We start from the raw sequence: 57,671 nt of genomic DNA, 5'->3' as shown, positions 1-57,671 counted from the left end.
GAGCAGCACGCCCAGCCCGGCCATCACTGCGCCGACGGTGAAGCCTCCGACGGGGCCGCTGCCGTCGATCAGGAACCCGGCGATCGCCGAACCGCCTGCGGCACCGATCAGTTGGCCGGTGCCCATCCAGCCGTAGGCCTCCGCCGTGTCGGAGAACTTGACGGTGGCGGAGACCGAACCGAACATCACCGCGAGGGCCGGTGCGATGCCCACACCCGCGATGACCAGGGCGAGGCAGAGCCACCAGAAGCCCGTGCCGCCGAGCGCCAGGGTGAGGCCGACGAAGACGACCGCCATGCGAGTCCACAGGGTGTTGCGCGAGATCGGGCGGTGGCCGAACGCCAGGCCGCCGGCGAGCGAACCGACCGCGAACACCGCGAGGACGATGCCGGCGTTCGGGCTGCCCTCGCCGAAGACGCTGGTGACGCTCGCCTCGACCGCGGCGCACGCCCCGATCAGCAGCAGGCCGGTCAGGGTGGCGACGACGACCGAGGGGCGCTTCAGCACGACACCGAAGGCGCGCTTCGATCGGGGGATGCGGACGCGGCCGAGCTCGGGGGAGGCGATGAACCACGCGCCGCCGACGACCAGGAACACCATCGCGACGACGATCGCCTCGACCGTGCCGACCTGGGTGGCGACGAAGGTGGTGATGACCGGGCCGGCGACCCAGATGAGCTCCTGCGCGCTGGCGTCGAGGGAGAAGAGGGGCGTGAGCTGCGCCGACGTCACCATCTTCGGGTAGATGGTGCGCACCGCGGGCTGCACGGGCGGGACCGCCAGGCCGCCGAGGAACCCGACCACCACGTACCCCCAGAGCGGCATGTACACGAACGCGATGACCACCATGCTCACGAGCGCGACGCTGCTCGTCAGGATGAGGACGGGGCGCATGCCCCAGCTGCCCATCCACCGGCTGGTCAGCGGCCCGGCGATCGCCTGCCCGATGCTCGTCGTCGCGAGCACCAGCCCGGCGGCGCCGTAGGAATCGAACACGTGCTCGACGTGCAGCAGGTACGCCAGCGACAGCATGCCGAACGGGAACCGTGCGGTGAGCTGTGCGGCGATGACACGACCCACGCCAGGGGTCTTCAGGAGGGGCCCGTACGTACTCACGAGACGAGTGTACGGACCGGCCGGAAGGGGCTGTCCCCCGTCCTGGGGAGGGGCGGTTCGCGACACGCCGATGCGCTGATTCCACACATGTGGATCGGGACTGTCCACCGGTGTGGGGAAGTGTCGGTGGTCGGCCGGAGACTGGCGGAATCTCGGGCCTCCCGGGAATCCACAGACTGTGGAGGACGTTGTGGAGAACTACATGGCTGTAACACTTCCTCTTGTGGTCGGTGCTGTGGCTAGCCACTAGATGTAGTGTGGAGGCATCGCAGCGGCCCCTCCCGGACACGACTGCGGACAGACATCAGCACCACCTCCACAGCACAGCAGAAACCAGTAGGAACCAGGGGAGAACATGGCCGTCACCGTCTACACCAAGCCGTCCTGCGTCCAGTGCACCGCGACGTACCGGGCCCTCGACAACAAGGGCATCGAGTACGAAGTGCACGACGTCTCCACGGACGAAGCAGCGCTCGAGCACGTCAAGAGCCTGGGCTACATGCAGGCCCCCGTCGTCGTCACGGACGACGACCACTGGTCGGGCTTCCGCCCCGACAAGATCGCGACCCTCAGCGCCGAACTGGCGTAGTCGTCTCCCGTCCTGCGGACGGTCACCCCGGTCCCGTTCAGGAGGCCCGGCGATCGCCCGCAGGACACCCGCCGGTCCGCCTGTTCCGCACCTTCTCGAGAGGAGCGCACCATGAGCCGATTGGTCTACTTCTCGAGCGTGTCCGGGTACACCGCGCGCTTCGTCGAGAAGCTCGGCCGCGACGCGGACCGGATCCCGCTCTACCCGAGCGAACCGTTCCTGCACGTCGACGAGCCCTACGTCCTGGTCCTGCCCACCTACGGTGGCGGCAACGGCGAGGGTGCAGTCCCCAAGCAGGTCATCAAGTTCCTCAACGACGCCCACAACCGCTCGCTCATCCGCGGCGTGGTGGTGGGTGGCAACACGAACTTCGGCGAGGCGTACGGCCTCGCAGGGGACGTCATCGCGCAGAAGTGCAACGTCCCCCTTCTGTACAGGTTTGAACTCTTCGGGACCCCTGACGACGTGTCGGCGGTCAACTCAGGATTGGATGCATTTTGGACGCAGCAGTTGCAGACGTCGATCTGACGTCGCCGCAGACGGGGATGGACTACCACTCCCTCAACGCGATGCTCAACCTCTACGACGCGGACGGGAACATCCAGTTCGACAAGGATCGTGAGGCCGCCAAGCAGTTCTTCCTGCAGCACGTCAACCAGAACACCGTCTTCTTCCACAACCTGAAGGAGCGGCTCGACTACCTGGTCGAGAACGAGTACTACGAAAAAGCCACGATCGACATGTACTCGCTGGACTTCATCCAGCGACTCAACGACCTGGCGTACTCGAAGAAGTTCCGGTTCCAGACGTTCCTCGGCGCGTTCAAGTACTACACGAGCTACACGCTCAAGACGTTCGACGGCAAGCGCTACCTCGAGCGCTTCGAGGACCGCGTCGTCATGACCGCCCTCGGCCTGGCCCAGGGCAACGAGCAGCTCGCCATCGACCTGGTCGAAGAGATCGTCGCCGGCCGCTTCCAGCCCGCGACCCCCACGTTCCTCAACACGGCGAAGGCACAGCGCGGCGAGCTCGTCTCCTGCTTCCTGCTCCGCATCGAGGACAACATGGAGTCGATCTCGCGCGGCATCAACTCCTCGCTGCAGCTCTCGAAGCGCGGCGGCGGCGTGGCCCTGCTCCTCTCCAACATCCGCGAGGCCGGCGCCCCGATCAAGCAGATCGAGAACCAGTCCTCGGGCATCATCCCCGTGATGAAGCTGCTGGAAGACTCCTTCTCCTACGCGAACCAGCTCGGTGCGCGTCAGGGTGCCGGCGCGGTCTACCTCAGCGCACACCACCCGGACATCATGAAGTTCCTCGACACCAAGCGCGAGAACGCCGACGAGAAGATCCGCATCAAGACGCTGTCCCTCGGCGTCGTCGTGCCGGACATCACGTTCGAGCTCGCGAAGAACAACGAGGACATGTACCTGTTCTCGCCGTACGACGTCGAGAAGGTCTACGGCGTCCCCTTCGGCGACGTCCCGATCTCCGAGAACTACCGCGCGATGGTCGACGACTCGCGCATCAAGAAGACGAAGATCAAGGCGCGTGACTTCTTCACGACCATCGCCGAGATCCAGTTCGAGTCGGGCTACCCCTACATCGTGTTCGAGGACACGGTGAACAAGGCCAACCCGATCAAGGGTCGGATCAACATGTCCAACCTGTGCTCGGAGATCCTGCAGGTCAACACCCCGACGACCTTCAACGAGGACCTGTCCTACAAGGAGATCGGCAAGGACATCTCCTGCAACCTCGGCTCGCTGAACATCGCGCTGACGATGGACTCGCCCGACTTCGGCAAGACCATCGAGACCGCCATCCGCGGCCTGACCTCGGTCTCGCAGATGTCGCACATCACCTCGGTGCGTTCCGTCGAGGACGGCAACGACAAGTCGCACGCCATCGGCCTCGGCCAGATGAACCTGCACGGCTACCTCGCTCGTGAGCGCGTCTACTACGGCTCCGAAGAGGGCATCGACTTCACGAACATCTACTTCTACACGGTGCTGTTCCACGCCCTTCGTGCGTCGAACAAGATCGCGATCGAGACGGGCGAGACCTTCGACGGCTTCCGCGACTCGAAGTACGCGTCGGGTGAGTTCTTCGACAAGTACACCGACCAGACGTGGACCCCCGCGACCGCTCGTGTTGCCTCGCTCTTCGACAACGCGAACATCACGATCCCCACGCAGGACGACTGGAAGGCGCTGAAGGCGTCCGTCCAGGAGCACGGCATCTACAACCAGAACCTGCAGGCCGTCCCGCCGACCGGTTCGATCTCGTACATCAACCACTCGACGTCGTCGATCCACCCGATCGCGTCGAAGATCGAGATCCGCAAGGAAGGCAAGCTCGGCCGCGTCTACTACCCGGCGCCGTTCATGACGAACGACAACCTGGACTACTACCAGGACGCGTACGAGATCGGCCCGGAGAAGATCATCGACACGTACGCCGCGGCGACGCAGCACGTGGACCAGGGCCTGTCCCTGACGCTGTTCTTCAAGGACACCGCCACCACGCGTGACATCAACAAGGCGCAGATCTACGCATGGCGCAAGGGCATCAAGACGATCTACTACATCCGTCTCCGCCAGCTCGCGCTGGAGGGCACGGAGGTCGAGGGCTGCGTCAGCTGCATGCTGTAGAGCTGCCGCTCTGCTCCCTGGAGGCGCGGTGCCAACCCGCACCGCGCCTCCAGTCCGTCACTTAGTCACCATCTCTGTAAGGAACACACGTTGGTCGAGAAGCTGAAGCTCATTGATCGGGTCCAGGCCATCAACTGGAACCGCATCCAGGACGACAAGGACGTCGAGGTCTGGAACCGTCTCGTCAACAACTTCTGGCTGCCTGAGAAGGTGCCGCTGTCGAACGACGTGCAGTCGTGGAACACGCTGACGCCGGCCGAGCAGACCCTGACCATGCGTGTGTTCACCGGTCTGACCCTGCTCGACACCATCCAGGGCACCGTCGGTGCCGTGTCGCTCATCCCCGACGCGATCACCCCGCACGAGGAAGCCGTCTACACGAACATCGCGTTCATGGAGTCGGTGCACGCCAAGTCCTACTCGTCGATCTTCTCGACCCTCGCGTCGACGCGTGAGATCGACGAGGCCTTCCGCTGGTCCGAGGAGAACCCGAACCTGCAGAAGAAGGCGTCCATCGTGATGGACTACTACCAGGGTGACAACCCCCTGAAGCGCAAGGTTGCTTCGACGCTGCTCGAGTCGTTCCTGTTCTACTCGGGCTTCTACCTCCCGATGCACTGGTCGTCGCGCGCCAAGCTCACGAACACCGCCGACCTGATCCGCCTGATCATCCGCGACGAAGCCGTCCACGGGTACTACATCGGGTACAAGTACCAGAAGGGCCTCGAGACCCTCACGCAGGCCGAGCGCGACGAGCTCAAGGACTACACGTTCTCGCTGCTGTTCGAGATGTACGAGAACGAGGTGCAGTACACGCAGGACCTCTACGACGAGGTCGGTCTGACCGAGGACGTCAAGAAGTTCCTGCACTACAACGCCAACAAGGCGCTGATGAACCTGGGCTACGAGCCGATGTTCCCGAAGAACATCACGGACGTGAACCCGGCCATCCTCTCCGCCCTGTCGCCGAACGCGGACGAGAACCACGACTTCTTCTCGGGGTCCGGCTCGTCGTACGTCATCGGCAAGGCCGTCAACACTGAGGACGAGGACTGGGACTTCTGACCCTGGTCTGACTCGTGGGGACGCCCCGCTGGCTTCGGCCTGGCGGGGCGTGTTGGATGGCACCCATCATTGGGTATTTGCACCAAACGTTGTAAATCGCCGCTCGTGCACAACCGACTCTGGGTGACGTCATCCGAGATTGGGCGTAGGCAGCCGGCGAGCTCGAGCCAGGAGCGCAGCGCCCTGCGGGCTGAGGGGAGAACGCACGTGGTGGTCGCGACGGTACAGCGCTGCGCGGCTCCTTGGTACTCGGACGCTCTCGAGGGGTCGGCACACGATCACGGTGGCACCCCACAAAATGTTCTCGCGGTTCGTCGATAAGCCGCGGGCCGCCCTTGTCGTTGTCGGTGTCCCTCCTAGATGGTCGCCCCGCCTTGAAGAGGGTCCATCCAACGCTGACGGACCATCTGTGCGACGGGAGGTGGCCGACTCGAAGATGGAACGCACGCTATGAGGGTCGATCCCTACCGACCGCCGCCAGTCCACGCTCGCTTCGCTGGAACACCGAGCCTGACGCTTGACGCGCGGCCCCGAGTGGTGCGTATGCCGGATGCATGGGCGGACTTTGTGGGGTGGTGCTCGCAGCGAGGGCTGAGATCTTGCGACCCGTTACTAACCCAGACGGACCCCACGTAGCCCAAGCGCGGCGAGACGTGCGGGTTCGAGGACTGGGTGCAGCGTGCTAGCGGAGTCAAGCCCGGCGCACGCTCGGGCGACTTAGCTGGACGGATGGCCGGACGAGATGCTGGCGCGCATCCCTTTGCGCGGCCTAGTCCGGACCGCCTCAAACGGCCGCGGCGGTCGTCGTCCCTCGGAGTTCGTTCGACGCCTGCCGCCAGTGAGCAGCCAGTTTCTCGGCCTGATTCAGCCGCCGGGAGTGGCAACGATCACGCGGTGTCTCCCTCGACCACGCTCGCGATATCAGTCCACGACCTCTCGTACGGACGCCACGTGCCCCCGAGGTTGTCGGCCAGTTCGTGCGCGACAGTTTCGACGAACCGGTGCATATTGACTCTGATCGTGGTCAGCCGAGGTCGCCAGAGCTGACCGGCGAGTCCAGCGTCCACACCAATCGCCGCGACGGAACCGGGAACGTCGACCTTGAGCTCCCGCGCAGCGGCGAGCATCACAAGCGCGGCGTCGTCGTTGTAGCACGCCAACGCGACCGGCTTCTCAGCGATGATCCGGGCGAGGGCGGCAACCCCGTCATCGATCCGTGCTCCGACGTCAAGTCGGCGAGGGTCCGGAATTCCCGCTTCCCTACACGCGAGAACGATCGCTTGAAACCGCATCGCAACGTACGGGTCGTCGCGGCCGTCGTCCAAGTAGACAAACCACAGATCTCGGGCACCGTGGGCAAGCAGCTGCTCGACCTGGAGTGCTCCGATGCCGGCGTCCCCGCTAACCGTGTCAGTACCCGGACGGATTTCCGGCACCACGATCAAACCGGAGTCCCGCAGTCGGTCCGCTTCCGAGGGGCGAAGTACGCCAAAGTCGAGTACCGCCAGCGGCCGGAGCGCCTGCACGGCGCTCATCGTCGCGGCGAGGTCCGACCCAGCAAAGCGGACGACCACGTTGCCTCCGTAGGGGCGAGTCTGCTGTGCGACTTCGTCGACCGCTTCCTGCAAGTTGCTCCCGAACTGTGAATTCGGCAGCAGGACCACGATGGTGTCGCTGCGGCCGCTCACCAGGGAGCGCCCCGCAGACGATGGCCGGTAATCCAGGCGCGCCGCCGCCTCGTGCACCCGACGGCGGGTTGCCTCAGGGAACGCGGATTCGTCGCCTCGGAGGATGCGGCTCACCGTCGTCCGCGAGACACCCGCGAGCCGCGCCACGTCGATGCTCGTTGCGGGGCGGATGACCTCGGAAGTGGACATAGCCCCATCTTCCCAGACTCCGGAGCGACTTGAACAAGGTGTCGCGCGACACTACCCACACGAGAGCCGGGCTTGCGTAACCGTGCAGCGCCACGCATACTGCTCAGTGTCACGTGACACTGAACGTTGCGTGCTCCCTCAAACAACGGAGTTTCAGGTATGTCGATTCACAATCGCCACGGAGATGCGGCCGCGGGATCGGAAGTGGGCGTGGAAGTGCCCGTCACCCAACAGGCCCCGGCCGCTTTCGGATCGGAGGACATCAGTCAGTCACTTCACAGTGGCCCTGGAACCGTGCGTCTGAAGAAGCGTCAGTTGCTTCCGATGTTCGTCGCGCAGTTCACGCTCTATCTGGCGTGGATCGCCCCGCTGGGGTACTCGCTGGCAGTCCGCATCGCTCAAGTCGACCCGAACGGCCGAGACAACGTGTTGGCGTTCGCGCTGAGCATGCCCGGCATCCTGGTGCTCTTCGTCGCGCCCCTGCTCGGTGTCCTGAGTGACAGGACTCGTTCTCGGCTCGGCCGACGGCGTCCCTGGTTGCTAGCGGGAACGATCGTCGGCGCAGGGGGCGCCGTCGTGCTCGGCCTCGGTGCCACCGTTCCGATGGTCATCGTGGGATGGACGATTTCCTTCGTCGGCTACACGATGGTCGCAGCGATGATCGTCACTCACCTTGGTGACACGTTGCCGGAAGTGCAGCGAGGCAAGGTGATGGGGATCAACGGTGCGATGACGCAGATCGCCCCGGTGGTCGGTACCGCTCTTGCAGCCTCGACCGCATCGATGCCCGCTGCGATGTTCCTCATCCCCGGGGCGCTCGCGTTCATCGGCGGCATCATCTTCTTTTCCGTCATGAAGGACAAGCGGCTCGCCGTCACGCCGCCGGCCGTGAACGTCAAGGCACTTCTGAGCGGCTACTGGTTCAACCCGCGCCGATACCCCAACCTTGGTTGGGTCGTCCTCAGTCGAGCGATGGTGTTCCTAGCCTTGTCGTTCTTTGGCCTGTACACGGTGTACCTGCTCAGTTCGCGGCTCGGGCTGGATGCCGCTCAAGTTGGGGCACTCTCGGCGGCGGTCGGCCTCGGCGGTGTCGTCACCGCAATCCTCGGCGCGGTCGGCTCCGGGTGGCTTTCCGACAAGCTTGGCCGTCGCAAGCCGTTCCTCATCGTGAGCGCGCTACTGCTCGCCTCCGCGATGGTTCTGATCGCCACGATGAACTCCATCCCACAGTATGTGGTAGCTGCCCTGCTGAGCTCGTTCGCAATCGGAGTCTACGGCGCAGTCGATCAGGCAACAGGCCTTGACGTTATGCCCCGGGAGGGTGAGAACGGCCGGTACCTTGCAATCTTCAGCCTGGGTAACCAGGTTCCGCAGGCATTCGGCCCGCTTCTTGCGGCAGTTGTTCTCTCCCTGTTCGGTGGCGAGTACGGCTGGGTCTACATCGCCGCGGGGGCCTTTGCAGTTCTCGGCGCGCTCGCCATCATTCCGATCCGTCTCGGAAACACCATGCCCGCCAAGGAGAACGCATGACCACCGAGTCTTTCGACCACGGCTGGACCGTTGGGCCGAAGATCAGCATCTACGCGGCGTTGCAGGGAGCTGGCGGCGGTGGCGAGGACATCACCCTGCCGCATGACGCCCTGTTCGCCGCGGAACGTTCAGCTGAACACGGTGAAGGAGCACACTCCGGGTTCTACCCGGGCGGCGCGTTCACCTACGCGAAGACCTTCCCGGTGCCTGAGTCCTACCGGGGGAAGCGGGTCACAATCGAGTTTCAGGGCGCGTACCGAGATGCCGTGGTCTTCGTCAATGGTGCGTTTGCCGCACAGCGGCCGAATGGGTACGCCACCTTCTTCGTGCCACTCGACCCGTTCCTCCGTTACGGCGAGGACAACACGATCTCCGTGGAGGTTCGAGCTCACGAGGATGCACGCTGGTACACGGGCGCTGGACTGCACCGCGATGTTCGCTTGCACCTGACGAACCTCGCTCATCTTGCGGTGGAAGGACCGCGCATCACGACACCCGACGTCGATGACGAGCGTGCTGTCGTCGAGATCGCGACCGACGTCGCAAACGAATCAGCCGGCACAACCACACTCACGGTGCACACCAGCATCGCCTCACCGTCCGGAGACGTCGCCGCCGAGGACACCGCATTGGTAACCGTGCGCGCCGGGGCGGTGGCTACAGTTCGACAGCGGTTGTACGTTGAACGGCCGACGCGCTGGGACATCAACAACCCGGCGCTCTATCGCGCACGTTCGGTCCTCGAGGATGTCCTCGACGTTGTCGACGAAACCGAGACAACGTTCGGGATCCGCACCCTGCAGCTCGACCCCCGAAACGGACTCCGCATCAACGGTGCGGCCGTGAAGCTGCGTGGCGCATGCATCCACTCCGACAACGGTCTCCTCGGCGCAGCCGCAGTACCCGCCGCCGAGGAACGACGCATCCGGATCCTCAAGGAAGCCGGCTTCAACGCAGTCCGGAGCGCGCACAACCCAATGAGCGAAGCGATGCTCGACGCCTGCGACAGGCTCGGGATGCTCGTCATGGACGAACTCAGCGACGTTTGGACCGTGTCGAAGTCGACAAACGACTATTCACTAGCGTTCCCCGAGTGGTGGGAGCGTGACATCGTGTCGATGGTCACGAAGGACCGTAATCATCCGTCCGTCGTGTTTTACTCCATCGGCAATGAGAACCCGGAGAACGGTGACCGGCTCGGAACCGGTTGGGCGCGAGCTCTCGCGGAGAAGGTCCGCCAGCTCGACGACACTCGATACGTGACCAACGGCGTCAACGGTTTCGTCGCAGCGATCGACGAAAGCGCAAAGATGATGCAAGACCAGACAGCGTCAGCCGCAGCTGACGGCGGCATCAACGGTGCCATGAATGTCGGCGACTTCATGAACCAGGTCAGCGCATCACCAGCGGTGACTGCCCGCACGTCCGAGGCGTTCTCGGTCCTTGACGTCGCCGGGATGAACTACGGCGACGCCCGGTACGCCCTCGACAAGGAACTGTTCCCGAATCGAGTCATCGTCGGAACGGAAACGTTCCCGTCGCACATCGACGTGAATTGGCGCCTGGTGGAAGAGCACTCCCACGTCATCGGAGACTTCACCTGGACCGGTTGGGATTACCTCGGAGAGGCCGGTGCTGGCCGGATCACCTACTTGGACGACGGTGCCACGCCGTCGTTTGCGGCACCGTTCCCGTGGCTGACCGCGTGGACCGGCGACGTCGACATCACTGGTCATCGACGGCCGGTGTCGTACTACCGGGAGATCGTTTTCGGTCTCCGGCACGAGCCGTACATTGCAGTGCAGCGTCCCGACACTGTCGGACGGCCCGCGTTCGCTGGCCAATGGTCGTGGTCCGACACTGTCGCCGGGTGGAGCTGGGCTGCGCATAACGGAGCGCGGACCGTCGTGGAGGTGTACAGCGACGCGGATGAAGTCGAACTCACGCTTAACGGACGCACCGTCGGACGTGCGCCGGCTGGACGGGACAACGCATTCCGCGCGACATTCGAAGTTGATGTCGAACCCGGCGAGCTCGTCGCGACCGACTACGTCCGCGGCAGCGCGCGCGCCCACACCACCCTCCGCTCCGCGACCGGTCCGGTGATGTGCGCGGCTCGCCCCGAACGGAACGTCGCCGACAGCGACGGGTCGGACCTGGTATTCATCCCCGTCACCCTCGAAGACCAGGACGGGAACCTTCTGCACGACGATGACCGCGCCGTGCAGGTCAGCCTGTCCGGACCGGGCGTGCTTGCCGCAGTGGGAAGCGCCCGCCCAGACAATGCGGAGCGGTACGACGGCGCGTCCCACACCACCTTCGACGGCCGTGCACTGGTCATCGTCCGACCTGTCGGCGCCGGAGTTGTGACAGTGACCGTCAGCGCCGATGGTGCTCAACCCACAACAGTTCGGTTTACGGCAGGGACGGCAGCGTCCAGTGCTGGCACCGCCCCGCTCGCAGCGGTTGACAGCGGGGAGGTCCGCGTTTGAGGAGCAGCGTTGACGATGCAGGCGGCGTCGCAGTCGAGAACCGGGTGCTCGTCGGACCACACGGACCACTTCCCATCCGGGAATACCGCCCGCAGAGCCCCTCCGGTGACGGGATCGTCTGGGCACACGGTGGTGCTTTCATCGGCGGAGACCTGGACATGGCCGAGAGCGATTGGGTTGCCCACCAACTGGCGAGCCACGGAATCACGGTCGTTGCGGTCGACTATCAGCTGGCACCGACACCGGAATGGATCGCAAAGTTCCTGCCGCCGAACCCGACCGGATCACGGTTCCCGGTTGCCTGGGACGAGGTCGCTGCCGTGCTGGAGCGCCTGACCACCAGCCACCGGTCACGGTCGATGCGGTGGTTCCTTGGCGGGGCAAGCGCTGGCGGTGCGTTGGCTGCCGGCTCCGTCGTGCGCGCTCGGATCGCCGGAACAACCAGCCCTGCGGGGCTGGTTCTCGCCTACCCAGTGCTGCATGCAGTCCTTCCCGAGATGACACCGGAGCTCGCCGTGGAGTTCGCAACTGTCCCCGAGATGGAACGTCTTGCCCCAGAGGTGGTCGCGCGTCTCAACGCAAACGCGGTGGACAACCCCAAGGACCTTCGATCCTCGCTCGCGTTCCCGGGCGGCGGCGATCTGAACGGCTTCCCATCGACCTTCATAGTGACGGCCTCAGCCGACGCAATCCGGTCCTCCGGGCAGGCGTTCGCCGGAGAGCTCGCCGCCGCCGGAGTCGACGTGACTCTGGTGCGTGAGCCGAATACGAAGCACGGCTATCTGAACGACCCGACCATTCCGGCAGCCATGCATTCGATTGAGCGCATCGCGCACTGGATCCGCACCACCGACTGAACGACCAGGAGCACCACTCATGGACCGACCGCTGTACCTCGACGATTCCCTCTCTGTCGAAGACCGCGTCACCGATCTGCTTGACCGCATGACTCTGCTGGAAAAAACAGGTCAGCTGGCGCAGTACTTCTATCTCGGTGGAGGCGAGCTCCCCGACGACTTCGACATTGAGTCCCTTCCCCCGGAGCACCGCGCCTACCTCGACCAGCCGCGAGCCGTCGAAGCTGCAGTGTCGGCCGGTGCCGCCGGATCTGTGCTGTTCGTCACGGACCCCGCGCTAGCGAATCGGCTGCAGCATCGGGCGGTCGATGAGACACGCCTGGGGATCCCGCTCCTGATGGGGTTCGACGTGGTGCACGGCCTTCGGACGGCGTTCCCGGTGCCGATCGCTATGGCTGCGTCCTGGTCTCCGGAGCTTGTCGAGTCGGCGCAGGTCATCGCTGCGAAAGAGGCACGCGCGGTTGGCATCCATTGGACGTTCGCGCCCATGGTGGACATCGCCCGTGACCCTCGGTGGGGGCGCATCATCGAGGGGTCAGGGGAGGATCCTGTCCTCGGAGCTGCGATTGCCGCTGCTCAGGTCCGCGGGTTCCAGGGGGAGTTCGGGCGCGAGTCGGTGCTCGCCGGCCCAAAGCACTTCATCGGATACGGAGCAGCGCGGGGAGGGCGGGACTACGACGACGCCGAGGTGTCGGAGGCTGACCTGCGAAACGTGTACCTGCCGCCGTTCCGGGCAGCAATCGAGGCCGGAGCTGGGAACGTGATGAGCGCGTACATGGATCTGAATGGGGTTCCGGCGTCCGCGAACCGTAGGATCCTCCGTGACCTGCTCCGCGATGAGCTGGGCTTCGCCGGCTTCACGGTCAGCGATGCGAACGCGGTCCGCTCACTGCTGACACAGCGCTTCGCACGGGACATGACCGACGCTGCGGCACGGGCGCTGACCGCGGGCCTGGACATGGAGATGTGCACCGTCAACCCCGCCTACGCTGAGTTGCCCGCAGCCGTAGCCGCGGGGACTGTCACCGAGGAAACCATCGACGCGGCAGTCCGTCGAGTTCTCACCGCGAAGTTCCGTCTCGGCCTGTTCGAGCACCCCTTCGTCGATGAGTCAGCAGCAGGTTCCGTCCTGGCAGCGACGGAACATCGCAACGCCGCACGAGCAGCAGCGGAGCGGACCTTCGTGCTGCTGCGAAATGAGGAACAGGTGCTCCCGCTCGACGCGCAGAATCTGGGCTCCATCGCGGTCATCGGACAGCTCGCAGCAAGCCAGCGTGACACGTTGGGCCCGTGGATGTTCGACCACGACACGACCGAGACAGTCACCATCCTGGACGGAATCCGGACTCGAGTTGGGGCGGGGAGTGAAGTTGTCTGGGCTGCTGGTGCGGGGATCCCTGAGCGGGTGTTCCCGTCCATGTTCGACCGGATGGACTCCACCATCGAACGCACGGCGGACGATCACGATGACGCTTCTGCGACCGCAGAAGCGGTCGCAGCAGCGGCCGGAGCTGACGTCGCCATCGTCGTGGTCGGTCAACGGCAGAACCAGATCGGGGAGAAATCATCGACCGACACCCTCGACCTGCCGGGGCGTCAGCTCGAGCAACTCCAGCGCATCGTCGCGACCGGCACTCCCACGGTGTTGCTGGTGATGTCCGGACGACCGCTGGACCTGCGTTGGGCAGCAGAGAATGTTCCTGCGATCATGCAGGTTTGGTACCCCGGTACCCGAGGCGGAGATGCCGTCGCAGCCACCCTGTTCGGAGACGTCTCACCTGCGGGGCGTCTTCCGTTCACCTGGCCCCGTCACGTCGGACAGGTCCCGATGGTGTACTCGCACCAGCGCACGTTCGAGCCGGACGAGCAGGGGAGCCGGTACTTCCTCGAGGAAAGCACGCCACTATTCCCGTTCGGGTACGGCCTCAGTTACTCGGGCTTTGAGTACGAGGACCTCCACGTCGACCGCGAACAGCTGCGGCTCGGACATCAAGCGACTGTAAGTGTCACGGTCAGGAACACAGGCGACCGTGCAGCCGACGACGTCGTGCAGCTGTACGTCCATCAGCGGTACGGCAAGTCGAGCAGACCCGTCCGGCAGCTGCAAGGTTTCCAGCGGGTCACGCTCGAAGCGGGGGAACAGCACACCCTCACGTTCCCTCTCGGTCCCGAGCAGCTCCGCTACTGGAGCGACGAGACGCGCGACGTCGTGCAAGACGCCACCCTGCTCGACCTGTGGGTCGGCGGGAGCGCAGACGCGGCACTGACCACCTCGCTGGAAGTCGTCGAATGAGGATCAACCGTCGCGCCGTCGTCGACCGCCATATGCCGACGCTCACAGCACCACACGCGGAGCATGTGCTGAGTGTCGGCAACGGAGACTTCGCCTACACCGCTGACATCACTGGCATGCAGACCTTCACTGCATTCCACGATCCGACAGCGGCGGTGATGTCCGGTGGTGTCGCGGTCAACACGGCGACGATGTCGAACTGGGGATGGCACACGATGCCCAATCCTGAAGGCTACGTTCTGAACGATGCGATGAGCGAGTACGACACCGCTCGCGGTCCGGTGCGGTACCCGGACCGGTTTGACCTGCAAGCCGCATCGCGGGGGCAGGTTCCTGAGGACGAGCGCGCAGGTGAGTGGTTGCACACCAACCCGCAGCGGATGGACCTCGGCCGTATCGGGTTCGAGCTTCGGTCGTCACCGGACGCGCCGCCACTTGAGGACCCGCATGCCCTAAAGGAGCCGCGTCAGAGGCTCGATCTGTGGCGGGGCATCATCACCAGTTCATTCGTGTACGACGGCAGCCGAATCACGGTGGAAACCGTCGCAGCGATGGACACCGCAACAGTCGCGTTCCGGGTACGAGGAGACGCTCTCCGTGATGGTCGCGCAAAGATCCGGATCGCGTTCCCCTATCCCCACAGCGGGTTCTTCCAAACCAGCGACTGGGGCGCCGAGGACCGCCACCAGACGACAGTGAAGGACGACGGCGAAGGGGCCATCCGAATTGACCGAACCGTCGACGAGGACCGATACAGCGTGCTGCTGCGCCTCAACGGAGGCCGCGTCATAGCAAGCAATAGGCCGCACGTCGTCCTGATCGAGGCCGAGCACGATGTCTTCGAACTCGTCGCAACGTTCCACCCAGCAGTAGAAGGATCCGCTGACTCATTGACTCCACCGCGATCGTTCGCAGAAGTGAAGTCCGCTGCTACCAGCGCCTGGAAACAGTTCTGGGGTTCCGGTGCGGCCCTGGACCTTGCCGGCAGTGATGATCCGCGTGCGTCCGAACTCGAACGGCGGCTCATCCTGTCGCAGTACCTCACCCGGGTGCACTCAGCAGGGATGCTGCCGCCCCAGGAGACCGGCTTCGTGACAAACTCCTGGTCAGGGAAATTCCACCTCGAAATGCACTTCTGGCATGCCGCGCACTTCGCGGCATGGGGACGTCCCGAGCTGCTCACCCCGAGCCTCGACTGGTATCGCGACGTCCTCGACGTGGCGCGCGGGATCGCTGCAGAGCAAGGCCTCCCTGGCGCACGGTGGCCGAAGCAGGTCGGCCCAGACGGACGGGAAAGCCCAGATCCCACCGGCCCGCTGCTCATCTGGCAGCAACCCCATGTCCTCTACCTGTTGGAACTGGCGTACCGCGCATCTCCCGCGGACGAGCAGCTGCGGCTCCTTTCCAGGTTCGCAGAAGTCGTGCACGACACAGCGACCTTCATGGCGGCATTTCCGACGGACAACAACGGCGAACTTCACCTCGGCTCGCCGGTCATGCCCGCCCAGGAGTTCTACGACGCGAAGACGACGGCGGATCCAACGTTCGAACTCGCCTATTGGTGGTGGGGACTGGAGATCGCGCAACGGTGGCGAGAACGCCAGGACATCGGCCGGGAACCACACTGGTCCGACGCGCAGCGTCGACTGGTCAAACCACGAGTTCAGAACGGGAAGTACGTTCCCGTCGGAACGAGTAGCGAGACCCGTCGCGATGACCACCCCGCACTGCTTGGTGCACTCGGGATGGTGCCCTCAACGCCGCTTGTTCGCCGGGATCTGATGGAATCGACCCTCCAAGACGTGCTGGCACATTGGGATTGGCCGACCGCATGGGGGTGGGACTACCCGATGATGGCCATGACCGCGACACGACTTGGTCGTCCAGACGTCGCCATGAACGTCCTGCTGCAAAATGAACCCCGCAATTCTCTGACGCTTGTCGGCCACGGGCCTCAGATCGGCGGTATCCTGCCGATCTATTTGCCCTCAAATGGTGCCCTCCTGGCCGCCGTGTCACTGATGGTGACCGCTGCGGAACATCCGTCCGACGGCTTCCCTGCGTCTGGATGGAAGGTTGCCGCAGAGGGTTTCGTTCCCTGGCCGTGACACTTCTCGAAGTATGGGCTGTGAAGTTGGGCGGTGGAACACATCGGTGGCTTTTGGCGAGGTGTTCGCGGCTCAGCATGAGTGGGCAGCACGCTGGAAGCAGTCGCGCGGCTACACCGACTGACTCCGCAAGCCGATCCTCCAACGGGAGGCGAGCAAGGCGGGCGATGATCGACCCGTGCTGCGAGCCGGCGCGGTGATCGGAACTGTTTGCTGTCGATCTCGTCGCAACCGACTGGTCAAAGTTGCAAGAGACTGGTCCGGTCGTCCTCGATCTGCATGCGCGTAGCGAAGTAGGCGAAGCCGCGGCGGTGTTGGGTGGTCCAGACGCTGCTGATGGCGGCGACGGCCAGGGCCGTAGCGAGCGTTCCTGCGAGACCGGAACCGGTCTGGGTGAGGACCGACCATCCGCCGACACCGAGCGCCCAACGTACGAAGCCCTGCCACAGTGCGGGCGTGCCAACGGGTCGGAGCCGGACCACAACCTCGCCGAGTGTTCTTCCGGTGCTCAGGACGAGGACGAGCTGCACGAGCGCCGGCACAAAACTAAGGGTGGCTCTCCAGGCCGTGACTGCGGGGGATTGCAGGTCACCGTCGAGTGTCAGCACGGCAAGGTTCAGCAGGACCACGAGGGTTGCTCCGAGCAGCCAGATCGCAAGCACGTCGCACAGCATGCCGAGCAATCGTCGCCCTGCGGTGACGGGGCGAGGACTGCTGGGGACGTCGTCGCGGTGTTGGCAGGGGATCAGTGCGAGCACCGGGGCGGCGAACCCGCCGAGCAGCGCCCCGGCAGTGTTCGCGGCGAGGTCATCCACGTCGAACAGGCGATATGCGCAGGGGTAGAGGACCCAGTCCCCGGTGATTTGCGTGAACTCGATGAGCAGCGATACACCCAGGCCGGCGAGGGCCACCCCGGCCACACCGGTCAGGAGTCGCCCGCGGACGAAGAAGTACCGCACGATTATGCCGAGCGGAACGAAGAGCAGCACGTTGAACAGCACCTGCGTTACGGCGGGATTGCGCAGCAGCGACGCGGGGCTGCTGATCCCACCCTCCCGGCTGATGTCGCCGAGGAACGCCAGCGGCCGCAACTGCGGCCCATTGAAACGCTCTGGCACATTCCTGGGGTCTGCTGCAGGAGCGTCACATGGTGGTTGTCGCCACGTGGGACTCGCACCAGATCCGGTCCTTCATCAATCGGCTCTTCACGGAGGTGGAGGGACGTGACTGGCAGGAGGTCAGCAACAAGCTCAGCCGACTGGGCGTGTGGGAGTTCGAGGACTACAAGGCTTGACCGGTGCCGCGGGCGGAGGCAGCTCCGCGATCGCCGTCAGTGGATCCTCCTGCGTTGTGAGTTTCGACTGAGATGCGTTGTGCTGTCGCGCGATCAGCTGGCCGCCCGTCGGTCCGCCTGATGGCGACCCGACGTGACGTGCACGGTGTGCACGGTGAGTGCCGCGAGAACTGCAGCACATGCGATGGCGTCGGTCCCGAACGCGATTTCGATCCCCACGCCGCTAGCTTCTTCGCGCTGCTGCAGAAGAACGTGCTGAACACCCGCCGGTGGGACACCCGCGAGGACTCCGCCTCGCGATCGTGACTTGGATCGAGACGAAGTACAACCGACGGCGCCGACAACGCGCCCTCGGGGAACTGACCCTGGTCGAGTTTGAGATAATCTACACCACCGCCAGCGCGGCATAATCGCTACAACCCCCGACGTCAACCAAACTCGGGGCAGACCCAGCCACTCCACGCCCTCCTCTGATACCTCGACCGGCTGATGCTCACTATCAGGAGCCCTTGGCACGCGCCAGCAGGTTTGCCCGCGGTCCCGAATCGCGCAAAAAGGATAGCCCACGCCAATCCCTGAAGACCGCAAGGTCCGTTCGCGGTACTTGTGTCAGCCGCTGTTCCGCTCTGCAACATTATTTTATGCTCGTTTACGAGCATTCGCCGCAAGGCGCCAAGGTATGTCAATAGCGACATGCGTCCCCGTGCTCGCGAGCGCAGCTCTCTACCTGTTGACGACGCGGGCCTTCGGGCCCACACTCGCGCTCATCGGTTCGCGACAGCTGCCGCGACAGCGAAGTCGCAAGCTGGCCCAATTGGAGGGCGAGACCATGCCTCTACCGCAGCAGGAACTGACTCTTGCACGGAAGCGCACCAACGCGCTCTTAACCTGGATCACGCCCGATGGTGCTGTCCGCCGCGCCGCGCCGACGCCCGCACTGCTATCCGAACGCCTGTACGAGGCCCGCCAGGCGAGGGACAAGAAATGGAAAGTCCCGAACGAAAAGACCCACCAAGGCTTCTACTGGATGTCTCAAACTGGGCAGCTCGTTTGGCATGAGACGATGCTCGAATACCTGGCGCTCATGTACCTCGACTTCGCCGATGACATCGCGGCGATCGTGGCGCAACCGATGCTCATCACTTTCGGAGATGGGACCGCGCATTTTCCGGACTTCATGTGCCTCACGAAGCGTGCGGAGCAGGCCATCGTCGACGTGCACCGCGCGGACAAAATCGAAGAGGATCCCTCGCAGTTCGAGAAAACGTTCGACCTGTGTCAATGCGTCGGCTGGACGTTCCGCCTGTTCGCGGGACTGAATGGGGTGCAGGTTTCGAACCTCGAATGGCTTTCTCGATTCCGGCATCGAAGCTACGTGCCGACCCTAGAGAACCGCGACGAGATCCTCGGTTTCGCCGGTCGCGGCGCGACGCTCGGCGAGGTGGCGAATCGTCACCCCGGGAGCCAATCGCCGTTGCTCGGGCAGCTCTACAACATGATCTGGCGACGGGAGATCGGTTTCGACCTCTCGGAACCGATGTCAACTGATAGTCCCCTCTGGAGGCTGCAATGAACATTGTCCGCGTCGGCCAGGTTCTCCAGACAACCGAAGGTGATCGGACCATCGTTGCCTACGATGGGTTGCGCTTCAAGCTTCGGGATGAGGCCAATCTCGTCACCGAGATCGTGAGCGCCGGCTCGCTCAGCGAGCTACTGGTTGAGCCGCTGGAGAAGGCGCAGGTCTCGTACCGTGAGCTCGGCCTCGTCACCGCGGCGGCCAAGAAGAACGCCCTCTGGCGAGAGAGGCACGTCCTCGAGGTCCTCGACGGCTCATCTCGAGCGGATGGCCCGATGACACAGTTGTTTGACGCGACTCGGACGACGCTGGGCGAACGGAAGCGAGCGAAAGCTGATGAGCTGCGTATTTCGTGCAGCACGATCGACAACTGGATCCATCAATACCGAGAGGCCGGTGTCGCCGGGCTCATCGACCGTCGGCAAACGCGGCCAAGCGGCGGAGTTGTCGCGACCCCTAAACTGCGAGAAGCCTACGAAAAAATCATCGACGCGGAGACGAACCGCGCCACCGGCACGTTCGGCCGCCTCTACGACGACTTCGAAGATCTGTGCGCGCGCGGCGGGATCCTGTCGCAGGTCAAGTCTGAGAGTCAGACGCGGAGAGATATCCGCGCGTTGACGAGCGGGAAGTACACCCTCGAGAGCGCCCGATCGCGGCGAACCGCTGCGAACTCGCCGGACAGGGAGTTCGAATCGCGCGAAGCGTGGGCGCCTGGGCTGGAGGTGCAGATTGATTCCTCGCCGGCGAATATCGAGGCGCTGGATTTCTTCGGTCACCGTCGGCGCCTGTGTCTGACGACGATGATCGACAAGTGCACTCGGTCGATTGCGGCGGAGGGTGCGACTGTAGTGGCAGCGAAGGGCTATGACCACGTACTGCTGCTCGCACGCGCCTTGGTGCCTTTGCAGAACCGGCCGCACTCGTCCTTCCCTGATCATATCCTCGAGCGGATCGGTGCTCCGTGGGCGCAGTACCTCAGTCGTGCGGACCTCGACGCGAGCGTTGCAGCTCGGCCGTTCATTCGGCCACAACGAATCATGTGCGACAACGGGCCAGATTTTAAGAGCGCATCGTTCCGCGCGGCTTGTGCCAAGAGCGAGGTGAGCCTCACCGAGGCGGCCACGTACTCGCCTGACGACAAGGCAGACGAGGAGCGATTCTGGGGAACAATCGACACGGGATTTTGTCAATACATGCCTGGCTATGTTGGGAATTCCGTCGAGAATCGGGGGCGAGCGACCGCTGACGAGGACCTGCTCCGCATCGATGAAGTGATCGCATTATTTGAGGTGTGGGTTACTTTCGTGTACCAGCGACGAACACACACTGGCCTGCGCGATCCATTGAATCCACAGATACCAATCTCGCCGAATGCAGCATTCATGGCCTACCAGGACGTGGGAGCCGACATTCCGCTGCCGTTTTCACGAGACGACTACATCGATCTCTTGCCGATTAAGAATCGGACCATTCGAAGCGACGGTATCGAGATTGGGTATGGCAAGTACGACTCGCCGCTGCTGACGCCGCTGCGCCGAATGCCGTCCCGGAACGCTGGGCACACAAGCACGTGGCCGGTCCGGTTTGATCCCTACGACCGATCAGCGGTCTGGGTGCAGAACCCCGACGACGGCTCCTGGATCGAATGCGATCTACGAAATGCTGCCCCGGCCGCGCAACCGTTCCGGGATCTCATCGGCGCGCGAACCCGGCACAATGCCGCGTCCAACCCCCCTTTGAGCGCGAAAGCTGGCCGTCGAACCACGAAAGCGATCGTTGCCGTCGGGAAAGCGGCGCACGAGGACCGAATCGCCACCGAAACACAAGCATCACGCGAAAGTTTCGCCCTGCAACAGCGCGTCGCCGCAGGAACACCGCCGTTTCATGACGTCGAGACCCCAGCGGAACGCGAACCTTCGGCGAACCAGTTCGTATCGGAGGCCGCGGCACAGCCTTCGGCGGGGACGCTCGCTGGCATCGGTCGCCGATTCGACTCGGAGGAGGACTGATGCTTCGGCTGTTCACTTCCCACACCGCGAGTTGGATGACCGACGCGCTGTCCCTGAACAAGCGGCTGGCCGTGACCCCCGCCGCTCCTGCCTGGAGCGCAGCGGGATACGACGCCGGCTCATCCGACGAGCGCGACCAATACGACAGCGAGCGCTTCCTGTTCATGAGCGACTTCATCGTCGATACCGTCGCTCTGCGGAAGCTGGCGATAGCCGTGAAGCGGACGATGCTCGTCAATCAGTACCCCAAGGACGGGCGGTACGGGATACTTCTCTCCGGGGACGCGGGCCTGGGTAAGTCGACAGCGCTTCGTGCGATCGCCGGTTGGACAATCCGCCGGTACGCCCTCGAACAGCCGGACCTCTTGGCAAGCGGCGCGCTTCCGGTTGTGTACGTTTCGGTGCCGCCGCAAGCAACGCCGAAGACGATGCTCGAGCGGATCGCTGCCAGCGTGCACCTTCCCTACGCGGCGAGGGACACGGCCGAGGTCATCAGGATGCAGCTCGTCCCGGCGCTCGAAGCGCTGCGAACACAGGTGATCATGGTGGACGAGTTCCATCGTCTCGAGAAAGGGCTCCGATCGAACGAAGCGACTAACGACGCTCTGAAAGACCTCGGTGACCTCCTCCCGTGCACGCTCGTCTGCGCCGGAATCGATCTGGATCGCAGCGGCATCATCAACGACGGGGTGCGCGGCAAATCCATCGGCGGGAGATACTCAATGTTCCGCGTCGCTCCCTTCACGGCAGCAGACCGTGCCGAGTGGGACCGAATCGTCGCCGGATTCATCGCTCGGAGCCATCTCTTCGGACGGGTTGAGGTATCGAGCGCGTTTCTCCTGAAGCGCACCGGCGGCTCGATCGGCGTGCTGAATTCGCTGTTCCTCCAGGCCGTGGGGCTGAAGCTCAGCGACGAGCACCGGGCAGCGGACGAGGTGCTGACGCAGGACGACTTCGAAGCAGCGATCCTCCCGGTCGATGCGGAAGTACAGCACGCACGGCGATAAGTCAGGAGGGGACTCTCATGCGACAGAGGCCGGCTCTTCTCCCGATACACGTGAGGATCGGACGTCACGAGACTGCGGACAGCTACCTCCGGCGGTTGCTCGACGCGAACTTCGTCGGATCCGCTGCCGAGGGCAGCCTCAGATTCTGGGCGTCCCGCCAAGGCCGGAAGCGCGACGGGCCGAGGCTGCTCATCGACGCGTTGAGCGGTGTACCGCGGACGCGCTTCGAAGAGTTCGGCGAACGGTCCACGGCGGGGCGCCGCGACCATTGGTGCGCCCGATGTCTGCTCGGCATGGCGGAGCAATTCGAGTGTCGCGTGTGCGCTCGCGGTGCGGTCATCGCTCAGCATCCGCACGCCGACGGCTTCGTGTGCGAACAACACCGGCTCTGGGTCGGCCCGTACACTCCCACCGCAGCGCAATCGGTCGTGCGCGATGCCGTCGTCCGTGCCCACACCCGCTGGCGGCACTTGCGCGGCCGCGGATCAATCAGCGTCGCCACGACGGCGGAACTGATCGCCGTCGTAAGAAGATCCTCCATAGCACGGGACGTTCGTCTTCCTGCGGCCGAGCTGTTCCTCCTCGCGGTGCGGATCTGGTCCGAACTCCTGCACGCGGGCAATCTTCACTACGTGACGGCGCCATCGACGCCGTTTCCTACGGCGTACGACCGACTTCGACAATGCGTCATCGCTGCCGTCGGGCATGATGATGCCGTCGTCGTCGACGGCGTGTGGCTCCTCATCCGTCCCATCGCGTTCTATCGCCGGGCGCAGCTTGGAGACCTCCAGCGCGACTGCCAGTGGGATCAGCATTTCGATGTGGCACCGTCCGTCGATAAGCCGTTCGTCGGTCCGCTGCAACCATTCACGCGGTACAACGAGCAGCTCCGGACTTGCGCTCGACGCCGCTGGCAGGACTTCCTCCTCCGGAGCCTTGCGCCCGCCGAAGAGCCCTACCTCCGCGAGGACGTCACCAGGGGCGCCGGCTTCGAGTCGTCGTTTATCTGCCCGCGCGGACATCGCTTCAGCGTCGTCGTTCTCGGTCTGCACGACATCCACACGTCGCGGTGGGAGGGCTGCAGTTTCTGCTCACGGAGACGAGCAGAACCGGGCATCACGTCTCTCGACATCACCCACCCGCACCTCGCGCGGCACTGGGCGTACGACCTCAACGACGGCATCACTCCTCGCGACGTTCTGTTCGGAACTGACGACCTGTACGTGTGGAGGTGCGACGCAGGTCACACCTACAGGTCGTCAGTGAACAGCCAAACGCGAGCAGAGGCGAACGGGTGCCCCTACTGCACCGGCCGCAGGGCCTGGCCAGGGGAGACTGGGATCGACCCGGTCCGACCCGACATGCTCGCCCGGTGGGACTTCGGGCGAAACGCGATCGCTCCGGATCACGTCTTGCCACACTCCGGAGCCAAGTTCTGGTGGCTGTGCCCCAAGGGGCACTCGTACCACTCCACCGCGAGCAGCGTGGCAGACGGCGGCGGTTGCGGCGTCTGTCGCGGGCGGCAAATCGTCGCCGGGGTGAACGACCTCGCGTCGCAACGCCCGGATATCGCCGAACAGTGGCATCCGACGCGCAACGGAAAGCGCCGCCCCGAGGACGTCTACGTCAACACCCGAAGCCAGGCGTGGTGGCTATGCGCCGAAGGACACGAATGGCAGACCGAAGTAGCGAAGCGAACGGTCGAGGGGCAAGGTTGCCGCGCCTGTGCGTTCGAGCGATCGAAGATCAAGGCCGGCGTCAACTCGTTCGCTGACGTATTCCCGGACCTTGCCGCGCAGTGGCACCCCTTCCTGAACGGCGATCTGCTCCCAACGCAAATCGGCCAAGGCAACCACGAGCCGGTCTGGTGGCTCTGCCCGAACGGACACACCTTCCAACGCGGCACCGCCGTTCGAGTGCGGAAACCCCAGTGCGGATACTGCACCAACAAATGGGTGCTCCCTGGAGTAAACGACGTCGCCACCCGATATCCACAGATCGTCTCCGACTGGAGCACGCGAAACCGGCCAGCTATCGTCACACTGCCAGGCAACGCCCGGCGACACTGGCGCTGCCACAACGGGCACGACACATTCGAGACCGTGCCGAACCGCCTCAAGACGCGAGGCTGCCCGAAATGTCCGCCCGCCGAACGCGCGGGAAACCTGCCGCCGGAGCCAGGGCTTCGCAGCAAACGATTCGTTGATGCGATCCGGACTCTTCACCTGCCGCCAGATACAGCGGCCCGAGCGCGGCAGCGTCAAGAAGACTCCACGAGATACCCTGATCCCATGACCCGACGTCCGCGAGCCACGCCCGCGGAACTCGCACCCGAGCCCTGGCCCGACCGGCCCTCCAAGGACCCCGTTGCGGAGGCAGTCCGGCAATTCGTCGTTCGACTGAAAGCGGAGATCGGCGAGCGAAGCGTCCGCTCCGTGGCCACGATGGCCGGCGTCGACCAGAACGCGCTCCGTCGCCTCCTACTCGGCATGACCTGGCCGGACCTCGCGACACTCGCCCGCCTCGAACTCGCGTTGCAGGCCGATCTCTGGGCGCGACCGGACGGCCCGTAGAGGGCGCTCCCGTTCCGTCTAGGTGGCGAGCGGCGGCAGCCACCTCGCTCCGGTGCTCTCCGCAAGCAGCTGCAGCGCGCTCGGCGTTTCCCCAAAGGGGCGCTGACCGGTCCACGGCACGCGCAAACGCTGTTCCATCACGAGCAGTGCGAACTCCACGAGCGGCGAATCGACCGGCGACGCGAGGATCACCCGCTCACTCGTCCGGAGGTCCCCGACGACGGTCACCTCCTCGTCCAGCCGACGGGCCTGTACATCGGTCCGCCAACCAAGATCGATGCACTCGATCGTGACGCCCGTGGGAACGACGATGCCTGTGACCCAGGACAGATCCGCAGCGAGCCCGTTGCGCGCGGTGACGTGGAAGTTCGCCACTCCCACGTCCGTCATGAGGTTTAGAATACTCACACCGTCTGACAGGAGCCAGGTTCCCCTTCGCACTCGTTGGTACCTGTCGTCGCGACGCGCAGCCGAGAGGAGACGCACATGGCGACCCGGCTGCAGATTGCTCGGGCACGTGCTCGCGTCGCCCTGGCGAGGAAGACGGGAGAGCAGCTCCCCGCCGAGGTGCTCGCTCGGGCGGCCTTGGAGTTCGGGGGGGCGAATGAGGAGGTAGCGTCGCGCCTGCGGAAGCGTCCCGCCACAGGTCGTGTCGGCGTTGTGACAGCTCGAGTTCGGGTCGCGCTCAGCGCACTGTCTGGTCGGACTCCGTCCGAGGGAGTCGTCGACGAAGCCGCACTACGGTCGGCGAGAGCGGAAGCACCCTCCGGCTGGTGGAAACAATCACGCCTGCTCAGCAGTAAGGCGCGCCCAAGCGGGGGCCTGCGGGACCCGGACTACCAGAGCCTCGCCGGCGTCCACGCGCGCGGTCGCGACTTCGGTCCCGTTCATCAACTGCGACGAGACGGCGCTGGAAGGCAGCTGACGCCCGAGGAGGAAGACGCCCTGATCGACGGGCAAACCATCACCCGCGAGTCGTGGGAGCGAGCGAAAGCGGCGGTAAATCGCGGTGACCTCGATGCGATGCAGTTTCGCTCCAGGCAACCGGGGCTCGTGGCGACGATGTCGAGCCTCGAGGTCGAGGACTGGCTTGGCATTGGGAGCGCCAGGCGCGTTTGGATGCTGACCGTGGGGGAGTTGTTTGCTTTCGTCGCGGATGACGAACTCCGGTATCCCACCTGGCAGTTCTGCGAGGACGACGATCAGCCAGTCCTGCCGCACCTCTCCCGCCTCACGCCGGCGTTCGACGATGGCATGCACCCAGCGAGCATCCTCAGGTTCATGACCACGCCCCGCGCGCGGCTGAGCCTCGAGGGTGAGCCCGCGTCCCCCGTCGACTGGTTGCTGCGCGGCGGCGACGTGCAGACGCTCATCGAGATTCTCGAAACCCAGCTCATGTCTTAGCTGTCGAACAGAGGAACGCCATGGCAGACGATTCGCGATCCATGGCTCCACGCCCCAGTTGCCGACCTGGGCGATGAGGATCTTCGGGTACTTGGGCTGTTGCTCGTGGCGAGACCGAGGACGGCATAGCCGCCGCATTGCGCGCGACTGGTGAGGACGCTGAGCGTCGGGTACACCGCGTGAACCTCGCCGTCCTCGGTCTCTTGTCGGCGACGAACTCGCAGCCAGAAGTGGGCGGCGCGGAAGCGGCGCCAGAGCAGACTCTCCGCGCGTTGCTCGAAGCCCTTCACGGCGACCAGGAAACTTCAATGGCGGTCTACGGCGAGGTGGCGGGGCTGCTCGAGGGCCGTGTGGCTGTTGGAGGTGCCATGACTGCGGAACAGGCGAGGGTCTTAGTCGAGTCGGGGTCGATGACGGCCGAGGAGCTTGCTGAGAACGAGGCGGAGGTTGCTCGCGGCGAGCTCGAGATTTCCGAGTACCGAACCGCGCTCGAGCCAATCGTCGCTTCCTGCGGCCCCCGAGCAGTTGCTGAGCTGCTGAAGATTGACGGTGCAGATGTGGCGCAACTCGCGGTCAAGGGGCAGCTCTACGCCTTCAGTTCAGGTTCTTTGCTGCGGTTCCCGACGTGGCAGTTCGTCGATGGGGACCGGGCGGATCAGCGCACCGTGCCCGGGTTGGCCGATCTGGTGGCGGGGATCCCTCGATCGATGCACCCTGCCAGCGTGCTCGGCTTCATGCACACGCCGCAGGACGACCTACGCGTGCATGGCGACCGAGTCACACCACTGCGGTGGCTGAAGGACGGCGGCGACGTCCAGGACGTCATCGACATCCTCCCCGAGCGCGATCGCTCGTAGGCGAGCGATTCCATGCTGGCAGCTCCAGGATCGACGCGACGAGCCTCGTGCACCCTCGTTGACCAGCACGCACGATCTCGCCTTCGCCTTCGCCTTCGCCTTCGCCTTGCTCGGCTCGTTCCATCTGCAACGGACGTCAGGCTGACGTGGCCTTGCAGGAGGTGATCTGGATAGACGCGAAGGACGTCCGGCCGGCATTACCGTGGGACGTAGTCGTCGCTGCACCCGACCTCTGGTGCGAGCGCGTGTCCCAAGGCGCCTCCTTCACACTGACGCTGCACGGTACCCCGATCGCCCTGCTCCTTCCGCCGTTTGCACACGACTCTGAAACGGCTGACGAGTTGAGACGTCCTATCTCTCCGAGCGGTGGCTGACGCGCGCGTCCTGCACCGGCCGGCTCGCCGGAAGGGAATCTGTACTGCTCGCAGCCCAACAGCGACTGTCCCGCAAGTTGTCCCTTCGACGAGACCTTGCTCCTTCGGCTGGCGGTCCCAAGTCTGGGGAGAATGTCGACTCTAGGCTCGGTTGATGCTCCGGAGTGCCTTGCCGGCGATGACGAGGGCACCGAGATTTCCTGCACCCACCACGATGTCGCGCAGCGTGATGGCCCAACGTGTTCGATTGCTGAGCCGGAAGTGCGGATCGAACGGCTCGCGCCTCAACTGCTCCTGGAACCACGCGACGCTGGTCTCACCGCGGTGCCACGAGATGAGTCGTGCCGCGATCCCGCTGATCCGCGATGAACTGCTTCCGCCGGATCGTCGCCGCGGCGCGCTGAACCTGCGAGCCCGCCCACTGGGCGACCGCGAGATCCTCGATCGGGAGCTCAAGCAGCAATCGCGGCAACGAAAGCATGAGGTCGACATTTGGGTCCCGCCAAGGTCGGAAGAAGGCCGGCGTGATACGGGTTTGGATCGCACGATCGATGGTGTCGAGCATCCGTGTGACCATGAGGCGCTGCTGGTCGACCTCGGCGTCCCGACGTCGGCTCCTTTCCGTAGCGTGATGCACCCAGAGCGCGACCGCCGCGGCCAGGACGCCCACCGCGACCGTTACGGAACCGCCGATGACGGCGATGAAAACGTCGTTCGGCATCAGTTTCGAATCGACTCTTCGTACGCGTCAAGCACCTGCTTCGGCAGTCGACCCCGGACACCCACCTCATAGCCATTCGCGACCGCCCAGGCGCGTATCGAGGACGGAGAGACAGATGCGGTCGAAGGTGACGATGATCTCGTGGCTTCGGGTTGAATGACGATGACCGGGCTGCTCGCTCTGGGCGTCTTTGCCGCGGACGCAGCGGGCTGCAGATGCATGAGGAGCACTTCGAACACGTCCGGGTGTACCGTCCTGGTGCCGAGCTCGAGTGACTTCGCCAGCTTGCCGCCCGAGAACGAGCCGTCCGTGACCAGCAGAGCTGTGAGCTTCGATACTGAGCTCAATACGCGCACGCCCAGTTCCTCGGCTCTCCGTTCAAGCCGGTCGCGTTGGGTGTCGTCGCATCCCGTGAAGACGACGCGATCCCCAACGCGGAGTGGCGCGCCGTGCGGCCAGGGGTCGGGAAGCGGGCCGAGCCCCGCGCTCAATCGTGCGTGCCGCGCGGCGTCCGCCTTGTCCAGGACAGCTTTGACCTTCGTCTCCGCTACCCCGAGGAGTGACGCGATCGACTTCAGTTCGCGGCGCTCCTCGTGAGACACATGCCCGTCGTCGAGGGCGCGGTGTGCGAGCGCGAGAAGCAAAGCGTCGTGAGCGGCGGCGAGGTCTCCCATTGTCAGGCCGAACTCAAGCCGAAGCTCCTCGAGCGCTTCGGCTTCCGACGCTGTGATGTCACCATCCTCAAGAGCCTGAAAGAGGAGCTCAAGGTAGGCAGTTGTTCCGACCGGAGCGCCCTCCTCGATTACCTCGCCCAGGCTGACTGCGGTGAGCTGTTCCAAGAGCGGCGGGTGCCTCGGGCGTGCCCGAGTGACCCGAATCGGAGCTCGGCGCGATGCCGCCCGCACGTCGCGTTCATCCGCGGTCAGCGGAGGGCGACTCGGCCAGGTTGGCCACGAAGCTGTCCGCGCTGCGTCCATGGCTTCGCGCAGCACCGGGTCCGCCCCGCCGTTCGCATTCAGGTAGGCGCGGAAGAGCGCTGCTGCCGCACGCGCGTCCCCGAGCGCCGAATGGGCGTCATCGAGTCGCGCTCCGACTGCATGGCAGCAGTCGACAAGACGGCGCCGGTCCAGGCCCGGCAGGTACGCATAGCTGGCGTCGAGGGTGCAGTAGCCGGCGAGCCATGGCACCTCCCATCCTGCTGCCAAGAGCTCTGCACGGAGGAAAGCAAGGTCGAACTTCGCGTTGTGCGCCACGATCGGCAGACCGCTGAGTCCCGCCACAACCGTGGCCGCGAGGTCGCGAAACAGGGGCTTCCCGAGGACGTCGGACTGCGTGATGCCGTGGATGTGCGTTGCGCCGACGGGTCCCTCCGGGTCGAACCGTCCGACGGACTCATCAACCACATTGCCGTGCTTGTCGAGACGGACGATCGCCAACTCGAGGATGCGATCCCGGTTCGGGGAGAGCCCAGTTGTTTCAACATCAATGACGGCGAAGGCAGGCACCGCTCGGGTCGTCGTTGCGCTCGAGGGCGCTGTCGCAACAGCTCTATTCGTCCTGCTCTTTGCGTCGCGTTGTCCGAACAGCCAGTCAAGTACCCCCACGACAACTCCTTCATCGGTTCAACAGCATGCTTCCAGAGCAGCAGCGGGTCCCCGAGCCCCTGTTCGAGGTGCAGAGCCATCCGGCTCCCGGTCCGCCGTGCTGCAGTTGGCGGACTCCCTGACCTGTCTTCAGCCCGACGGCGGCACCAGAGGCGGCTTGCACCGCGGGCGTTCGCGATCACGAATCGAGTGACGACGCCGAAGCAGATGGCCGTGAGACCGACGCATGCAAGGGCAAAATGCTGGCACCGCAGCACGACCCGCCTTGCCGTCCACGAGTCGTCTCGGTAGCCGATCGCGTTTCGGTACTGGTTGGGGTAATACACGAGCCCGGGCATCCACGTGGCGGCGCGCCGAAAGCGATTGCTTCTCACATGTCGCCTGATCGCCCTAGTCTGAGCGGACCGCGGGGTTGCGGCCGGAAGGAGTTGGTTACAGATGATCGAAGTTGAGTACATCCCGGTGGGCGAGAAGACCGATACCGGAGATGCAATCCTGTGCCACTTCACCGAGCCCGGGACGAGCACGAATCGTGTCGTACTTATTGACGGGGGGTTCGCGTCCACTGCTGACGCGATCGTCGCCCACGTACGGAAGTACTACGGGACCGATCGAATCGACTTGATGATCTGCACACACCCCGATGAAGATCACATCAACGGGCTCTTCGGGGTCCTGGAACAGCTGTACGTGACAGAGCTCGTGATTCACCGCCCATCCGATTACGGATACACCTCCGATGACGTGGCCTCCGACAAGGTCGAGGAACTCATCCGGCTCGCCAAGGCTGAGGGGACCGTGGTCTCGACTAACTACTTCGCAGGAACCTCGTTCTTCTCTGACTCGATCAGGATCGCAGGCCCCTCCGAGTCCTACTACCAGTCGCTGCTCAGCGAGCAAGAGACGGGGACGTCGGCCGTCAGCAAGGCAGGCGGGCTGTTCCGCTCGGTGTACGAGACCATCAGGAACGCTCTCTCGCCGCGTAGCACCGATCCAGGTGAAGGGACCCTAACGGATAACGGCGGAACCACCGCCCGCAACAACACGAGCGTTATCCTCGACGTCCAGGTGGACGCATACCGTGTCCTACTCACGGGCGACGCCGGCGCTCCCGCCCTGACCCGAGCGGCCGACTACCTCGACAGCACCCTTCGAAACGCCATCGGCTTGCCCTCCCTCTTCGACGTTCCGCACCACGGATCCCGGCATAACTTAACGACTGACGTGATGAACCGTCTTGCTGGCCCCGTGGAAGGTGCCACACAGTCAAGGAGCGCTTTCGTGAGCGTCGGCAAGCTCGCCGACGAGTTTCCCCGTCCTGAGGTGGCAAACGCCTTCACGCGACGCGGCTACTCAGTCTGCGTGACGCGCGGTCAGACGATCCGGTGGAGCAGAAATGCCGGATTCCGTCAGGGCTGGACAAGCTTGACCCCACTCACGTGGCTCGAACCAGACGAGTGACGTGGCTGACACGTCCTACGAGCGCTCCACCCAGCTCATTCCCGCCACAGCTGTTCTTGCACCGCTCAGTATCCTCGCCGTCGTCGTCTTCAGGACAGACGATGTTGTGAGCATTGCCCGCTCAATACTTGGAGTACTGGTCGCAGCCGGCTTCCACGTCGTCGCGATGCGTCTCGTACGAGACCGCGGAAATCGCATCCAAGACCGTCTCTGGGATAGCTGGGGTGGAAGCACGACCGTGCAACGCCTCCGATGGGCCGGGCAGCCCCAGCAACGTGTGGAGCGTCTCCACCGCCGCGTCACCCACATGACCGGGGTGCAGCTTCCCGACGCAAGCGCAGAGGCCGATAGCACGGCAGATGCCAACGAGATCTACGAGGACGCAGTCGCGCGCCTTCGCGAGATGACTCGCGATCACGACCGCTTCCCACGGGTTTGGTCTGAGCTCAAGCAGTACGGCGCCGCGCGCAACATGTATGGAGCGAAGCACGTAGCGCTTGGCGTCGCTGGGGTCTCTGTCTTGCTAAGCGCCGGCATGACGGCTGCAAGTTGGCTGTCGCTTTGGAACGTCAGCTGGATCATGCCCGTCATCGCCGGCGTGCTCGACATCATGATCGCGATCGCGTGGCTGCTCATCGTGACGCCGCAATACGTCCGCGTTGCGTCGGATCGCTACAGCGACGCCCTCCTCGAAGTACCTAACGAACAGGGTGCCGCGCCGCAGTAGCCGTGCAGTGATCTTTCGAACGCCGCGGGAGACAGCGACTCGTGGGGAGCCTAAGAGCGTGCTGGTCGCCGACATCGACGAGTTCCGCGACAGGGCGGTCGGTAGGCGAGAAGCATGCGACTGCGCTTCGCACAATCGAACAGCTTGCGTGGGCCGCGGACCGTCCCGCGAGCCGATCCCCTCACGGGCAGATACCGTACCGATAGCGTGCTGTGGTGTCGAGTTCCGTGGATGTGATAATGCGGCCTCATGTGCGAGTTGCACTCGCCGTGAGCTTAGTCAGCACGCGGTGCCAATCGTCATTGCGAACGCCATTTCGTTGAAGGACGCCAGCTTCGCGCGGGAAGCTAGGGCATATATGAATGAGCTTAGTGCGGCAGGTTATCTAGAGTTAGAGGTGGAGGTGCAGCTCGTCCTCGATGGCAGAGTCTCGGCCGATGACCTTGAAGGCTGAGGTAGGAGCCCGCGAGCCCCGAGTGATATCAAGCCTTGTGAGATCTTCTCAAACTGAGCTAGTCTGTGCCCATGTCCGACTCCCTAACGTCTGAACCGCCGGTAAACGTCGCGCCATCGGTCCAACGCATCTCGAGCGCCGGAGTCTTGGGCGAGTTCGCATATGACGTGGATTTCGAACACTCGACTGGATTAAGCACTCGCGTCAAAGTCATCTATGCGGAAAACGGCATGGGGAAGACAAACTTCTTGAAGGCCGTACATCACCTTCTCAACCCACGACTAGAGAGCTTACAGGCCCTTGCCGAGCTTTTCGTCGAAGACCTCTCTGTCAAGTTGACTTCGGGGGTCGCGGTAAGCCTAGAGCGAAGCCTGGACCCGGATATTCTCTTCGTGTGCGCCATCCATTACCCTGGGGATGAATCATCCCCGACGCGCGTGCAGGTTCGGCAAGAAGACGTTGATGCGAGAGTAGGTAGAACTGCCATAACAAGCCCGCGCTTGAGCGCATACTTCAATGAGCTCCGTTCCCTTGTAAGCCCGACCATCCTTATCGGTGACGACCGCGTGGTGCACGCCAGCGTCCGAGGCCCGCAGGTCAGACCGCGCCGCGTGATTGAATCAGAGAGAGAAGCCGCGCGCGCCCGCGGCCGGACCTCGCAAAATGTCCGAGATGCCCTAGACATGGTAGAGCGATTCTTTAGCCGCACTGCGTTTGCTGCGATATCGCGCGACCAGAGTCTGTCAGGAGATGGAATCTATGTCGAGATAGCTCGACGGGTCTTGGCAGGGAATCACAAGGATTTGCTTGCATCCGAGGCTCGAGCGTCGCTTGTCGCCCTATCCAATTCGCTTCTCGTTAACGCGCCGGACTATGAGAAGTATGGTCTCATGTCGTTCCAGCAGGTTAGGCGCATCAACGATCAATTCGCCTCGGTGCGTGCCAATAATAGAAACTTTGGCGCCCTGCAGACGATTTTGGAGCCGTACCTCACGAGCATCTCCGATAACGTCACTGCCCTTGCTCCTGCGCACAAACTTATTGATACTTTTGTCACTTCGGTGAACTCCTTTCTGGAGCGCAAGCACCTTACTTTCAGCACTGCCGAAGGGATACGGCTTGTTGGAAAGTCTGGCGAAGAACTGGAGCCAGACAACCTTTCTAGTGGGGAGAAGCATCTGCTTCTGCTCTTGAGCAACGCGGTTCTCGCTCGAACCTCAAATGCGCTTTTGATTATCGACGAACCAGAGCTGTCGCTCGGGCTACGGTGGCAGCGACAACTTCTCACGGAACTTCTTAGGTGCACCGATGGTAGTGGTGTTCAGTTTCTCGTCGCTTCGCACTCGGTGCAAGTGATGGGTGATATCGACGACGTTGTCCGTCCTACCGAGGTGAACTGAAGTGGCGACGAAGCCCAGACAGCTACTGTCTGAGCTACTTCGCGAGATTGACCTGACCGGGGCACTATTCGTAGTTGTGGAAGGCCCGACAGATAAAGCATTCTATCGTCAGTGGTTGACCGGGAAGTTCGGCGGCGAGCTACCTGCAGCCGTTTCGGTGGAATCGGTCGACGCAATTGACGTTGAATCATCGGAAGTGCAAGCGCTGGGACTCCCGTCTGGTGCGCGCAGCACGGTGATGTACGTAGCGTCCGCGGCGCACGCGCAAAACACAAACATTCGATGTGTTGCGGATCGCGATGCTGGACACCATGTCGAGCGATTCGCTATTCCTACGCTTCTATGGACCGATTATCCCGCATTAGAAAGCTACTTGTTCTTTGACGGAGGATTGGATCTCCTCAATCAGAACGCGCTAGGTGAGCGCCTCCCTGCTGGGTCCGACCTGGTGCAGCTCATGGCGCCAGTCTTGAAACAACTGTTTCTTGTCCGAGTGTCGAACGAGGCCCTGCCGTCGCCCAACATCGCAAAAGCAGTTGATTCGGTGAAGGCCAAGAAACTCGCAAACTCGACATGGTTCGATTTGAGTAAAGCAGTTCGGCCTGGAACGCCGTTCCCCTCCGATCCTATCCCTGAGCCCGCAGGTCCACCCGATCCTCGTGCCTACGCGTATGGTCACGATATAGCTGAGTTGCTGCTTAGTCTATATGGGAACGAAATCAAAAACGGTGCAAAGGTTCCGCATCAAGAGGCTCTAGAATTGTCCATGCGATTCTGTTTGCTTGTAGGCGGTGTCCTCGACGGAACCCCTCTCGGTACTCAGCTGCTTTCGTGGTGTCGAGGAGCTATGGGAGTGGCATCTGGAGCGTAGTGAGACAATGCTGGTCGGTGTGGAGCTGACCTGCGGTCATCAGGCAGGTGCGGTGCGACAGCTGCTCGCCATTCCGCGGAGCTCGGGAAGCACGGCGTTAGTCGCTATTGAGGCGTAGGACGAGTCGGCCGCCATGCCTTTAGGGCTACGTGGACCTTCACGACGATGCCGACCTCGAGGAACAGCTATGAGTTCGGCCAGCGTGGCTTGGTTCCGGGCGCCGCCGTACGTCGGGGACCTGGGTGTCGTCGAGTGACATTTCGCAATGTGGGGCGGTGTACGTGGCCGCGTCGCCGATGCTCCGGCCGCTCCCTTGTGCGATCTAAATTGCGCGGTAAGCCGAACGATCAGTGACATCCAACAGGGCGTTTCCGTGTGCTTCGAAGCCGAGGCCCCTGGACGACGCCTGCAACGCAACAAGAGGATGTTGCTTGGGTTGCTGATCGTGCCGGCAGCGTTTACCAAACAGCCTCAACCGAGCGGCCGGCATCGCCGAGAGCTGTGCGTCGGGCTCAGGCGGATCTGGGGGTCTCGCCAACCGAGTTTGGGATCCCTATGGGACTCCCGGACGAGTGACAGCTCGGCGGAGACCTGGCGCCGCGAAGTGGCGTATGCATACAGCGCCACCCGCCTTCCGCGCGGCGTGATAGGTCTGAAGTGGGGCCTAGTCCCTGCTTCCCTGACGTCATCCTCGGTCTTCCGGTCTTGCCACTGGTTGAACTCGGTCCGTTTGTCGAGCCGGTCAGATGCTCGGTGTCCAGGAAAGACTGCGCGAGCCAGCGAAGTCGCCGCTAGCGTTCGAGCGCACGGCGCACAACACACGACCACGCTTGGCGACCGCAGCGAAGACCGTCGTGAAGTCCGCTGACTGTTGCCGATCACTCCGCTCGGCGAAGAGCACCTCGCGACCGCGGACGGTCCCTAGAACTGAGCGTCGTCAAGCACCGGGGTGACGCCGCCGCGACGTGACCGGTGGGGCGGGCCGCGGCCGTGCCTCCAGTCCGGGTCTGGAGGCACGCCTCCAGCGGGCGCGACGGCGCGGGCCGACAACCGCTCACGCTGGCGGCGTCGTTCCCGCGCCCTCGGTGTCGTCTGCGCCCGCCGGGCCGGTGTCGGCCTGGTCGAGGTTTTCGCGCGGGTCGCCCATGTCACCGGTCGCCTTGCCCGCGGGGGACAACCCGAAGTGCTTGCGGACGGCGTTCGCCTCGGTGACGGACAAGGTGTTCCCGGCTCCGGCGGACGGCGCACCCTTGACCGCGCTCTTCGTGTACCCGACGTGCAGGTCCGTGCCGTCGAAGGTGGCGTCCTCGACCGGGACGAGCGTGGTGTGACCCCCGCGGAGTCCGGTCGTGACGCTGACGAACGCGGCGCTGCCGTGCTCGTCGGAGGGGAACACCTGCGCGACCTTGCCTACCGACGCGCCGTCGCGGTCTCGGACGGTCGCGTGCTCCACTTCGTGGATCTGGTCCTTCGTGATCATGTGTGCAGTCAACGCCCTCGGCCTGACGCCGGTGAGTCAGTCTGCGCGTCCTCGTGACCGGTCTGATCCTCGAGCGCCGCTCGGCGTACCGCGAGGTGGGCAGCAGGAACGGAGAGGGCTGCGCCGCCCACGAAGATGACCGACGCGACGATCACCGGGGCGGGGGTGCGGAGCGCGGGCACGAGGATGCACACCGCGCACCAGAGGACGGTGATCACGCCCGAGATCAGCGTCGGAGGCAGCGCCGCTCGGTGCCCGGTCCGCCAGGCGTCGTCGCTGGACATCGTGACGCGCGTCCGGACGCCGGCGAGGTCGTTCCGGCCGAGCTGCCCGGTCGCAGCTCGCCACGTCAACCACATCACGAGGACCGCTCCGCCGATCTCGAGGGCGAGTGCGGACACCATGGCTCCGGGCATGGTGACGACGCTAACGCCCTGGAGCATGAACGGCAACATTCCGGACGCTCGGTGGCGAGCGAGCGTCCCGACGCTGATGGCTGGGGACCGGCCGCGAGCCGACTCGACTGAACGTCGAGAGATGGCTGCCCGAGAGGGGAAGCATCACGAAGGGGCTCACCGGACGACGGCTGCGCTCTCGCTGGAACTGGATCGGCCGGTCGTACGCTCCCTCCCGGGCGGGTCCGATCCTCAGACGACCGTCGCTGAACTGGCCCATCGCACCTCCGGATTGCCGCGAGGTCCGACGAGGATCCGCGATGCCCGTCGACCGCCTGGTTGCGCAGGGTCATCGGCCGTCCAGTAGTGTCGTAGAACAGATTGCGGTCCACACGGGGGTGTGCGTGACGATTGTGTTCGATGACGGGGCAGCAGATGCCCTCATCGCTGCTGCGGAGGGGGCTTCCGGGGACCTGCGGTCGCAGGCTATGGCGGATCGGGTGCGAGTCGAGGCGGCGGTTCGGGACTTCCGCGGCAGCTACGCGACGCTCTTCACGACCGACAGCACGATCCGGTCGGAGGACACGCAGCGTCTCGCCGGTGTCTTCGCTGACCTCAAGACATCGATCGATCGGGCGAAACGCGAGGCTGAATCCGAGCGGCGCCGACTCCGGGAATCGCGCGATTGGAGTGCGCGTGAGGAGGAGCGTGAGCAGCGTCGCGCGTCCGGGGATCCGCTCGCTGTGGCGTCGGCCTACATCGACGGCGTGATCGACCGACGTCCGGATGACACGGCTGTGCACCCGACCCCCGGTCACGGCAACGTTCCTGCCGAGGGCGCGCCCGCGCACGGCTGGCGGGAGCTCGGGAAGCACGTCCTCCGCGGATCCTGATGCGCTCCTGACGTTCGTCGGGGCCAGCAGAGCGGCCGACGGCAGCGCTGGGCAGCACCTGATCCGGGTGAAGAACGCCTGGACCCGCTTCTGCTCGGCTTGCTCGTGGGTGCCGGTCCAGGGTTCGACAGTCGTGGCGGGGTTCGACCAGCTGATGGCCGAGAACGCCCTGGAGGCGAGCTGGATCGAAGGCATCGCGAACGCCTTCGACCGCGCTGGCGGCGGCGCTCTCCCGGACCTGACGCTCGACGCCGTGGCGACGGTGACCGCGTCGCCAGCGCTGTCCGAGCTGCTCCGGCCGGGTCTGACCCCTGCCGAGGTCGCCGCGGCTTGGGCGAAGGTCCCGCAGACGGACGAGTACATCGAGTCCTTGCCGTTGGCGACGCAGTACCTGCTCGCAAACCTCGACGGCATCCCTGCTGCGAAGCGCGACATCGCGTCACGAGCCGTGCTTGCAGCGGCGGTGCGGGATCCGGAGCGCGTGTACACGCTCATGGGCTTCGGCGAGAAGCGCATCGGCCGGTCGGACTTCGAGGAACAGGTCAACGCGCTGCAGGAGGCCGTCGACGCGGCCGACCTCAGCGCTGAGACACTCCCCGGCCCTGCGGCGTCCAAGACGGCGCAACTCGTTGGATTCGGGGAGCACGACGGTGCGCTGGTCGCCGCCGTGTCGCTTGGGAACCTCGACAAGGCGAAGAACGTGACGGTGAACGTGCCGGGGATGAACTCGGACGTGGCTGGCATGGGCGAGCGCGTCGTGGCCGCCGAGGGATTGTTGCGCCAGGCGCACAGCGATGACCGATCGCAGACCTACGCCGTCGTTTCCTGGGTTGGCTACCACGCGCCGAACCCGGCGGAGGTGGGCGCACCCGACCGATCGGAATCCGGCGCAGGCCAACTGGCCTCCTTCGTGGACGGTGTCTTCGACAGCAGGTCGGACGGTGGCCCCGACACCTTCACGGTTGCAGCGCACTCGTACGGCTCCACCACCGCGGTGCAGGGGCTTCAGTTGACGGAACACCAGGTCGACTCGTTCGTGTCGTACGGGTCCGTCGGCTTCCCGCGCGGGACCGAGATCGACGACGTCCACGCCGCGAACGTGTACGTGACGGCCGCGAAGGACGATCCGTTCGCGCCGGTCGGTCAATGGCTGGGCGTGGCGACCCGGGCAGATCCGCTCGGGTTCGACGGCGTGCAGGAGTTCTCCTCGGAAGCAGCCGAGGGTACGAGAGGGGTGACGGGCCACGACATGTGGCACGACTCCGATTCGGACGACGTCGGGTACCTCTCGAATGACTCGACCACGCTCCGCACGCTGGCGCAGATCGTCGCAGACGGGAAGATGGGGCCATGAGAGTCAAGATTCGTCCCCGACTGCGCGGCGCGATCGTGACCATGCTCGCGGCCGTGGTGCTCGCGACGACCGGATGCGTCTCAGGCGGCGCAAGCAGAGGAGGCGACGTGACCGGACAGGACGCGCAAGACGCAGCAGGCAAGACTCAGGCGCAGGTAGCCGATCTCTCGTTGCAGGACGAGTTCGAGCTGGCTGGCGAGCGGTACGAGCACGGGCAGGCCGTGCTCGCAGCCGCACAACGACAGATCTCGGACGGCACGTGGTACTGGAACGGCGGAGACGTCCGTCCTCTGCCCGCAGGCGACGACGCGTTCGGCAAGGCGCCGGAGGGTGCGACCGACGAGAACTCCTACGCGTTCCGAGCCGTACGGATCATCGAACCGGAGGGTGCGACCGGCGCGGTGGAGGACCTCGATCCGATGCAGCGCTACTTCGATGAAGAAGGGTGGCGCTGGAGCAGCGCGAAGGTCGGTACGGATCACGAGGTGCGGGCCGACACCAGTGACGGATGGTGGGTGACCTGGAACGTGCGGCCGAACGGGCAGTACTCGCTCGGGGTGTACAGCGAGGCGTTCTGGGCACACGATGCTCCGGAGCTCATCAAGGCGATCGCACTGCGCGACCCCGCCGACTTCCCCGATGAATCCGAGCCGGGTGTCTCGGAGCCGTTCCCGAAGTGGAGCGATCCTGTCCGGCAGCGCTGATCTCCGGACGAGGGTGCGCCTCGCAGACGCCGACCGGTCTGCGAGGAACTCCCGCGTGGCACTCACTCGGTGGAGGGCCGTCACCGGCCGCCGAGCGACCGCAGCCGCACTGCTCATGGTGGTCGTCCTCTCCGGCTGCAGCGCCGGCATCGGGAAGACTCCCGAGCAGGCGAAGGAGTCCATCGCCACGTTCGTCGAGGGCTCGACCGACGTGGTGGGGGACGGCTGGGAAGTAAGCGACGGTCCGGGGCTCGGGAAGTGCGGCCGGGGTCTGGGGCAAGGGGGCGTCCAGTACGTCTACGCCATGGTCCGCTCCGCGAGCGCTGACCCGAAGGCCGACGTCAAGGCGGTGGAACAGCACTGGAAGGAACTCGGGGTCACGACCGAGCGGTACCAGACCGGCGGCGAGGACCCGATCCTCGGCGTCCGGGGCAGGGGCGGTCCGGTGAGCTCCTCCGACTTCCGCGCGGATCCCCGCGGGTACACGATCGACGGCAGCTCGCAGTGCGTCGCGGGGGACTTCGAGAAGATGAGCCTCGACAGTCAGGAGTGACGACCGCAACCTGACCACCGGAACCGAGCCGCGCCTCCAGACCTGCCCGCGACGCGAGCCCCTGCCGGGCGCGACATGGAAGACGGCCCGCCCCGTTGCCGAGGCGAGCCGTCCGGTCGGACCGGGACGCTAGCGCGCAGCCGGCACCGCCACGCGAGCGAGCTCGGCCCGCACGATGTCCGCCCCAGCGGACAGCGCACTGAGCTTGTCCAGCGCTGCACCCCGCGCCAGGGGAGCCATCCCGCAGTTCGAACTGGGGATGAGCTTGTCGGCATCGACGTACTCGAGCGCCCGCCGCAGCGCCTCCGCGACCTCTTCCGGGGTCTCCACGGTCTCGGTCGCGACGTCGATGGCCCGAGCATGACCTTCTTCCCACGGATCAGCTCGACGAGCTCGAGCGGGACGTTTGAGTGGATGCACTCCAGCGAGACGATGTCGATGGACGACTGCTGCAGGAGCGGGAAGGACTGCTCGTACTGCCGCCACTCGGCGCCGAGCGTTTCCTTCCACTTGTTGTTCGCCTCGATGCCGTAGCCGTAACAGATGTGCACGGCGGTCTCAGCGTGGAGTCCTTCGGTGGCGCGCTCGAGCGCGGCCACGCCCCAGTCCTGCACCTCGTCGTGGAAGACGGTGAAGGCGGGCTCGTCGAACTGGATGATGTCGACGCCCGCGTCCTGGAGCTCGCGCGCTTCGTGGTTGCAGATCGTCCACCTCCGCAGGCCCTCTCGCTGAGTCCGGAGACGACACGCCCGGGTCACTTCTGAAGTTGAATATCTGATGTATTGGTGAGTTGACTGCTCATTGTCGGCAACGCCGCCGACGACGAGACCCGGCGTTGGGGCCGGAGAGTGAGGGGAAGTTTCATGAAGCAGTCGACCTACGGGCGGATCGTCTCGATCGGCGCAGTGTGCGCCGTCGTCGCCACCTCCATCATTGGTGCCGCGCCAGCCAACGCCGCGGCCGCACCGCCCGCCGCCGGTGACGTTGCCGCTCCGCGAACGCCGTCTGCAGTGTTGTCGGCTATCCGCGCCGACCTCGTTGCTTCCGGAGCCTCGTCTGACGTCGCGGCCTTCGACCACCTCAACGCTGAACAGCGACACGAGCTCGCCTCGTACTTCTTGGATCCGGCTGTTGCGTCTGCCGCAACTGCCGCCTCCGACGAGAGAGTGCTTGGCCCGGCGACCGTTCGCACGAGCGGGGACTTTGAGTGGGGTGAGGTGGAATCGTCGGGGGCCGAGCGAAGCGAGGATGGCGTCGGGGTGGGGACCAGGGCGGCATCGCGGTCGTCCTGGGGCACACAGTGGTTCGCCTTCGCTGGAATCAGGCTCACCGAGACGAAGGTTTCGATGTCGTACGAGTACAGCGGTACTACGGCGAGGAAGATGCTCGGATACTCGTGCACGGTCGTCAGGAACGTGCAGCCGTTCACTCAGGTGACGACCTCCAAGAGCAGCGGCTACATCAGTGGCGGACAGGCCACCGCGAAGTGCAAGGTCGTCGTGAAGCGTGGCGTGCCGACCCCATGGGGAACGATTGCGTGGAGCACGTACTCCGCGGTCCAGCGGCTCAGCGCCAAGGGCAACGGCGCGATCACCTACAACCGCTGGGAGTGAACGAATTGACGTCTTGGACGGAGGAATAGACCATGAACCCGCTCGTTCCGACAGCGCTCGACGGAGTGCTGATGACCGTGTCACTCGTCGCTCTGTTCCTCGCACTCGCAGCGTTCATCTCGCTGATGCGATCCGGGTCGACCTCCGGCCGTCGCTTGATCGCATGGACCCTCGTCGTCCTCTTCATCCCGATCATCGGGCCGGCAACGTGGTTCGTAGCACGGCGCCGCGAGCGGTCGACCGAAGTCAACGGTGATGGGTTCGGCTCGTAGTGGTCGGAGCCGTCGCGCGAGATTCACGGACGCCATCTGGACACTGGCGCGCGAGTCTTCGCGCGGCTGACGGCTGGCGAACGGTCCGTGAGTCCCGAGGGCCGTACGACACCGCCTCGATGCTCGAGTGGGGGAGCATCACGAAGGGACTCGTGGGCACGACGGCCTGGGTCACACTCGAGGTCGAGCGGCCGGTCGTGCACTACCTCCCCGGTGTGCCCGCTGCCGAGATGACCGTTGCTGACCTCGTCCACCACACCTCCGGTCTGCCCCGGCTTCCGGCCATGATGCGCGACCGCCTCTTCGGCGACCCGTACCGAGTGTCTGTCGGGGTTCCTCTGGATTTGACGGCTGCGATACCGGCCACGCCCCGAGGCCAGTTCGTGTACTCGAACCTGGGGTACGCCCTCCTCGGTGCGGTACTCGACGAGGTACACGGCGACTGGTTCGCCGCTGTACGCCAGCACGTCCTCGAGCCGGCGGGGATCAGCTCGGCGGTCCTCGTGCCAGCTCCAGCAGACCGGGTGGTGCCGAAGCTCTTCGGTCGCGCGATCAAGCCGTGGGCGCTCGGAGAATCGTCGTTCGCGGCGGCAGGCGGCGTCTGGTCGACGTTCGACGATCTCTGTCGCTACGCCGATTGGGCGCTCGAACCCGGAGCAGGGCACTCCCGCGCGGTGAGCTGGCAGCGGGAAGGAGCATCGATCTGGATCAACGGAGAAGTGCGAGCGGGAGGAGCGGTCATCGCCAACGCGGCAGGGATCACCGCGGTGGTGCACACGCTCGCGAAGGCCCCACGCGCGGCCGACGCGATCGCCACGGCGCTCATCGAGCGGGAAGCGCGGGAGACATGCAACGGCTGATGAACGAACCGATGGCCAACGCCCGCGGCCGACGCAGGCGAGCGGGGATCTTCGCTGCCGTCGTTGCCGCGTTCCCCGTCGTCGTCGAGGTTGCGCTCACCAGCGCCTGGTGGGATCGACTACCCGAACGGATCGCCACGACGTTCGGCCCCGACGGCAGCCCGAGCGGGTACGGAACACCGTTGGGAACCGCGATCCTGCTCGCGGCGATACAGGCGCTGTGCCTCGTGGCGGCGGTCGGCTCCGCTTTTGCTCGAGATCGGCGCAGAGGTCGCATCTCGTGCGCGGTCACCGCAGGGTTCGTCGCGGCTCTCGCGATGAGCTGGCTGATCATCGTGGGATTGGCGTCTTCGACGTTGAGTCCTACTGCTTGGTGGCTTCTCGCGGCGGCGCCCGCATGGGCCGTTGTTCCGTACTGGCTGCTTCCCCGACGAGGGACTGAAAGCGGATCGCTGAGGCAGTCACCGGGGTCGAGGGGCGGTAAAGGGCGAGGGCGTTACGAACGCAACCTCGCAGCCGGACGGCAGCCGTGCCTCCAGGCCGGGTCGAGAGCCGCGCACGCGGCGGACGCAACACGAACGGCGGCTCTCTTCCGATCGGAAGAGAGCCGCCGTGGTGTTTCGCGGCGATCAGCGGGCCGACGGCACCGCCACGCGAGCGAGCTCGGCCCGCACGATGTCCGCACCAGCGGACAGCGCGCCGAGCTTGTTCAGCGCCGCACCCCGCGCCAGGGGCGCCATCCCGCAGTTGGAGCTCGGGATGAGCTTGTCGGCATCGACGAACTCGAGCGCCCGACGCAGCACCTCCGCGACCTCCTCCGGCGTCTCCACGGTCTCGGTCGCGACGTCGATCGCCCCGAGCATGACCTTCTTGCCGCGGATCAGCTCGACGAGTTCGAGGGGGACGTGGGAGTGGATGCACTCGAGCGAGACGATGTCGATGGACGACTGCTGCAGGAGCGGGAAGGACTGCTCGTACTGCCGCCACTCCGCCCCGAGCGTCTCCTTCCACTTGTTGTTCGCCTCGATGCCGTAGCCGTAACAGATGTGCACGGCGGTCTCGGCGCGCAGGCCCTCGGCTGCGCGTTCGAGCGCGGCCACGCCCCAGTCCTGCACCTCGTCGTGGAAGACGGTGAAGGCGGGCTCGTCGAACTGGATGATGTCGACGCCGGCGGCTTCGAGCTCGCGAGCTTCCTGGTTGAGGATCGTGGCGAACTCCCACGCCAGCTTCTCACGGCTCTTGTAGTGCTGGTCGGAGAGCGTGTCGATCATCGTCATCGGGCCGGGGAGCGCCCACTTGATCGGCCGGTCGGTCTGTGCGCGCAGGAAGCGAGCGTCGTCCACGAACACGGGCGCCCGGCGGCTCACGGCACCGACCACGGTCGGGACGGCCGCGTCGTAGCGGTCGCGGATGCGGACGGTCTCCTTGCGCTCGAGGTCGACGCCGTCCAGGTGCTCGATGAACGTCGTGACGAAGTGCTGGCGGGTCTGCTCGCCGTCACTGACGATGTCGATGCCACGGCGCTCCTGCTCGTGGACGGCGGAGCGGAGTGCGTCCTGCTTGCCCTCGGTGAGCGCTGCCCCCTGCAGGTTCCAGGGGGACCAGAGCTGTCCGGGCTCGGCGAGCCAGGACGGTTTCGGCAGGCTGCCGACGATCGAGGTGGGGAGGAGGGACGTCATGCGGGTGCGGGTCCTGTCAGGAGGGAGCGAGGTCAGAGGGAAACGGCGGCGTCGGCAGCGAAGCGCGAGAGGAGCGCGTGGTGCGGCGTCACAAGGTGCTCCTCGGTCCACCGGCCCTGCGTGATCCCGAGGCGACTGCGCTCCTCACGGTCGTAGGTGACCGGGGTGGGCGTGAAGTCGGTGTGGTCGAGGGTGGGGCGGTAGGTGCTCCCGGCCGGGGCGTTCGCGGCGTAGATCTCCGGGCGGTAGATCTTCTGGAACGTCTCCATGGTGGCGATCGTGCCGATGAGCTGGAGGTCCGTGTAGTCGCCGGTCAGGTCGCCGCGCGTGTAGAACGCGAGCGGGGCAGCCGCTCCGGCGGGCTGGAAGTACCGGACCCGCATGCCCATCCGGCCGAAGTAGTCGTCGGTGAGCGAGGAGTGCTCGTGCTCGTACTCGGCGCCGAGCACCGGGTGGACGTACCCGTTCCGGCGGTAGGTCTGGCTCGTCGAGACGCTGATGCAGACGACTGGCTCGGCACCGAACTGCGACCCGAACACGTCTGACTCCAGGAAGCGCTGGAAGAGCGCCCCGTGCAGCTGTCCGAAGTCGGACGGGATGCCGGACGACGCCGAGGGCAGCAGGACGGAGAAGTCGTAGTCGCGCAGGTACGACGAGAAGTTGTTGCCGAGGATTCCCTGGTGGCGCTCGCCGGTGTGCTGGTCGAGGATCGTGACGTCGAGCATCTCGAGCAGCGGGAACTCCGCGTCCGACCCGCTGTCTGAGAACTCCAGCGCCACCGAGACGATGTCGAGCTGCAGACGGTAGCGGTCGTGCGCCGCGGCCAGCTCGTTCGCGCGCCCGTCGATCATCGTCAGCGCAGCACGGAGGTTCTCCTGACGGTGCTCGCCGCGTGCCAGGTTGGCGAAGTTCGTGGTCAGCCGGGAGCTGTCGGCGGGGGAGTAGTCCTCGTCGAAGCGGGTCCTGGTGATGCTGAAGGTGAGGTCGTTCGCCATGGTCGGCAATCTGTTCGTCGAGCGCCCGTGGGTGCTGGGGAAGGGGTGCCTCGATCATGGCGGGATACCCGGGCCATCAGGTAATACCGAGACGCTATGCACCGGTATAGCCTCGTCCTATGGCTCGGGTCTCGAACGACATCACCCTGCAGCAGCTCCGGTACTTCATCGAGGTGGCGACGGAGGGCTCGATCAGCGCAGCGGCCGATCTGCTCTACGTGTCGCAGCCGACGATGTCCGCGGCGATGAAGGACCTCGAGACGCGGATCGGGCGCCCGCTCTTCACCCGATCGGCCAGGGGCGTCGTGCTCACCGTCGACGGCGTCGAGTTCCTCGGGTACGCCCGACAGGTCGTCGAGCAGGTCTCCCTGCTCGAGCAGCGGTACGTCGGCGGCCAGCGGTCGCGTCGGCTGCTCGGGGTGTCCGCCCAGCACTACTCGTTCGCGGTGGAGGCCTTCGTCCGGATGGTCGAGGCCGCGGCTGCGGACGAGTACGAGTTCTCGCTGCGCGAGACGCGCACCTGGGACATCATCGAGGACGTCCGCACCCTGCGCAGTGAGGTGGGCATCCTCTACCGCAACGACTTCAACAAGCAGGTGCTCGGCAAGTTGCTGCGCGACGCCGGTGTCGTGTTCACACCGCTGTTCGTCGCACAGCCGCACATCTTCGTGGCCAAGCGGAACCCGCTCGCGTCGCGGGAGCGTGCGACCCTCGAGGACCTCGCCGACCTGCCTCGGCTCACCTTCGACCAGGGTGCGAACAACTCCTTCTACCTGGCGGAGGAGATCCTGTCGACGATGTCGAGCAAGCGGGAGATCCGTGTCTCGGACCGGGCGACGATCTTCAACCTCATGATCGGCCTGGGTGGCTACACGATCTCGACCGGGCTCATCAGCGACGACCTCGACCCCGAGATCGTCGCCATCCCCCTCGACGTCGACGAGCGCATCGAGATCGGCTGGATCGCCCACGCCTCGGTTCCCCTCACCGTGCAGGCGCAGACGTACCTGGACGAGTTGCGTGCGGTGGTCACCAGCTATGGCGTCGAGCCGCTCGGGTAGGCAGGCGGCGGGTCCGGCGGTTCCAGCGATCGGCCTGGAGGCGCGACATGCGTCCGTCGGGAGGCTGCGGTCCCGAGCATCGCCGTCACGTGCGGCGCGCTCCACCACAGGAGCGCGTCAGCAGGTGAATCCTTCAGGTCCTCACCCCAGATCGCGACGACGGCGCCCGACATCGGAGCCGCGAGAAGCGAACCGGAGTCGCTGTCCCAAGCCCGGAGTGACCAGTTCTCGCGGAGATCGGCGACGTGTACTCGCTGTCCGCCGGGTCGAGGTCGGTCGGCACCTCGTAGAGGTAGTACGAGTCGTAGTTGAGCAGGTCGATCCCGGCCTGCTGCAGGTCGACCGCACTCGCCCGCCGCGCTCGGCGTTCGCGCCGCTCCGCTGCGTCCTCGGTGTCGCCGTCGAAGCTCCAGTACGTGACGTGGATGCGCGGATCGAGTCGCCCGACCGCAACCCGATCGATCCCGTCGTTCCAGGCCCGGACTTCGCGGTTGCCGAGCGTGACCGCCATCGCGTTCATCCAGGCGACGCGTTGGGCGGCGGTGACGTCGTCGCCCCATTCATCACCGCCGATGTGCACGGTGCGGCTGGAGGGGAAGGTCCGCTGCACCTCTGATCCCGTTCTGGGTCAGTTCTCCAACCGCAGCTTGTCCGGCATGCCGTCGGAGCACTTCGAAGTGGCAGAGATCTGATAATTGCCGGGATAGGCGTTGAAGCTCGCGGAAGTCACCGGACCGCCTCGACCACGAACTCCGGGCACCGGATCGGCGCCTCCGCTCTGGTACTCCTCGACATTGATGCCAAGGTCCTGCCAGTGCTTGCTCACCAGCTGTATGTCGCTGTCCGCATCGGCCCCCGCGGTGTCCGCGCGCTTGATGACGTACACGAAGGCCGTCCCTGTCGCGCCACCCTGCTGCTCACACTCTCGAACGCCTGGACCGCTCACGTGCTCCCAAGTCCCGCCTGCTGCCGTGGAGGAATCTTCGACGAAGTCGACCACGGATTGCTTCGCTTCTGATGGTTGCATGCCGGGTTCTCCAGGATCATTGCTGCAGCTGGACAGGAAAAGCACGGAGCACCCAAGGGTCATCGCGATAGCGATCGACCTGTTGCGCTGGGAGCGCCTCGTCGTCACGGTTGCCCCTGCATCTGCTCGAGCACGCTCTTCTCGTACCACGTCATTCCTTTGGGCTCGTGACGGGTCATTGCCTCGGGATGCCCCGTGGTGGCCTGACCAATGTTGTACAGCGATTCCGTGTCGGTATCGAGGTAGCCGCGGTGATCGTCCGTGAGGACATTGTGATCATCCACGGAGTGCTTCTTGCCATCTCCCGGAACGCCGTCGGTGCCGAACGCGGTCGCGCCGAATGCAGGAGCGTTGGGATCTTGACCGTGCGTCGGACTCAGTCTGCCGGTCTGTGCCCAGCGGTCGCCGCGGCCGGGCTCGATGGCCCAGATGTTCTGGGCTTGACCCGTGGCCCGCGAGTCGGCCTGTGCCCCGGATCTGACGGCTCGGGGCGTGCGGACGACAGTGGTGGAGTCACTTGGGTGTACGTGAAGCAGCGCGAGGGCGCGGCCGACCCGAGGGACGATCTCCGGAAAGTCGAGGCGCTGTGGAAGAGCCTCGGCATGACGACCGAGCGGTATCGGAGCGGCGGCGACGATCCTGATCTCAGGGGTCCGGGGCCGCGGTGGTCCGATCGAGACGATCGACTTCCTCGCTTCCACAGTGGGTGGCTACAGCATCGACGCTGAATCGCAATGTGCCGACGGCCATTACGGAGAGATGACCGGGAGCGGCTCGACCAGCTGATCAGGGGCTCATCAACGGACCTCCGCTCGACCACAGCTCGTGCGTAATCCTCCGGCTGCTGCATGTCCGAGATGACCGTGTCCTGCGCGAAGGGCACGCTATCCGTGTGGTGAGTCGGAAGAAGCGGGCGGCAGGTCGATGGCAGGCTCCCTCGGCCGCAACCCGAGCTCGGCAGCAGCCGTGAGGTACGCGCAGTACACCTCGCCGTACCGAGCGGTCGCGCGAGCCGCACGAGCGACGTCCGTCGGGGCGCTCGACGTTCGTCTCGTACCCGATCGTCCGGCGCTCCGCTGCCTCGTCAGCGACCGCTACCGACCACCGCCAGATGTCAGAATTCGACGCAGCCGGCGACGCATGCTGCAGCACCTCGTCTGGTACTGGGACCACTCGACGGTCGGGGGCGGCGCTGCGGAAGAAGGTGAAGAGCATCGCGGGGACGGCGACGACGCCTCCACCGAGGACCACGCCGGTGAGTCGGGCAATGATTGGCTCGTCTCCGGGCAGCAGCGGCGGCGCGACCACGAAGCCGAACGCGCCGCCTGCCATCTACCCAATCGCGAAGGCCGCCAAGGCGGACGCTGTTGCGAGCCGGGCCTGACGGCGCACGCCAGCGGGGTCGTGGAGTCGGCGCCACCGAGACGCGGTGTCGGCAGCGGGGCCGTCGCGGTCGACGTACACGCGGCCGTCGGGGGCCCGGAAGAAGGGTGAGTCTGCACGCTCCGGATCGATCACGGGACTCCGTCAGCCCTGGTCATCGCCCCTGTGGTCAGCATCCGAAGTCCGGGCCCTGGTGAGTCTGACCCTTGGCCAAGGAGCATCCGGCCAGCGACCAGCGCAAGCGTGGCCCCGAACACGCAGACGAGCACCGGCGTCCACCTCGTGATGCGTCGAGCGCGATGCTTCTGCGAGTTCACACCCTCAAGCTACGGCGTGACGCCGCCAGCTTCCGCTGCTATGTTTGCGCGCACAACAAATCCCGGACGACGATGTCGGAGGACGCGCGATGACGCACGCAACAGAGCACCGCTTCGGTGAGACGACCCTGACGGTCGTCGATGCCACCGGCGTACCCATCCCCGATGCCGACATCACGGTCGAGCAGACCCGCCACGCCTTCGCCTTCGGCAACATCGGCTTCGACTTCATCGGACTCGCCAATGGCGAAGCAACCGGCGAAGCAGGCACCGAGCACCTCGCCGACCTCTACACCGACGTCTTCAACACCGCGACGCTCCCGTTCTACTGGGGCCGCTTCGAGCCCGAGCGCGGAGCCCCGGACACCGCCAGACTCCTGACGACGGCGCAGTGGTTCCGCGACCGGGGCGTCGCCCTCAAGGGTCACCCGCTCGTCTGGCACACCGTGCAACCCGATTGGCTGCTGGGGCTCCCGCTGGACGAGGTCGAGCAGCTCCAACGCGAGCGCATCCGCCGCGAGGTCTCCTCCTTCGCCGGCGCGATCGACACCTGGGATGCCATCAACGAGGTCGTCATCATGCCGGTGTTCGACAACGGCGACAACGCGATCACCCCGCTCGCCCGGGCGAAGGGCCGCATCCCGATGATCCGGATGGCCTTCGAGGAGGCCCGCGCCGCCAACCCGCACGCCACCCTGCTGCTCAACGACTTCGACCTGTCGAGCGCGTACGAGTGCCTGATCGAGGGCGTGCTCGAGGCCGGTGTGCAGATCGACGCCATCGGGTTGCAGACCCACATGCACCAGGGCTACTGGGGTGAGGACACGATGCTCGCGATGGTCGACCGGTTCGCCCGCTACGGCCTGCCGCTGCACCTGACCGAGACCTCGCTCGTCTCCGGTGACCTCATGCCCGCGCACATCGTCGACCTCAACGACCACCAGGTGGCCTCGTGGCCGTCGACGCCCGAGGGCGAGGCGCGCCAGGCCGACGATGTCGAACGGCACTACCGGAGTCTCGTGGGGCACCCTTCCGTCGAGGCGATCACCTACTGGGGCATCACCGACGCCGGCGCCTGGCTCGGCGCCCCGATCGGACTCGTCCGCGCCGACGGCACCCCGAAGCCGTCGTACGACGCGCTCCGCCACCTGGTCAAGGAGGAGTGGTGGCTCGGTCCGACGGTGCTGCGGACCGACGACCGCGGTCGGGTGCAGATCCGGGGTTTCCGCGGCGACTACCGCGTCGACGCGCGTGGCACGTCCACGGCGTTCGCCGTCACCGACGTGCCCACGCAGGTGCAGATCGTCGCGTGACCACCTGACGGCCTGGAGGCCCGGTGCGGCCCCGCCCCGCGCCTCCAGACCGTCACCTGGTCGCGCGTCCTGCCGCCATCACGCCCCAGAAGGCTCCACCGACGAGGATCGCGGCGCACGCGACGAACGCGGGAACGTCGTCGGCGCGTCCGAGTGCGATGGAGACCAGGCTCACGACCACCGTCGCGCCGCCGGCGATGCTCGTCGGGACGATCGCTGCTCCGTGGCCGAGGACCCAGCTCTCGTCGCTCCGCATGGTCGCCCGGGTGCGGATGCCCACGAGCCCGTTCCGGCCGATGATGCCCCGCGCCGGCAGTGCGACGAAGACGATGGTCAGGACGGCGGCGGCCATCTCGATCGCGATCACGTGGTCTCCTTCTGGGTTGGTCATCGCGCTCGCGTGTGCAGTGAGCCTGAGCTCGGAGCGCGTCAGTCCAAACCTGCCGGTATCCGGTGAAATACGCAAGCGGCAGCGGAGTCCACTACCGCCGCACGTACCGGTGCTCCGGCCGTCCCGCAGCCCCGTACCGCAACTGCATCGCCACGGTCCCGTCCGCCGTGAGCTGCGCCAGGTACCGTTGCGCCGTCGCTCGTGACACCCCGATCGCCGCAGCCACCTCGGCGGCGGATCGTTCCTCACCAGCGACGAGCTGCTCGAGCACCAGCGCCGCGGTGGCCGCCCGGGACGGCGACGCTCCACCGCTGTCGCCGGCGTGCAGGATCCGGAACGCCCGCTCGACGGCCTCCTGGTCGAGGGTCGACCGCTCGTCGAGCACGTTCCGCGACCGCGCGTACGCCTGCAGCCGCTCGGCCAGCACCCCGGCCACGAACGGTTTGATCAGGTAGGCGAGTGCCCCGCTCCGCATCGCCCGACGCACGGTGCCGGATTCCGAGGCGGCGCTCAGCACGAAGGCGTCGGTGTCGATCGACCGCAGCAGGTCGAGGCCGCTGCCGTCGGGCAGGTACACGTCGACGAGCACCAGGTCCACGGTCCCGCTCGACAGCGCGGCGCGGGCGGCTGCGAGGGTCCCGACGGGTTCGAGTGCCCGGAACCCCGGTACCTCGTCGACCTGCCGCCGGTGCAGGTCGGCGACGTGGAAGTCGTCGTCGACCACCAGCACGGTGAAGACGGAACTCACGAGACCACTCCTTCCAGTCGGGCGCAGAAGACCGCGCCGTGGTCGTCACCGCCGGGGGAGGCGAGCCACACGTCACCGCCGTGCCGCTGGGCGATCTCCCGCGACAACGGCAGTCCGATCCCGAGCCCGTGCACCTGCGAGACGTCCTCCGACGCAGGAGCAGCCGCCGGCCCGCGGACGAACAACGAGTCCGCGGCGTCGGCCGGTACCCCCGGCCCGGAGTCCATCACCGACAGGTGCAGGGTCGTGCCGTCGTCGAGCACCTCGACCTCCACCCACGGGGATCCGCCGTCCCGCGACCGCTCGTCCCCGTCGAGGGCCGCCGACACCGCGTTGTCCACCAGGTTGCCGAGCACGGTCGTCACGTCGCCCGGTTCGGTGATCGTCCCCTGCACGAGCGTCTCCGCCCCGATCCGCAGCAGCACGCCCCGCTCCGCGGCCTCGACGCCCTTCGCCCCGAGGAACGCCTGCAGGTACGGCTCGGTCAACCGGTCGGCGTGCTGCACCGGGTAGCGCAGCGGCCCGCGCTCCTGCACGTCCGCCAGGTACGCCCGCGCTCGCGCGGTCTGGCCGATGTCGAGCAGGCCCGAGATCGCGTGCAGCCGGTTCGCGAACTCGTGGCGCTGCGCGCGGAGCGCCGTGCTCATCGCCCCGACGGCGTCGAGCCGCCGGGTCAGGGCCTCGACGTCGGTGCGGTCGCGCAGGACCGCGACCCGGCCCAGGTCGCGTCCGTCCCGGAACACGGTGCGGACGTCGACGAGCAGCACCCGGTGCCCGGCGACGATCGTGGCGCTCGCCGAAGCGGCCGGAGCCGCGGGGGACGCGGCGAGCATCGACCCGAGCGGTGCGGGCAGGTCGAGCGACGTCACGGGTCGACCGACCGGGTCGGTCAGTCCGAGCAGTCGCACGGCTTCGGGGTTGCAGACGGTGACGACCCCCGATGGGCCGATCGCGATGACGCCTTCACCGACGCCGCCGAGCACGGCCTGCTGGTTCTGCACGAGCGTCACGAGCTCCTCCGGTTGCAGCCCGAGCGTCAGCCGCACCAGCCGCCGCCGGATCAGCACCGAGGCGATCACCGCGAGCAGGACCGCCGCCAGCCCGGCACCGATCACCGGCATGCTGTCCTCGACCAGGGTGTCGTAGACGCGTGCCCGGTTGAACCCGACGCTCACCTCGCCGACGACGGGGGACTGCCGGGAGGCCCGGCTCGCCTCCGCCCCGCCGGCCGCGGGCGCGGAGACGGGCACCTTCGCCCGCGCCGACTCACCGAGCGTGCCGCGCGCCCAGGACACGGTCTCGCGACCGGCGAGTGCGGCGTCGGGGGAGGTGCTCACCATCTCGCCGATCCGGTCGACGTCGGGGTGGGCCAACCGGATGCCCCGGTCGTCGGTGACCACGACGAAGAGTGCCCCGGTCCGGCGCTGGGCCGCGACGGCCGCACGCTGGACGGGTCCGTCGGCGAGGACCGCGGGGTCGAGGTCGGTGCCGTCGACGCTCAGCCGGGCGACCGCGGCCCGGACGTCGGACTGCGCGGCGACGCTCTGTGCGATCGCGAGGGCGGTCCCCTCGGCAGCGCGCTCGAGCCGGGTGACCTCGATCCGGACGAACACGGCGCTGGTCAGGGCGACGACGGCGACGACCACGGCGAGCTGCAGCACGAGCACCTCGGTGGCGAAGCGGAGCCTGGGGCGCCGTGAACGGTCGTCGGTCACGACCCCAGCGTACGGAGGGCGAGCGGACGTGCCTGCGCACAATGCGCAGAAAGCGGTCAACGCGCGATGGTGCGCCAATGTGCAGAAGCGCGCCGCGCCTCCAGGCCGGGTCGTAGCGTGCCCGGACTGCCAGACACGGACGAAGGAGTCCTGATGCTCGTCATCCTCGGGTACGCGATGGTCCTGACCTTCATGGTCCTGATCATGACCAAGCGCATGTCGCCCATGCTCGCGCTGATCATCGTGCCGACCGTGTTCGGACTGTTCGCGGGGGCGGGTCTGGGACTCGGCGACATGGTGACCGAGGCGATCGGCACGCTGGCACCGACGGCCGCGCTCCTGATGTTCGCGATCATGTACTTCGGGCTGATGATCGACGTCGGCCTGTTCGACCCGCTCGTCAGGTTCATCCTGCGGGTGACCGGCAACGACCCGGCGAAGATCGTGCTCGGGACGGCCCTGCTGGCCGGCGCAGTGTCGCTCGACGGAGACGGCTCGACGACGTTCATCGTGGTCACGGCGGCGATGCTGCCGATCTACCTGAAGCTCGGCATGAGCCCGGTCGTGATGACGTGTGTGGCCGGGCTGACGAACGGCACGCTCAACATCGTGCCGTGGGGCGGTCCCACCGCCCGTGCCGCCGCCGCGCTGAAGATCGACCCGACGGACATCTTCGTGCCCCTCGTGCCGTCGCTCGTGGTGGGGCTGCTGCTGTGCTTCACGTTCGCGTGGACGATGGGCCTGCGGGAGCGCAAGCGCCTCGGGCTGATCGAGTTCACCGAGGCCACACGGGGCGCACGGGTGCCGGAGCGGGCGAACGCCCGAGCGGGGTCACGGGTGCTCGCGGCGGTCGGCGGGACCGGCGGCGGGATGTTCACCAGCCCCACGGTGGCCCTCGGACTGCGCGGCGGCAAGGCCGACGGTCGGCGTGCGGACGGCGATGGCGTGGACGCCGTCGGGTCGGGGGACGAGAGCACGGGCACCGGCACCATGGCCGAGACGATGCTCGACCCGAACCGTCCGACGCTCCGTCCGAAGCGCATCTGGTTCAACCTGGCGCTGACCGTCGCGGTGATGGTCGCGCTCGTGCTGGGGCTCCTGCCGCTGCACTTCGTGTTCATGATCGGCACGGCGATCGCCCTGCTCGTGAACTTCCCGCAGCTCAAGCAGCAGACCGCGCAGATCGTCGCGCACGCCCCGAGCATCGTCGGTGTCGTGTCGATGGTGTTCGCCGCCGGGGTGCTGATCGGGGTGCTCGACGGCACCGGGATGGTCGCGGCGATGGCCGACTGGCTCGTCGCGGTGATCCCGGACTCGATGGGCCCGTACCTGGCGGGCATCACCGGTGTGCTGAGCATGCCGCTGACGTTCTTCATGAGCAACGACGCGTTCTACTTCGGGATCCTGCCGGTGCTGTCCGAGAGCGCCGCGGCGTACGGGATCACGCCGGCCGAGATGGCGCGGGCCTCGGTGGTCGGGCAGCCGGTGCACATGCAGAGCCCGCTCGTCCCCGCGATCCTGCTGCTGGTGTCGCTGGCGAACGTGAACCTCGGCGACCACCACAAGAAGGTGCTGTGGCGGGCCGCCGTGGTGGCCATGGCGATGCTCGTGGTGGCGATCGTGGTGCGGGTCATCCCGTTCGGATGAGCCGGCGGACGGTGCCGGTCCGGCGCGCGCCGGGCCGGCACCGGGCCGGGCGGCTCAGGCGGCGTCGAGCTCCCGCGTCAGAGCAGCGACGAAGTCGTCGATGTCCTGCTCCGAGGTGTCGTACGCGCACATCCACCGCACTTCGTTGCGGCTGGCGTCCCAGTCGTAGAACCGGAAGTGCTTCCGCAGCCGCTCGGCCACCCCGGCGGGCAGGGTCGCGAACACGCCGTTCGCCTGGGTCTGCTGGCTGAAGCCGACACCCCGGATGCTGCCGTCGGCGATGCCGGCCTCGAGTGCACCGCGCAGTCGGGCGGCCATGGCGTTGGCGTGCCCGGCGGAGCGCAGGTACAGGTCGTCGCTGAGCAGGGCGATGAGCTGCGCGGAGACGAACCGCATCTTCGACGAGAGCTGCATGTTCATCTTGCGCAGGTAGTGCAACCCCTCCGACGCCGAGGGGTTCAGCACGACGATCGCCTCGCCGTAGAGCATGCCGTTCTTCGTGCCGCCGAAGCTCAGCACGTCGACACCGGCGTCGGTGGTGAAGTCGCGCAGGGGCACCCCGAGGGATGCTGCAGCGTTGGAGATTCGGGCGCCGTCCATGTGCAGCTTCATGCCGAGCGAGTGGACGTGGTCAGCGATCGTCCGCACCTCGTCCACCGTGTAGGCGGTGCCGAGTTCGGTGGTCTGCGTGATCGACACGACGAGCGGCTGGGCGCGGTGCTCGTCGCCCCAGCCCCAGGCCTCGCGGTCGATGAGTTCGGGGGTGAGCTTGCCGTCGGGTGCCTCGACCGGCAGCAGCTTGATGCCGGCGACGCGCTCGGGCGCTCCGGCTTCGTCGGTGTGGATGTGCGCGGTCGCGGTGCACACGACCGCTCCCCACCGCGGCAGCATCGACTGCAGGCCGACGACGTTCGCGCCGGTGCCGTTGAACACCGGGAACGCCTCGGCCTGCGACCCGAAGTGGTCCCGGATCACCTCGTTGAGACGTGCCGTGTAGACGTCCTCGCCGTAGGCGATCTGGTGGCCGTCGTTGGCCGCGGCGATGGCGGAGAGGATCTCGGGGTGGACGCCGGCGTAGTTGTCCGAGGCGAAGCCCCGCAGGTCCAGGTCGTGCAGTCGGAGGGTCACTCGTTCATCCTAGGTTCGAGGGATCGGGCGCCGTGAGCGGGATGCGGGCCCCGTTGACGTCGGCCGGTGGGGTGTCCCAGAGCCGGACGACCTCGGCGCCGAGCTGCGCTTCGAGGCCGGACAGCGCGCCGACGACGAACACGGCGGCCGCCGCGGTCTCCGGCGCCTCCTTCCGGAACCCCTGCGCGACGGCACGGACCCAGGCGTCGGACGCGGCCTTCGCCGCCGCGTAGTTCGCGGCGCCGGCGGTGGGGGAGTCGACCGCGGTGGACGACACGAACGCGAGCCGTCCGGCAGGGGACGCCACCAGGTCGTCGTGGAAGACCCGGGTCGTGTTCCGCAGGGTCCGGAAGGCACGGTCGAAGAAGTCCCAGTCCGCGTCGGACTGACCGACGATGCTGCCACCGCCGCGCCACCCGCCGACCAGGTGGACCAGTCCGTCGACGCGGCCGGCGTCCGCGTGGACGTCGTCGGCCAACGCGGTGACCGCACCGAGGTCCGACAGGTCGCACGTGCGGGTCGTGACGCCCGGGACGGACGCACGCAGGGCCTCCAGGGCGTCGGGTCTGGTGCCGACCGCGACGACGGCCGCACCGGCGGCGGTGAGTGCGCGCGCGACGGCCGCGCCGCTGGCACTGGTCGCACCGGCGATCAGTACCAGGCGACCGGCCACCGAGGCGTCGGTCACGCGGCGGCCTCGCCGACGAGCTCGGCGTCCGTGGTGCCGGTGATGCCGGCCGTGGACGCGATGACGGTCGCCATCTTCTTGTCGAGGGCCTCGTAGAACATCGACAGCGGGAACTCGTCGTCGAGCACCGCGTCGGTGTAACCGCGCGGCGGTCCGGCGAGCGTCTCGTCGGGCAGGCCACGCGCCCACTTCGACGCCGGGTGCGGCGTGAGCGTGCGGGTCAGCATCTCGTACGCGGCGAGCCAGTGCGCCGACTTCGGCCGGTCGATCGAGCGTCGGTAGAGCTCGTTGATCTCGTCACTCAGGGCGATGATCACGTCCGGTACCTCGGGCCAGTCGATCGTCAACTGCGTGTCCGTCCAGTGCAGGACGCCGTGCTGGTGCATCCAGGCGAACAGCAGCTGGCCGCCGAGTCCGTCGTAGTTGCGGACGCGGCTGCCGGTGATCGCGAAGCGGAAGATGCGGTCGAAGACGACCGCGTACTGCACCAGGCGCGCGTGGTCGCGGATGGCGCGCTGCGCATCCTGGAGGCCCGCGTCGGG

50 protein-coding genes and 2 pseudogenes (2 of these 52 only partly in view) are annotated in these 57,671 nt (G+C 65.9%); 32 read left to right on the top strand and 20 right to left on the bottom strand.

Annotation, left to right across the window (positions count from 1 at the left end; all coding sequences use genetic code 11):
* Positions 1–1,116 carry the 5' portion of an MFS transporter gene (locus DEJ27_RS12235; RefSeq protein WP_111091002.1) on the bottom strand. 90 nt of this gene lie to the left of the window's left edge, so the window shows 1,116 of its 1,206 coding nt (coding positions 1–1,116); it begins with the start codon at positions 1,114–1,116; its stop codon lies off the left edge, out of view.
* 355 nt (positions 1,117–1,471) lie between these two features.
* Between DEJ27_RS12235 and nrdH the strand changes: the two genes are divergently transcribed.
* The 4 genes from nrdH to nrdF all read left to right on the top strand — a co-directional run bounded on the left by nrdH (position 1,472) and on the right by nrdF (position 5,421).
* Positions 1,472–1,705 (top strand): glutaredoxin-like protein NrdH, encoded by a 234-nt coding sequence (gene nrdH / locus DEJ27_RS12230; protein ID WP_017886897.1) that lies wholly within the window; start codon positions 1,472–1,474, stop codon positions 1,703–1,705.
* Positions 1,706–1,816: 111 nt separating this feature from the next.
* Entirely contained in the window at positions 1,817–2,233 is a 417-nt protein-coding gene (nrdI, locus tag DEJ27_RS12225) for a class Ib ribonucleoside-diphosphate reductase assembly flavoprotein NrdI (protein ID WP_027465945.1), read from the top strand.
* Between the two features lie 17 nt (positions 2,234–2,250).
* Entirely contained in the window at positions 2,251–4,356 is a 2,106-nt protein-coding gene (gene nrdE / locus DEJ27_RS12220; protein ID WP_110861050.1) for a class 1b ribonucleoside-diphosphate reductase subunit alpha, read from the top strand.
* A gap of 90 nt (positions 4,357–4,446) precedes the next feature.
* Positions 4,447–5,421 carry a class 1b ribonucleoside-diphosphate reductase subunit beta gene (gene nrdF, locus DEJ27_RS12215; protein ID WP_017886894.1) on the top strand — a complete coding sequence of 325 codons (975 nt, stop codon included), beginning with the start codon at positions 4,447–4,449 and terminating at the stop codon, positions 5,419–5,421.
* Positions 5,422–6,308: 887 nt separating this feature from the next.
* Here the strand turns inward: nrdF and DEJ27_RS12210 are convergent.
* Positions 6,309–7,298, bottom strand: a complete 990-nt coding sequence (locus DEJ27_RS12210) for a LacI family DNA-binding transcriptional regulator (RefSeq protein WP_111091001.1) — start codon at positions 7,296–7,298, stop codon at positions 6,309–6,311.
* Positions 7,299–7,508: 210 nt separating this feature from the next.
* On the opposite strand from DEJ27_RS12210, the gene DEJ27_RS12205 reads away from it, so the two are divergent.
* Genes DEJ27_RS12205 through DEJ27_RS12185 form a run of 5 tightly spaced genes read left to right on the top strand, consistent with a single transcriptional unit; the run spans position 7,509 to position 16,578 of the window.
* Complete coding sequence (locus DEJ27_RS12205) at positions 7,509–8,828, top strand: MFS transporter (RefSeq protein ID WP_181430146.1); 1,320 nt, start codon at positions 7,509–7,511, stop codon at positions 8,826–8,828.
* Positions 8,825–11,320: a glycoside hydrolase family 2 TIM barrel-domain containing protein gene (locus tag DEJ27_RS12200; RefSeq protein ID WP_111090999.1), complete on the top strand. Its 2,496-nt coding sequence runs from the start codon at positions 8,825–8,827 to the stop codon at positions 11,318–11,320. Before DEJ27_RS12205 ends, DEJ27_RS12200 begins: the two co-directional genes overlap by 4 nt.
* A 44-nt stretch (positions 11,321–11,364) precedes the next feature.
* Positions 11,365–12,177, top strand: coding sequence for an alpha/beta hydrolase (locus DEJ27_RS12195; protein ID WP_220035387.1), 813 nt, complete (start codon positions 11,365–11,367; stop codon positions 12,175–12,177).
* A 19-nt stretch (positions 12,178–12,196) separates the two neighbouring features.
* Positions 12,197–14,470 carry a glycoside hydrolase family 3 N-terminal domain-containing protein gene (locus tag DEJ27_RS12190; RefSeq protein WP_111090997.1) on the top strand — a complete coding sequence of 758 codons (2,274 nt, stop codon included), beginning with the start codon at positions 12,197–12,199 and terminating at the stop codon, positions 14,468–14,470.
* Positions 14,467–16,578, top strand: a complete 2,112-nt coding sequence (locus DEJ27_RS12185; protein WP_111090996.1) for a hypothetical protein — start codon at positions 14,467–14,469, stop codon at positions 16,576–16,578. Before DEJ27_RS12190 ends, DEJ27_RS12185 begins: the two co-directional genes overlap by 4 nt.
* A gap of 239 nt (positions 16,579–16,817) precedes the next feature.
* Here DEJ27_RS12185 and DEJ27_RS12180 read toward each other — a convergent pair whose 3' ends face one another.
* A complete protein-coding gene (locus tag DEJ27_RS12180) occupies positions 16,818–17,696 on the bottom strand; it encodes a VanZ family protein (protein WP_111090995.1) in 879 nt (292 codons plus the stop codon).
* Here DEJ27_RS12180 and DEJ27_RS12175 point away from each other — a divergent pair.
* The 6 genes and pseudogenes from DEJ27_RS12175 to DEJ27_RS12155 all read left to right on the top strand — a co-directional run bounded on the left by DEJ27_RS12175 (position 17,690) and on the right by DEJ27_RS12155 (position 25,040).
* A complete protein-coding gene (locus DEJ27_RS12175; protein ID WP_309147037.1) occupies positions 17,690–17,872 on the top strand; it encodes an Imm8 family immunity protein in 183 nt (60 codons plus the stop codon). The two genes, DEJ27_RS12180 and DEJ27_RS12175, sit on opposite strands and share 7 nt — an antisense overlap.
* Positions 17,873–18,097: 225 nt before the next feature.
* A pseudogene (locus DEJ27_RS17940) lies at positions 18,098–18,282 on the top strand (IS3 family transposase); the annotation flags it as partial.
* Positions 18,283–18,575: 293 nt separating this feature from the next.
* Positions 18,576–19,445, top strand: a complete 870-nt coding sequence (locus DEJ27_RS12170; protein ID WP_181430145.1) for a TnsA-like heteromeric transposase endonuclease subunit — start codon at positions 18,576–18,578, stop codon at positions 19,443–19,445.
* Complete coding sequence (locus DEJ27_RS12165) at positions 19,442–21,460, top strand: helix-turn-helix domain-containing protein (RefSeq protein WP_111090992.1); 2,019 nt, start codon at positions 19,442–19,444, stop codon at positions 21,458–21,460. The genes DEJ27_RS12170 and DEJ27_RS12165 overlap by 4 nt, the downstream gene beginning before the upstream one ends.
* On the top strand, positions 21,460–22,467 hold the full coding sequence (locus DEJ27_RS12160; RefSeq protein ID WP_111090991.1) for a TniB family NTP-binding protein: 1,008 nt from the start codon (positions 21,460–21,462) through the stop codon (positions 22,465–22,467). The genes DEJ27_RS12165 and DEJ27_RS12160 overlap by 1 nt, the downstream gene beginning before the upstream one ends.
* Positions 22,468–22,562: 95 nt before the next feature.
* Entirely contained in the window at positions 22,563–25,040 is a 2,478-nt protein-coding gene (locus DEJ27_RS12155) for a zinc-ribbon domain-containing protein (RefSeq protein WP_181430144.1), read from the top strand.
* 18 nt (positions 25,041–25,058) lie between these two features.
* Here DEJ27_RS12155 and DEJ27_RS12150 read toward each other — a convergent pair whose 3' ends face one another.
* Complete coding sequence (locus DEJ27_RS12150; protein WP_146244694.1) at positions 25,059–25,430, bottom strand: hypothetical protein; 372 nt, start codon at positions 25,428–25,430, stop codon at positions 25,059–25,061.
* A 96-nt stretch (positions 25,431–25,526) separates the two neighbouring features.
* On the opposite strand from DEJ27_RS12150, the gene DEJ27_RS17535 reads away from it, so the two are divergent.
* A complete protein-coding gene (locus tag DEJ27_RS17535) occupies positions 25,527–26,444 on the top strand; it encodes a hypothetical protein (RefSeq protein ID WP_146244693.1) in 918 nt (305 codons plus the stop codon).
* Between the two features lie 179 nt (positions 26,445–26,623).
* Positions 26,624–27,301 (top strand): hypothetical protein, encoded by a 678-nt coding sequence (locus tag DEJ27_RS12140; protein WP_111090987.1) that lies wholly within the window; start codon positions 26,624–26,626, stop codon positions 27,299–27,301.
* 690 nt (positions 27,302–27,991) lie between these two features.
* Here DEJ27_RS12140 and DEJ27_RS12130 read toward each other — a convergent pair.
* Together DEJ27_RS12130 and DEJ27_RS12125 are read right to left on the bottom strand one after the other, a co-directional pair.
* Positions 27,992–28,396: a hypothetical protein gene (locus tag DEJ27_RS12130; protein WP_111090985.1), complete on the bottom strand. Its 405-nt coding sequence runs from the start codon at positions 28,394–28,396 to the stop codon at positions 27,992–27,994.
* A complete protein-coding gene (locus DEJ27_RS12125) occupies positions 28,396–29,901 on the bottom strand; it encodes a histone-like nucleoid-structuring protein Lsr2 (RefSeq protein WP_181430143.1) in 1,506 nt (501 codons plus the stop codon). Before DEJ27_RS12125 ends, DEJ27_RS12130 begins: the two co-directional genes overlap by 1 nt.
* Before the next feature lie 537 nt (positions 29,902–30,438).
* Between DEJ27_RS12125 and DEJ27_RS12120 the strand changes: the two genes are divergently transcribed.
* From DEJ27_RS12120 to DEJ27_RS17525, 4 genes are all read left to right on the top strand, one after another.
* The gene (locus DEJ27_RS12120; protein ID WP_111090983.1) at positions 30,439–31,461 is read left to right on the top strand and encodes a ComEC/Rec2 family competence protein; all 1,023 of its coding nucleotides are present in this window, start codon (positions 30,439–30,441) and stop codon (positions 31,459–31,461) included.
* A gap of 1 nt (position 31,462) precedes the next feature.
* Positions 31,463–32,188: a hypothetical protein gene (locus DEJ27_RS17530; RefSeq protein WP_146244692.1), complete on the top strand. Its 726-nt coding sequence runs from the start codon at positions 31,463–31,465 to the stop codon at positions 32,186–32,188.
* A 525-nt stretch (positions 32,189–32,713) separates the two neighbouring features.
* Positions 32,714–34,042 carry an AAA family ATPase gene (locus DEJ27_RS12105; RefSeq protein WP_146244691.1) on the top strand — a complete coding sequence of 443 codons (1,329 nt, stop codon included), beginning with the start codon at positions 32,714–32,716 and terminating at the stop codon, positions 34,040–34,042.
* A gap of 115 nt (positions 34,043–34,157) precedes the next feature.
* The gene (locus DEJ27_RS17525) at positions 34,158–34,913 is read left to right on the top strand and encodes a hypothetical protein (RefSeq protein ID WP_146244690.1); all 756 of its coding nucleotides are present in this window, start codon (positions 34,158–34,160) and stop codon (positions 34,911–34,913) included.
* 1,054 nt (positions 34,914–35,967) lie between these two features.
* Here the strand turns inward: DEJ27_RS17525 and DEJ27_RS12100 are convergent.
* Positions 35,968–36,393: a hypothetical protein gene (locus DEJ27_RS12100; RefSeq protein ID WP_110861048.1), complete on the bottom strand. Its 426-nt coding sequence runs from the start codon at positions 36,391–36,393 to the stop codon at positions 35,968–35,970.
* 8 nt (positions 36,394–36,401) lie between these two features.
* A complete protein-coding gene (locus tag DEJ27_RS12095; protein WP_111091020.1) occupies positions 36,402–36,809 on the bottom strand; it encodes an SdpI family protein in 408 nt (135 codons plus the stop codon).
* Positions 36,810–37,108: 299 nt separating this feature from the next.
* Here DEJ27_RS12095 and DEJ27_RS12090 point away from each other — a divergent pair, with 299 nt between their 5' ends.
* The 4 genes from DEJ27_RS12090 to DEJ27_RS12075 all read left to right on the top strand — a co-directional run bounded on the left by DEJ27_RS12090 (position 37,109) and on the right by DEJ27_RS12075 (position 40,292).
* Positions 37,109–37,681, top strand: a complete 573-nt coding sequence (locus DEJ27_RS12090; RefSeq protein ID WP_110861044.1) for a hypothetical protein — start codon at positions 37,109–37,111, stop codon at positions 37,679–37,681.
* Positions 37,682–37,814: 133 nt separating this feature from the next.
* Complete coding sequence (locus DEJ27_RS12085) at positions 37,815–39,035, top strand: alpha/beta hydrolase (protein ID WP_181420089.1); 1,221 nt, start codon at positions 37,815–37,817, stop codon at positions 39,033–39,035.
* A gap of 107 nt (positions 39,036–39,142) precedes the next feature.
* Positions 39,143–39,739, top strand: a complete 597-nt coding sequence (locus tag DEJ27_RS12080) for a hypothetical protein (protein WP_146238552.1) — start codon at positions 39,143–39,145, stop codon at positions 39,737–39,739.
* A 55-nt stretch (positions 39,740–39,794) separates the two neighbouring features.
* Entirely contained in the window at positions 39,795–40,292 is a 498-nt protein-coding gene (locus DEJ27_RS12075; RefSeq protein WP_110861037.1) for a hypothetical protein, read from the top strand.
* 129 nt (positions 40,293–40,421) lie between these two features.
* On the opposite strand, the pseudogene DEJ27_RS12070 reads toward DEJ27_RS12075, so the two are convergent.
* Positions 40,422–40,996: pseudogene (locus DEJ27_RS12070) on the bottom strand (methionine synthase); the annotation flags it as partial.
* A 159-nt stretch (positions 40,997–41,155) separates the two neighbouring features.
* On the opposite strand from DEJ27_RS12070, the gene DEJ27_RS12065 reads away from it, so the two are divergent.
* The 3 genes from DEJ27_RS12065 to DEJ27_RS12055 are packed head-to-tail and all read left to right on the top strand — an operon-like array spanning position 41,156 to position 43,037.
* Positions 41,156–41,905, top strand: a complete 750-nt coding sequence (locus tag DEJ27_RS12065) for a hypothetical protein (protein ID WP_111090978.1) — start codon at positions 41,156–41,158, stop codon at positions 41,903–41,905.
* Positions 41,906–41,937: 32 nt separating this feature from the next.
* Positions 41,938–42,177, top strand: coding sequence for a PLD nuclease N-terminal domain-containing protein (locus DEJ27_RS12060; RefSeq protein WP_110861024.1), 240 nt, complete (start codon positions 41,938–41,940; stop codon positions 42,175–42,177).
* Positions 42,177–43,037 (top strand): serine hydrolase, encoded by an 861-nt coding sequence (locus DEJ27_RS12055; protein ID WP_258369893.1) that lies wholly within the window; start codon positions 42,177–42,179, stop codon positions 43,035–43,037. Before DEJ27_RS12060 ends, DEJ27_RS12055 begins: the two co-directional genes overlap by 1 nt.
* A 629-nt stretch (positions 43,038–43,666) precedes the next feature.
* On the opposite strand, the gene DEJ27_RS12050 is transcribed toward DEJ27_RS12055, so the two are convergent.
* Complete coding sequence (locus DEJ27_RS12050) at positions 43,667–44,716, bottom strand: methionine synthase (RefSeq protein WP_110861020.1); 1,050 nt, start codon at positions 44,714–44,716, stop codon at positions 43,667–43,669.
* A 32-nt stretch (positions 44,717–44,748) separates the two neighbouring features.
* The gene (locus DEJ27_RS12045) at positions 44,749–45,711 is read right to left on the bottom strand and encodes a putative oxygenase MesX (RefSeq protein ID WP_110861018.1); all 963 of its coding nucleotides are present in this window, start codon (positions 45,709–45,711) and stop codon (positions 44,749–44,751) included.
* 119 nt (positions 45,712–45,830) lie between these two features.
* On the opposite strand from DEJ27_RS12045, the gene DEJ27_RS12040 reads away from it, so the two are divergent.
* A complete protein-coding gene (locus DEJ27_RS12040) occupies positions 45,831–46,772 on the top strand; it encodes a LysR family transcriptional regulator (protein WP_110861016.1) in 942 nt (313 codons plus the stop codon).
* A 133-nt stretch (positions 46,773–46,905) separates the two neighbouring features.
* On the opposite strand, the gene DEJ27_RS12035 is transcribed toward DEJ27_RS12040, so the two are convergent.
* From DEJ27_RS12035 to DEJ27_RS17520, 3 genes are all read right to left on the bottom strand, one after another.
* Positions 46,906–47,382, bottom strand: a complete 477-nt coding sequence (locus DEJ27_RS12035) for a hypothetical protein (protein WP_111090977.1) — start codon at positions 47,380–47,382, stop codon at positions 46,906–46,908.
* An 18-nt stretch (positions 47,383–47,400) separates the two neighbouring features.
* A complete protein-coding gene (locus DEJ27_RS12030) occupies positions 47,401–47,772 on the bottom strand; it encodes a hypothetical protein (RefSeq protein ID WP_111090976.1) in 372 nt (123 codons plus the stop codon).
* 131 nt (positions 47,773–47,903) lie between these two features.
* A complete protein-coding gene (locus tag DEJ27_RS17520) occupies positions 47,904–48,500 on the bottom strand; it encodes a hypothetical protein (RefSeq protein WP_146238551.1) in 597 nt (198 codons plus the stop codon).
* Positions 48,501–48,939: 439 nt separating this feature from the next.
* On the opposite strand from DEJ27_RS17520, the gene DEJ27_RS12020 reads away from it, so the two are divergent.
* Both DEJ27_RS12020 and DEJ27_RS12015 read left to right on the top strand, forming a co-directional pair.
* A complete protein-coding gene (locus tag DEJ27_RS12020; RefSeq protein ID WP_110861008.1) occupies positions 48,940–49,293 on the top strand; it encodes a hypothetical protein in 354 nt (117 codons plus the stop codon).
* Positions 49,294–49,588: 295 nt separating this feature from the next.
* Positions 49,589–50,812 carry an endo-1,4-beta-xylanase gene (locus DEJ27_RS12015; RefSeq protein WP_110861006.1) on the top strand — a complete coding sequence of 408 codons (1,224 nt, stop codon included), beginning with the start codon at positions 49,589–49,591 and terminating at the stop codon, positions 50,810–50,812.
* Positions 50,813–50,864: 52 nt separating this feature from the next.
* On the opposite strand, the gene DEJ27_RS12010 is transcribed toward DEJ27_RS12015, so the two are convergent.
* From DEJ27_RS12010 to DEJ27_RS12000, 3 genes are all read right to left on the bottom strand, one after another.
* Positions 50,865–51,203 carry an SdpI family protein gene (locus DEJ27_RS12010; protein ID WP_110861004.1) on the bottom strand — a complete coding sequence of 113 codons (339 nt, stop codon included), beginning with the start codon at positions 51,201–51,203 and terminating at the stop codon, positions 50,865–50,867.
* A 91-nt stretch (positions 51,204–51,294) separates the two neighbouring features.
* Positions 51,295–51,951: a response regulator gene (locus DEJ27_RS12005; protein WP_111090975.1), complete on the bottom strand. Its 657-nt coding sequence runs from the start codon at positions 51,949–51,951 to the stop codon at positions 51,295–51,297.
* A complete protein-coding gene (locus DEJ27_RS12000) occupies positions 51,948–53,666 on the bottom strand; it encodes a sensor histidine kinase (protein WP_110861000.1) in 1,719 nt (572 codons plus the stop codon). The genes DEJ27_RS12005 and DEJ27_RS12000 overlap by 4 nt, the downstream gene beginning before the upstream one ends.
* A gap of 153 nt (positions 53,667–53,819) precedes the next feature.
* Between DEJ27_RS12000 and DEJ27_RS11995 the strand changes: the two genes are divergently transcribed.
* The gene (locus DEJ27_RS11995; protein ID WP_110860998.1) at positions 53,820–55,313 is read left to right on the top strand and encodes a CitMHS family transporter; all 1,494 of its coding nucleotides are present in this window, start codon (positions 53,820–53,822) and stop codon (positions 55,311–55,313) included.
* 54 nt (positions 55,314–55,367) lie between these two features.
* Here DEJ27_RS11995 and DEJ27_RS11990 read toward each other — a convergent pair whose 3' ends face one another.
* The 3 genes in view from DEJ27_RS11990 to DEJ27_RS11980 are tightly spaced (at most 4 nt apart) and all read right to left on the bottom strand, a layout consistent with a single transcriptional unit that may run on beyond the window.
* On the bottom strand, positions 55,368–56,441 hold the full coding sequence (locus DEJ27_RS11990; protein WP_110860996.1) for a low specificity L-threonine aldolase: 1,074 nt from the start codon (positions 56,439–56,441) through the stop codon (positions 55,368–55,370).
* Between the two features lie 4 nt (positions 56,442–56,445).
* Positions 56,446–57,129, bottom strand: coding sequence for an SDR family NAD(P)-dependent oxidoreductase (locus DEJ27_RS11985; RefSeq protein ID WP_110860993.1), 684 nt, complete (start codon positions 57,127–57,129; stop codon positions 56,446–56,448).
* A protein-coding gene (locus tag DEJ27_RS11980; protein ID WP_111090974.1) for a DUF6421 family protein crosses the window boundary here: on the bottom strand, positions 57,126–57,671 show its final stretch. 921 nt of this gene lie beyond the right edge of the window; only the last 546 of its 1,467 coding nucleotides appear in the window; its start codon lies off the right edge, out of view; it ends in the stop codon at positions 57,126–57,128. The genes DEJ27_RS11985 and DEJ27_RS11980 overlap by 4 nt, the downstream gene beginning before the upstream one ends.

Origin of the sequence: Curtobacterium sp. MCPF17_018, assembly GCF_003234135.1 — a bacterium.
GTDB lineage: Bacteria > Actinomycetota > Actinomycetes > Actinomycetales > Microbacteriaceae > Curtobacterium > Curtobacterium flaccumfaciens.
Note: the sequence above shows the minus strand (reverse complement) of the source record. Positions and strands in the feature narration are given on the sequence as shown.

What these genes read in the sequence shown, in the direction of transcription:
- nrdH (WP_017886897.1), top strand. Translation starts at nt 1,472, where the DNA reads ATGGCCGTCACCGTCTACACCAAGCCGTCCTGCGTCCAGTGCACCGCG.
- nrdI (WP_027465945.1), top strand. Translation starts at nt 1,817, where the DNA reads ATGAGCCGATTGGTCTACTTCTCGAGCGTGTCCGGGTACACCGCGCGC.
- nrdE (WP_110861050.1), top strand. Translation starts at nt 2,251, where the DNA reads ATGGACTACCACTCCCTCAACGCGATGCTCAACCTCTACGACGCGGAC.
- DEJ27_RS12210 (WP_111091001.1), bottom strand. Translation starts at nt 7,298, where the DNA reads ATGTCCACTTCCGAGGTCATCCGCCCCGCAACGAGCATCGACGTGGCG.
- DEJ27_RS12200 (WP_111090999.1), top strand. Translation starts at nt 8,825, where the DNA reads ATGACCACCGAGTCTTTCGACCACGGCTGGACCGTTGGGCCGAAGATC.
- DEJ27_RS12190 (WP_111090997.1), top strand. Translation starts at nt 12,197, where the DNA reads ATGGACCGACCGCTGTACCTCGACGATTCCCTCTCTGTCGAAGACCGC.
- DEJ27_RS12185 (WP_111090996.1), top strand. Translation starts at nt 14,467, where the DNA reads ATGAGGATCAACCGTCGCGCCGTCGTCGACCGCCATATGCCGACGCTC.
- DEJ27_RS12165 (WP_111090992.1), top strand. Translation starts at nt 19,442, where the DNA reads ATGAACATTGTCCGCGTCGGCCAGGTTCTCCAGACAACCGAAGGTGAT.
- DEJ27_RS12160 (WP_111090991.1), top strand. Translation starts at nt 21,460, where the DNA reads ATGCTTCGGCTGTTCACTTCCCACACCGCGAGTTGGATGACCGACGCG.
- DEJ27_RS12150 (WP_146244694.1), bottom strand. Translation starts at nt 25,430, where the DNA reads ATGACGGACGTGGGAGTGGCGAACTTCCACGTCACCGCGCGCAACGGG.
- DEJ27_RS17535 (WP_146244693.1), top strand. Translation starts at nt 25,527, where the DNA reads ATGGCGACCCGGCTGCAGATTGCTCGGGCACGTGCTCGCGTCGCCCTG.
- DEJ27_RS12130 (WP_111090985.1), bottom strand. Translation starts at nt 28,396, where the DNA reads ATGCCGAACGACGTTTTCATCGCCGTCATCGGCGGTTCCGTAACGGTC.
- DEJ27_RS12120 (WP_111090983.1), top strand. Translation starts at nt 30,439, where the DNA reads ATGATCGAAGTTGAGTACATCCCGGTGGGCGAGAAGACCGATACCGGA.
- DEJ27_RS12105 (WP_146244691.1), top strand. Translation starts at nt 32,714, where the DNA reads ATGTCCGACTCCCTAACGTCTGAACCGCCGGTAAACGTCGCGCCATCG.
- DEJ27_RS12100 (WP_110861048.1), bottom strand. Translation starts at nt 36,393, where the DNA reads ATGATCACGAAGGACCAGATCCACGAAGTGGAGCACGCGACCGTCCGA.
- DEJ27_RS12095 (WP_111091020.1), bottom strand. Translation starts at nt 36,809, where the DNA reads ATGCCCGGAGCCATGGTGTCCGCACTCGCCCTCGAGATCGGCGGAGCG.
- DEJ27_RS12090 (WP_110861044.1), top strand. Translation starts at nt 37,109, where the DNA reads ATGCCCGTCGACCGCCTGGTTGCGCAGGGTCATCGGCCGTCCAGTAGT.
- DEJ27_RS12065 (WP_111090978.1), top strand. Translation starts at nt 41,156, where the DNA reads ATGAAGCAGTCGACCTACGGGCGGATCGTCTCGATCGGCGCAGTGTGC.
- DEJ27_RS12060 (WP_110861024.1), top strand. Translation starts at nt 41,938, where the DNA reads ATGAACCCGCTCGTTCCGACAGCGCTCGACGGAGTGCTGATGACCGTG.
- DEJ27_RS12050 (WP_110861020.1), bottom strand. Translation starts at nt 44,716, where the DNA reads ATGACGTCCCTCCTCCCCACCTCGATCGTCGGCAGCCTGCCGAAACCG.
- DEJ27_RS12045 (WP_110861018.1), bottom strand. Translation starts at nt 45,711, where the DNA reads ATGGCGAACGACCTCACCTTCAGCATCACCAGGACCCGCTTCGACGAG.
- DEJ27_RS12040 (WP_110861016.1), top strand. Translation starts at nt 45,831, where the DNA reads ATGGCTCGGGTCTCGAACGACATCACCCTGCAGCAGCTCCGGTACTTC.
- DEJ27_RS12020 (WP_110861008.1), top strand. Translation starts at nt 48,940, where the DNA reads ATGCTGCAGCACCTCGTCTGGTACTGGGACCACTCGACGGTCGGGGGC.
- DEJ27_RS12015 (WP_110861006.1), top strand. Translation starts at nt 49,589, where the DNA reads ATGACGCACGCAACAGAGCACCGCTTCGGTGAGACGACCCTGACGGTC.
- DEJ27_RS12010 (WP_110861004.1), bottom strand. Translation starts at nt 51,203, where the DNA reads ATGACCAACCCAGAAGGAGACCACGTGATCGCGATCGAGATGGCCGCC.
- DEJ27_RS11995 (WP_110860998.1), top strand. Translation starts at nt 53,820, where the DNA reads ATGCTCGTCATCCTCGGGTACGCGATGGTCCTGACCTTCATGGTCCTG.